Below are 57,396 nucleotides of genomic sequence, written 5' to 3' on the forward strand. Positions count from 1 at the left end.
TCGTTCGACGGCTCGACGCCGTCGTGGCCCTCATCCGGCCGACCCACGTTAGGCTCCCTCTCAGTCATGACCTAGAACCGATCCAAATCGCGGCACCCACGACCAGCGTGATGCCGACCACCCAGATGACCAGACCCTCGGTCGCGGGACCGAACCCACCGAGATCCCAGCCGCCGGGGGCGCGCTCTTCCTTCGCGTTCATCACGTAGGCGATGATGTCGCGCTTCTCTTCCGGGGTCAGCTGCCGATCGGAGAACTTCGGCATGTTCTGCGGGCCGGAGATCATCGCGTCGTAGATCTGCTGCTCGTTGGCGGGCTCCAGCGGCGGCGCGAACTTACCGGAGGACAGCGCACCGCCGCGGCCGGTGAAGTTGTGGCAGGACGCGCAGTTCATGCGGAACAGCTCGGAGCCGCGGGCGATGTCGTCGCCACGCAGGGACTCCTGGGCGATCTCGCCGTTCGCGTCACGGACCACGCTGGGGCCGCCGCCGTTGGCCGCGACATACGCCATCAGCGCGTCGGTCTGGTGCTCGTCGAACTTGGCGGGCTTGCGCTGCGCCTGGGCCTCGTTGCGGGCCATCGGCATGCGGCCGGAGGAAACCTGGAAGTAGACGGCGGCTTCGCCGACGCCGATCAGGCTCGGGCCGCGGTCCTGGACACCCTGCAGGTTCGCCCCGTGGCAGGTGATGCAGGACGTGTCGTAGAGCTGATTGCCCTCGCGGATCAACGCGGACTTGTCGTCGTTCGCGGTCGCGAGCTGCGGGTTCGGCGTCAGGGCCGCCGCGAGGAAGCCTGCTCCGACGAGGCCCACCAACAGCGCGAGGCCGCCCGCGATGCGACGGCGAACGCGGCGCTGCCTGCGCGTCTTGCTGGCCTCGCCGTTCCCTTTGCTTTCGGGCGCTGGCGCTGACGGGGGAGATGAACTCATCTGTGTCCCTTTGGAGTAGACGGAACCGACGTGTGCAAAAGACTGGGGTATCGCCCGGGTCAGCGGACGAAGTAGATCGTGGCGAACAACCCGATCCAGACGATGTCGACGAAGTGCCAGTAGTACGAGACGACGATCGCGGCGGTGGCCTGCGCCGGGGTGAACTTACTGACCTTGGTGCGGATCAGCAGGAACACGAAGGCGATCAGACCGCCGATGACGTGCAGACCGTGGAAACCGGTGGTGATGTAGAACACCGAGCCGTACGAGCTGCTCGAGATCGAGGTGCCCTCGTGGACCAGGTTCATGTACTCGTAGCCCTGGCCGCCGACGAAGAACGCGCCCATGATCAGCGTGATGACATACCAGCGGCGCAGGCCGAACACGTCGCCACGCTCCGCCGCGAAGACACCCATCTGGCAGGTGAACGACGAGGCGACCAGCACGGCGGTGACCGGCACGGCGAGCTTCAGGTTCAGCTCGGTCGGCTCCGGCGGCCAGTTGCCGTGGGCCTGGGCGCGCGCGACGAAATACATCGCGAAGAGGCCGGCGAAGAACATCAACTCGCTGGACAGCCAGATGATGGTACCGACGCTGACCATGTTGGGCCGATTCAGCGAGTGCACACGCTGGGTTATGGCCGATCCGGGGGTCCCTACTGCGGTCGTCACGGGGGTAAGTATGACTCGTCGTAGTACGACACAAGTACCCGGGTGCGAAACTTGTGTCTCCGTGTCGGAAAACCCACGGACAGACAGGCTCTCGACCTGGGCTCGGCGTGTTGGAGATCGTTTCGCCGGACGGCCGGGGTGAGCACCGGATGTCGCCGGGTGACGCCCGCACAGCATGACAGGCAGTACTGAGTAAAAGCTGAGATGGAGGCGATGTGGCAGCGGGGATATGGCGCCGATGGTTCGGGCGCCGCGGCACGGCGACACTGGACCCGAGCCGGGCCGATCTCGTGGTGGTCACCGCGAGTTTCGATGACGCCGAAGCCTGTTCGGCGGCGCTGGCCCGCGCGGACGGCTGGACCGCCGACGCGCCCGCAGTGCTGCGCCATCACCTGCGGATCCCGGCCGAACAGGTCGAGACGGTGTGCGCCATCGCCGCGCAGGACGGCTACGCGCCCGCGCCCCGGGTCGGCGGCCCGGGCACCGACCCGCTGGAAAACCTGATCTTGCAGCGGGTCCAGGTGCTCGACGCGCTGCACTGCTCGCAGGAACGTTCCCGGATGGCCGGTTTGGCCCAGCGGCACGACGGCACCGCCGACGGATGGGACGCGCTGCAGCCGCGGCCGGTTTAAGCGCGGGCTTCCCGGCAAGGGGGCACAGTAAGCTTCTTCGCGACGAACTGGTGCCTGAACCAGTGTGAACGGGAGTAAGAGAACATGCGTAGCTGGCCACAGGTACTCGGAACCCTCGCCGACGGCGGCGACCTGGCGGCGGCCGACACGGCATGGGCGATGGACGAGATCATGTCGGACAACGCCACCTCCGCTCAGATCGCCGCGTTCGGTGTCGCGATGAAGATCAAGGGCCCCACACCCGCCGAACTGGCCGGCCTCGCCACCGGCATGCTCGAGCACGCGCGACTGGTGCACATCGACGGGGACGCGGTCGACATCGTCGGCACCGGCGGGGACCGTTCCGGGTCGGTGAACATCTCCACCATGTCCTCGATCGTGGTCGCCGCGGCCGGGGTGCCCGTGGTCAAACACGGCAACCGCGCGGCCTCCTCCAAGAGCGGCGGCGCCGACGTGCTCGAGGCACTCGGGGTGAAGCTCGCACTCGGGCCGGAGTCCGTCGCGCGGTGCATCCGTGAGGTCGGTATCGGCTTCTGCTTCGCACCGGCGTTCCATCCCGCGCTGCGGTTCGCGGGCGCGGCCCGCAAGGAGATCGGCATTCCCACCGTCTTCAATGTGCTCGGACCGCTGACGAACCCGGCCCAGCCGCGGGCCGGACTGATCGGCTGCGCCTTCCCCGACCTGTTGCCCGTGATCGCGGGCGTGTTCACCGAGCGCGGCGGCAGCGCGCTGGTGGTGCGCGGCAACGACGGGCTGGACGAGATCACCACCTCCGACACCACCGCCGCCTGGGTGGTCTCGGGTGGACGACGTCGCGAGACCACCATCGACCCGACCCGGCTCGGCATCCCGCGGGTCGATCTCGCCGCGTTGCGCGGCGGCGACGCCGAGGTCAACGCCGGGGTCGCCCGCGATGTCCTGGCCGGCAGCACGGGCCCGGTCCGCGACGCGGTCCTGCTGAACTCCGCCGCGGCCATCGTCGCCTACGACTTGTCCCAGGGCACAGTCGATTTCGACACCGACGTGCACGACGCGCTGGCCACCGGCCTGACCCGCGCCGCCGAGGCCATCGACACCGGTAACGGAGCCGCACTGCTCGAGCGGTGGGCCAAGCTCACCGTCACCCTCGGCGACCGCTGACTTGTCGGTCACTTGATCAGGTAATGGTGGTGGACGGCGCTCGGCCGCTGCCGCCACCGTTACCCGGCGATCGCTTGTCCAGGGGTGCGATTTGGTAGCTCCTGGACATAAAGCCTGTTCAGCGGGCTAGGGTGGGAATGGAGCCGGCGTGGTCGCGACGAGCGCACGGCGCATCAGCGGCTCACTCGGCGAACGTCGGGCATCTCACTTCGGAGAGTAAGGAGCACGGCATGAAGCGCAGCTGTTCCGTACTACTGGGCGTGCTGGCGACAGCGGGATTCGTCACCGTGGCGCCGACCGCATCCGCCATCCCGGGCACTCTGTACATCAACGGCACACCGTACGCCGACCCGTCCGGTTGCATGATGGTCGGCGACGGCGCTCAGATGTCCATCGAGAACCACACCGCGGGCACGGTGACCGTGTTCACCCGCGCCGACTGCGACGGCGGTGACGTCACCGGCGTGCTCGGGGCAGGCGAAATCGCCACCTACCCCGGCAAATCCGTGATCGTGGGCTGAGGCGCTACTCCCCCAGCGAGAACCCGGCCTCCACATCGGCGCTCGAATACGACTTGAACGCGATATGCGTGATGGTCCGCGCGACGCCGGGCGTCTTGTCGATCCGTCCGGTGACCACGTCGGCGATCTGCTCGTGGTCGCGCACCCGCACGATCGCGATCAAATCCACATCGCCTGCGCACGAATACACCTCGGCGACCCCTTCGGTATCCGCCACCGCCTGCGCGGTCTCCGGAATACGCCCGTTGTCGGCGTCGATAAGCACGATCGCGGTAATCATGGGATCAGCGTAATGCGCACCACTCCCCGCCCCCGTCACCGCTCTTTGTACTCCTCCTCCACCGACCGGCTCCGAGCCGCGACATCCGCCACCTCCGCCCACCCCAACCAGCGCCCCGCCCCATACATCGGCTCCCGATACCCCTCCGTACTGCGCACAATCCGCACCCCCGCCCGCGCCAACCACCGCGCCACCAACGCCGCCTCCTCCGGCGATGCCCCCCGCAACGGCGGCACATTGATCGACACCCACTCCCCCGCCTCCTCGGAACCGGGCACATCGGCGGTCGCATCGACCTGGGACGTCGAACCCGGAGCGGCCGATGCTCCTTCGGAGGAAGAGGTTCGGACCGGCGTCGGCGGCACCATGGCCGTGGTCCGGCCGCCGGCAGAGACCGCGCGATCCGCAGGCGACTGAGCTGCGGCGGCCCGGTTCCTGGCGTCGGATCTCGGCCGGGCCGTGGGGATCGGGGGTTCGGCGGCGGGCGACGCCGCTTCAGCACCGGGCACTTCGGCGGACGGACCGGAAGCCGGGGTTACACGGTGCGCTGACGACTGGACCGCGGCGGCCCGGTCCCTGGCGTCGGATCTCGGCCGGGCCGTGGGCTGCTGGGATTCGGCGGCCGGTAGAGCGACGTCGACGCCGTGCGATTCGGGGGGCGCTCCCCCTTCAGGGATTACGGTTTCGGCGGCGGCTACGAGGTGTTCCACCACGGGCATGGGTGGGACGCCACGGGGGCGGCGCCCGCGGCGGCGAGGCGGCCGTAGCGGATGACGGAGAACTCCCAGCCGCCCGCACCGTCGGGATGAGCGGTGACGAGTTCGGCGATGCGGGCGACGGCGGCGAGGCGCTGGGTGCGGTGCAGGGCGCGGATCACGGCGACGGTGCGGTCCCGCAGCCGCGCGGCGGCCTCGAAATGCTGGGCGCGGGAGTGGGTTTCGATGCGGTCGAGCATGGCGCGGACGGGCGCGTCGGAGCGTCCGGCGAACAGGGCGCGCACGAGCGCGGGCGCGGGCGCGTATTCCTCTGTATTAATAGGAGTCCCTGTCACGGCGGCGGGACAGCCGCCGACGACCGCGGGCGGGCACTCGTGCGTCCCGCGCCGGGGCAGGCGGGTACTACAGGTTCGCAGGCCGGTGAATTCGGCGATGATCAGCGCCAGGTCGGCGGCGTCCATCCGAGAGTTGAAGGGCCCCAGTGCATCTCGGTTCGGCGTGCGAACGACGGCGAACCGCGGGAACGGTTCGTCGGTGAGCGTGAGCCACCAGGCCCGCTTGGGAAACTTGGAACGCCGGTTGTAAGGCGGCGTGTGCGCGACGAGCAGTCGCAGCTCCCGCACCCCCGCCTCGAGGGCGTGCGCGCAGACCACGTGGTCGACCCGGGTGGCGAGGGCGACCATTTCTTTCATCCGCCCCCGGGTTTCCGATCCGGTGAAGTAGTTGCGTACGCGACGGCGCAGATTCACCGCCGTGCCGATGTAGAGGACTTCGTCGGACGGCCCGCGGAACAGGTAGACGCCGGGCGCGGTGGGCAGGTCCGCGGCCAGGAAACGCTTGGCGCGCTGGCGGGGTGTGACGTCGGGCAGGTAGTCGACCAACTCGGTGAGGCTGTGCACCCCTTGGTTGCCGACCCGGCCGATGAGCGCGTGCAGCACGTCGACGGTCGCGCGCGCGTCGTCGAGGGCGCGGTGCGTCGGTTGCGTACTCGCGCCGAGCAACTGGGCGAGCACGCTCAACCGGACCGAGGGCGCCTCGTCCCGGCCGAGCACGCGCCGGGCCAGCTTCACTGTGCACAGCACCGTCGCGGACGGCCACACCGTCTCGCACTGGGCCGCGGCGGCCCGCAGGAACGCCATGTCGAACCGCGCGTTGTGCGCGACCAGGACCGCGCCCGCGGCGAATTCCAGGAATCCGGGCAGCACGGCGTCGATCTTCGGAGCCGCGTACACCATCGCGGTGGTGATGCCGGTGACCTGGACGATCGCGGGCGGCACCGCCCGTCCCGGATTGACCAGCGTCGCGAACTCGCCGAGCACTTCGCCGCCACGCACCTTGACCGCGCCGATCTCGGTGATCGCGTCGGCGCCGGGACTGGTGCCGGTGGTCTCCAGGTCGACCACCACGAAGGTGGTGTCGTAGAGGGGCGTGTCGAGGTCGTCGAAGACCAACTGCTGAGCTGCGGCCTTGCGCGGAGCGGGGACGGACACGGGCTGGAGCGTAGGCGGTGGGTCCGACAAGGACGGGCTCGCGCAGCGGCCCGCTTCCGCGCACGCGAAAGCCACAGAGAATGTCCGAATTACTCTGTGGGGATTTCGTTTTGTTACCCATGAAACGATCTAGAAAGCCGAAAAGTGGCGTAGATCACATTGTTGCATAAACCGTATCAACGGGTCTGGCGTGTCCAACCGCCCGGGCGCGCCGTCAGCGGCGTGCTGTGACCGATCACAGCGAGACTGCCGACCGACCAGTCTCGAAGCTGGAGATGTCCGCGATATGAACGCGACGACCTGGGGGAATGTCCAATTCGTACACACTCCGCCAACCCATGGACGCGCCGAAGCGGACCACGGTAGCGACCCAGACGCTCGACGGAGGGAGCGCGCCGTTATCTTTTCGTGATTGCTGGGACATATCTCACATTGATTAAGCGGAAATTCACACACGCGCACACAATTCGCCGAAGTCCGACTTTACAAACCACCGTGATGTGTTCGTAACCTTTTCGAGACCTCACGGAGTCCGCCGCACCGAACCCGGTGCGAACGACACGAAGTCCGCGGCACCAGTCAGGGTGCGGCGTCGTGGGGCAGATTGGGAGTACCGCATCATGACGACCGAATCCGTCAAGCGACAGGCGCAGCGTGCCTTCGCCGCCGGGGCCGTCGGCGCTGCCACCATCGGCGCTTTCCTGCTTCCGGCCGCCCCCGCATCGGCTCAGCCGGTGACCATCCCCGGCGTCGGAACCTTCGAGGTGCCGAACGAGATCCAGATCCCCCAGGGCATCCCCGGCATCGAGCTGCCCGCGCAGCCGCTGCCTTTCGTCGCCCCGAAGAAGACCATCGGCGAAGAGGCCCTCGACGCCGCCATGACCAAGATCGGCGCCCCGTATGTGTACGGCGCCGCGGGCCCGAACGCCTTCGACTGCTCCGGCCTCGTGAAGTGGGCCTACGCGCAGGCCGGTCTGGAGCTGCCGCGCACCAGCGGCGCCCAGCTGTCCGCCGGCAGCCCGGTCTCGATGGACGACCTGCAGCCGGGCGACCTGGTGTCGTTCTACGGCGGCGGCCACTCCGGCCTGTACGCCGGTGACGGCAACGTCGTGCACGCGTCCACCTCCGGCACGCCCGTGCAGGTGGCGCCGATCTCCTCGATGCCCATCGCCGGAGCTCGACGCTTCTGAGAAACCGCTGGTAGGGCCGTACGTTGCGGCCCTACCCCCGGACGGCGGCCGTGATCGTTTCGTTCTCTACTGGACACAGACCCAGGCCGTTCCGTAACCTAATCGAGACCTTCTGGATTTACCCGAGGCACGCGGTCGGCAAACCTCCGTTTCCCGGAAGGCGTTGCGTCGGTTCAACCAGATCGAGAGAACAGGGGCACGGCAGCCTGTGGCAGCACACCGGAGACAGGGCACGCTGAGACTCGACACGAAACGTCTGGTGGGTGGCGCGTTGGCGGCCGGAGTACTGGCCACCACCACCATCTACGGCGCGGGCCCGGTCGGCGCCGATCCGGTCGCCCTACCCGCGACCGCCGCCGACGCCGTGCAGCGCATGATCGACCTGTCCCGCCAGTCGGAGCAGCTCAACGAACAGGCGCTCAACGCCCAATCCGACTTGGACACCAAACTCGGGTTGCAGCGCGAGGCCGATGCCAAGCTGGCCGCCAGCACCGATCAGGTGAACCGGGCCCGCGACGAAGTCCGCAAGTATCAGCCGATCATCGACCGCACCGCGATCGCCGCCTATCAGGGCGCGCGCACCAACCGGTTGTTCGCCGTCCTGGTCAGCGATTCTCCGCAGCAGCTGCTCGACCAGATGTCCACGCTGGACGTGCTCGCCGCGCAGACCTCCGATCAGCTCGCGCTCTACAAGAAGGCCACCGACGCCGCCGAGGGCGCGGAAGCCGACGCCCGCCGCGCCTCCGACGAGGCCCGCGCCGCCGCCGACAAGGCCGAAACGGTGCGCGGCGAGCTGGAACGCAAACGCAGCGATCTCAGCGGCGCCATCGTTCAGGTGGTGCAGGCGTGGACCGGGTTGTCCGCCAAGGACAAATCCGCGCTCGCCGGCCCCGCGTTCCCGCCCGGCTTCGACCGCGACACCCTGCTGCAGGGCCTGGTGCCCGGCAGCGGCACCAGCGCGCTGGCCGCGAGCCTCACCCGCATCGGCGACCCGTACGTGTGGGGCGCGACCGGACCGCACCAGTTCGACTGCTCCGGCCTCGTCCAGTGGGCGTTCAAACAGGTCGGCAAGGATGTGCCGCGCACCAGTTCGCAGCAGGCGTCCTACGGCACGCCCGTCGCGCAGAACGATTTGCAGCCCGGCGATGTCGTGTTCTTCTACAACGACATCTCCCATGTCGGCATCTACGCGGGCAACGGGCTCATGGTGCACGCCTCCACCTTCGGTGTCCCGGTCGCGGTAGCCCCCATCAGCACTACGCCGTACCACTCCGCTCGGCGATACTGAACGACCATGAGTGGGAACGCCTACCGTCTCCCACCGCCGACCCCCGAGCGCGACCCCATCCCGAGGCGGTGCGATGAGCAGACCCAGCACGCAAATCGTGCGCGCCCCGCACATCACCCGAGTCGAGCAGCGTCGCGCAGCTGCCGCCGCGCGTGCGGTGCCGTCGAGCGCCGGCGAGGTCGAGCGGTGATCGAACCCGATGCGCGAACCATGTGCCACCGCACCTGTCGCGGGGTGAAACCCGGTGTCGGCGAGGGAGAACCATGAGCGGCGCGCGACGGTTGCGCGCGTGGTGGTCGGCGCGGCGGCGCTTCGAATTCGTTCTCACCGTCGCGATGGTGGTGGCGCTGACTGGGTTCTGTGGCGCGCTGGTGTTGTTGCCGAACACCGCGCTGCCCAGACCGCAGACTGCGCAACAGCACGAGGCGGTCGGTCAGGCCACCGCCACCGACCCGCGTCTGGCCGAAATCCGGCGCAGCATCGAACCGTTCGGCACGATCGTCGCGCATCCGGTGCCGACCGGCGACGGGCAGCAGTCCCTGGTCGTCGGCCATCCGGCGCAGCGCATCGAAATGGATGTCCTGGAACAAGCACTCGGCGCGGCGACCACCGCGGTCACCGATGTGTGGGGGCCGGGCTGGCCGCAGTCGACCGTGGTCGTCGTCGCCTCCTCTGCCTCCGAGTTCGCCGGGCTGGTGCACGCGGGCGCCACCATGTCCGCGGAGGTCGCCGCGGCTTCGGTGGCCGACCCGTACATACCCGGCACCCCGCCTACCGGTCAGCGCATCGTCTTCAGTCCGGACGCGGGCCGTCGCCTCGATCCCGAGGGCCTGCGCACCCTGCTCCGCCACGAACTCACCCACATCGCCACCCGCGCCGAAACCCGGGACGGCGCACCGTTGTGGATGTTGGAGGGTTTCGCCGACTACGTCGCCCACCGCAACCAGGGCCATCCGTTCACCGACGTCGCGGCGAGCCTCACCGCCCGCGTCCGCCTGAAGGCCCTACCGTCCGACCTCCCGGCCGACGCCGACTTCACCGGCCCCAAAGCCGCCGCGGCGTACGAGCAGGCGTGGTCCGTCTGCGCCTTCGTCGCCGACAGATACGACCAGCCCCGCCTCGTCGAGCTCTACCGCCGCCTGGCCGCCACCCACCAGACCCCGGCCACCGAAGACGACATCCTCCGCACCGTCCTGGGCACCTCCCGCCCCGACTTCGTCGCCGCCTGGCAAGCCTGGCTCACCACCCAAGTCAACTGATCACGCGATCAGGAGGAATTGGTGGCGTTCGCCTCTCGCGCGATGCCGCCACCGTTTCCTCCTGATCAGCTGACCAATCGGGCCGCCGCGCGCAAGGGCGGCCCAGCCAACCCAGTAGGTTGTTCGCATGGCCCGAACTCTGCTGGTGACCAACGATTTCCCGCCGCGGCCGGGCGGTATCCAGTCCTATCTGCATGCCCTGGCCGGTGAGCTGCCACCCGATGATCTGGTGGTCTACGCGCCGCGCTGGCGCGGGGACAGTCATCTGAAATTCGATGCCAAGCAGAAGTTCCAGGTGGTCCGCCATCCCACCACACTGATGTTGCCGACCCCGCTGGTGCTGCGCCGGGCCGCGCGGCTGCTGCGCAGCGAACAGTGCGACACGGTGTGGTTCGGCGCCGCCGCCCCGCTGGCTTTGATGTCGCCGGTGCTGCGCCGGGCGGGCGCGGAACGGATTCTGGCGAGCACGCACGGGCACGAGGTCGGCTGGTCGATGCTGCCGGGCGCCCGGCAGGCGCTGCGGCAGATCGGCGAGCACACCGACGTGGTCACCTACGTCAGCAAATACACGCGGCGCCGGTTCGCGTCGGCGTTCGGCCCGAATGCCGCGCTGGAGTATCTGCCACCGGGCGTGGACACCGACACCTTCCGGCCCGACCCGGCCGCCCGCGCCGAATTGCGCGCCCGCTACGGCCTCGACGATCGCCCGACCATCCTGTGCCTGTCCCGCCTGGTCCCCCGCAAGGGCCAGGACATGCTGATCATGGCCATGCGCGAGATCCGCGACCGGGTGCCCGGCGCGATGCTCGTGATCGCGGGCGGCGGGCCGTATGAGGAGAAGCTGCGGCACTTCGCCATCGCGCTCGGCGTCGCCGAGGATGTGGTGTTCACCGGGCGGGTGCCCTCCGGTGAACTCGCCGCCCACCACACGCTCGCGGACGTTTTCGCGATGCCGTGCCGCACCCGGGGTGCGGGCTTGGACGTGGAGGGTCTCGGCATCGTCTATCTGGAGGCCTCGGCGTCAGGGGTGCCGGTGGTCGCGGGCCGCTCCGGCGGCGCGCCGGAAACGGTGGTCGAGGGCGAAACCGGGCGGGTGGTGGACGGACGTTCGGTGCAGCAGATCACCGATGCCCTGGTCGACATCCTGTCCGACCCCGATTCCGCCGCCCGCATGGGCGCCGCGGGCCGGGCCTTCGTCGAGGAACGCTGGCGCTGGGACAGCCACGGCGCCCGGCTGCGCCAACTGCTGCGATGAGCGAGCGTATGCCGAACCGGGTCACAACCAGGTGCGGTCATGAGCGCGAACGATGTGCCGGCGCGCCCCACATGCCGGAACCGAGCGTCACGGAACTGTCAGCATGAGCGCTACTGCGGCGTCGTTGCCCGAATCGGATACGCTCACCGGTGTGAGCGAAGGAACTGTCTTCAGCGCGCCCGCGGGCCGCATCGGCGAGGTGCGGGCATGAGCGCTATCCAGGTCGCCGACCAGACGTTCATCGCCGCACCGGGCGTCGCCGTCGCGGATCTGCTGGCCGCGTCGAACAATTGGCGCCGCTGGTGGCCGGATCTGACCTTGGTCGTCCGGGAAGACCGGGGCGACAAGGGAATACGCTGGACCGTGACCGGCGCGCTGACCGGAACCATGGAGGTCTGGTTGCAGCCCGCGCTGGACGGGGTGATCCTGCACTACTTCCTGCACGCCGAACCGCAGCCCGCACTGGCGCCGAACAAGCTGGCCGCCGCCAATCGCGCGCGCCGGGTGGCGGGCAAGCACATGTCCTTCGAACTGAAGTCGCGACTGGAGGCCGGTCGCCCGGCGGGCGTCGCACCCGCCCACGCCTCTTGACGCTCACCCAGCACCGACGCTGAAAGGAACCGCTGTCCGCCATGGCCGACAGGACCCAGAGGTCGATCATCATCGAGGCCCCGTCGCAGCAGGTGATGTCCGTCATCGCCGACCTGGAGTCCTACCCGGAGTGGGTCTCGGCGGCACAGTCGGTCGAGGTACAGGAGAAGGGCCCGGACGGCCGGGCCCGCACCGCGCGGTTCGTGCTCGACGCCGGGGTGGTCAAGGACAGCTACGTGCTCGCCTACACCTGGGCCCCGGACAACAAGTCGGTGAGTTGGCAGCTGGTGAGCGGTGAGCTGCAGAAGGCGCAGAACGGCACCTACGAACTCATCGATCAGCCCGACGGCAACACCGAGGTCGTCTACACCCTCACGGTCGATCTGAACATCCCGATGATCGGCATGTTCAAGCGCAAGGCCGAGAAGGTGATCACCGATACCGCGTTGAAAGAACTGAAGAAACGGGTCGAAGGCTGACGACACACACGACCCGGGTCGAGCTGTTCATCGGCAAAGGCGGGGTAGGCAAGACGACGCTGGCGTGTGCCACCGCCATGTCCTACGCCAGGGCGGGCCGTCGGGTGCTGATCGCGTCGCTCGATCAGGCGCATTCGCTGGGCGACGCGCTCGGATTCCGCTTTCCGCACGATCCCGGCACGGTCGCGGGGATCGCCACGGTGCTCCCGGGGCTCGACGTGATCGAAGTGGATTCGCTTGCGCTGCTGGAGGATCGGTTCCGTGAGGTGGTGCGGATGCTGTCCCCCGGCACCGGCCACGATCACGGCGTCGATCTGGCCGCACTCGACCCGGCCGAGCTGACCGGCCTGCCGGGCGTGCAGGAACTGTTGATGCTGGTGGAGATCACCCAGTTCGTGCAGGAGGACGACTGGGATGTGGTGGTCGTCGACTGCCCGCCCTCGGCGGACATGCTGCGCATCGTCACCGCGCCGGACACGCTGCTCGGTTATCTGGAACGGGTGTGGCCGGCGCACGCCCGCGCGATGAGTTCGATCGGCACGGACCTGCGCCGCGCGGTGCTCGCGACGACCGTCGAACGGATCGTCGAGGCGGTCACCGAGGTCCGCAACCTGCTCGCCGACCATCGCCGCACCGGAGCCCGCCTGATCACCGTCGCCGAACGGGTGACCCTCGCCGAATCCGAACGCGTCCGCTCCGCCGCCGCCCTGCTCGGCTTGCGCCTCGACACCGTCGTGGTGAACAAGGTGCTCCCCGCCCTCGACGGCAGCGCGGCAGATCATCCGGCGGCGCGCTGGTACGCGGATCGACGTGACGAGCAACTCACCGCGATCACCGAGTTACGACGCGCGATGCCGGGTATCCCGGTGCTGATCGCGCAGCACACCGGACCCGAGCCGATCGGCCTGACCTCCCTCACGGCGCTGTCGCACGCGGTGGGCTCGGACGGGGACGCTGCCCTTATGCTGAGCGACAGTCCGGCGGAGGTTGACGGAAGTTCCGGCGAACCGGTGGTTCGATGTGAATCGGGCAGCGGCCTGCACGCGATATACACATTGCGGATGCCACTGCCCGTGGTCGACGCGACAACGCTGCGACTTGGCCGAGTGGAGGACGATTTGATCGTGGGAGCGGACGGTGTCCGGCGGCGAGTGCGTCTGGCGCCGGTATTGCGGCGGTGCACGGTCGACGGTGCCGAACTCGACGGCGGGCAACTCGTGGTGCGCTTCCGCCCCGACCCGCAGTTGTGGCCGGAAAGCAGCGGCGATGAACGGTGATCGAAGCACCGGCTTCTTCGGCCGGGTCACCGGCCGAGGCGCGGACCGCACACCCGAAGCCGACGCCCGCGCAGCGGGCGACGCGAACGAATCGGCCGACGCCCGTGGACAACGCGGCCCGAACGAACCCCGAGCGGACGCCGATTCCGGGCGCACCGACCAGCCCGGCACGGGCGACCCACGCAGTGCGGGCAGCGCGGGCGACCCACGCAGTGCACGCACGACTGGCAGCGCGGGCAGCGACGCCCGAACCCACGACCACGGCGCCGCCCACTCCGACGCGAAGCCGAAAAGCGATCCCTATCAAGGTGATCCGGGCGACGGACTGGCCGAGTTCGCCGCGGAACTCAAACTGCTCGCCGAAGCCGTGCTAGAGCGGGTGGAGCCGGTGCTGCGCCGTGCGGCCGACGGGCAGGTGGAGTGGTCGAGCTGCGACTGGTGCCCGGTCTGCGCCGCGGCCGCGCTGGTGCGCGGGGAACATCACGAGGTGTTGCAGAGTGTGGCCGATCACGGCACCGCCATCGTCACGGTGCTGCGCGAGGCGCTCGCCGGCGTGCCGGTCGACCCGGTGATGCCGGAGCACGATCACGCTGCGCCGCACCGTGATTCCACCGCATCGCCGCATGATGCCGCCGCCGGACGTACGGAAGACCGCGCGGGACAACGCCCGTCGCGATCCCGCTACGTCGCCATCCCAGTGACGATCAAGGCATGACGCACCGGCTGTCAGGTGCGCGACCGCTGACTGTCGGAATCGACGTCGGCGGCACCAACATTCGCGCATCGGTGATCGACAACAGCGGCGAGGTGCTCGACACCGTGCAGGCGCCGACCCCGCATTCGGCCCGGGCACTCGAGGACGCCCTCGCCCGTTCCGTGCGGGAGCTGTGCAACCGCCATCCGATCGGCGCGGTCGGTCTCGCGGTCGCCGGGTTCATCACCGCCGACCGCACCACCGTCCGGTTCGCCCCGCACCTGCCCTGGCAGGACACTCCGGTCGCGCAGCGGCTCACCGAACGGCTGGAGCTGCCGGTCATTCTCGAACACGACGCGAATGCGGCCATGTGGGCCGAATATCGGTTCGGCGCTGCCGCGGGCGGGCACAACGTGGTGCTGGTCGCGATCGGCACCGGGATCGGCGCCGCGCTGCTGATCGACGGCCGGCTCTATCGCGGAACGCACGGTGTCGCACCGGAACTCGGGCATCTGCAGGTCGTGCCGGAGGGCCGGGCTTGCCCGTGCGGCAAACGCGGCTGCTGGGAACGGTATTGCAGCGGAACAGCTCTCGCCGATACCGCGATCGAAATGCTGGCCACCGATCCGGTGCGCTCGGTGCTCGCGAAGGACGTCTATCGCGATCCCGGTTCGCTGACCGGGCGCCGGGTCGCGGGCGCGGCCCAGGACGGTGACCCGCTCGCGGTGCGGGTGATGGCCGATTTCGCACGCTGGCTCGGCCTCGGGCTCGCCTTCGTCAGCGATATCTTCGACCCCGATCTGGTCGTCATCGCCGGCGGCGTGAGCAGTTCGGCCCCGCTGTTCCTGGACGAGGCGCGCGAGGAGTACGCGCGCGCCGTCACCGGCGCGGGCCACCGGCCGCTCGCGCGTATCCGCACCACCCAGCTCGGCGAGGCGGCGGGCATGATCGGCGCCGCCGACCTGGCCCGCGCGGCGCTCATCGAGAGCGAGCACAAGAACTCCAGGGTCGCGCGCAGCCGCTGACCGACCCGGACATTCCACGTTTCGTGGCGCGCGCCAGTGGTATTCGGAGGAGAGAAGATCTGCTCGGTCACCGATGACCACGATTCCGGAGGCCGGCAGTCCCGCTATCGGGCTTCGATTGCAGCGCACCCGCTCGCGCATGGCAGAGTGTGGTGAGATTCGCCGCTGCGCTTGGATGTGATCTGCAACCAGCGGTAAAGTCGGCAACTGACGCAGGTGCCCGCTTCGATCCCGGTCCCGGGGGAAGGACGTCATGTTCTACTGGCTGCTGAAGTACTTGCTGCTGGGACCGTTCATGCATCTCTACAATCGGCCCACGGTCGAAGGTGTGGAGAACATTCCGGCCGACGGTCCGGCAATCATGGCGGGTAACCACCTTTCTTTCGCGGACTGGTTGTTCGCGCCGCTGCTCTCGCCGCGTCGCATCAACTATCTGGCGAAGGCCGAATACTTCAACACGCCCGGCGTCAAAGGCGCGTTCCAGAAGTGGTTCTTCACCACCACCGGCCAGTTCCCGATCGACCGCACCGGCGCCGACGCCGCCGAGGACGCGCTCAACGCCGCCCGCAAGTTGCTCGATCAGGGCCGCTTGGTCGGCCTCTACCCCGAGGGCACCCGCTCCCCCGACGGTCGCCTGTACAAGGGCAAGACCGGCCTGGCTCGCCTCGCGCTCGAGACCGGCGTCCCCGTCATCCCGGTCGCCGTCATCGGTACCGACGACGTGAGTCCGCCCGGACCGTTCCGCTGGCGCCGCCGCAAGGTGACCGTCAAGTTCGGCGCCCCCATCGACTTCTCCCGCTACGACGGCATGGGCGGCAACCGCTTCGTCGAGCGCGCCGTCACCGACGAGGTCATGTACGAGCTCATGCAGCTCAGCGGCCAGGAATACGTCGACGTCTACGCCGCCAGCCTGAAGAAGAACGTCCCCAACGGCAGCGCCCGCGAAACCACCCGAATCCCGGACACCGCAGCCAGCTAGCGGGACTTCGTCCCGGCAGCAGTCTCGTTCCGGCGCAGGCGCGGCCTTTGTCTCGACAGCGTGTCCGGCGAACGGTGTGCCCTTCCACGGCAACCCGTTAGCGCAGGCCCTGCTCCTCGGCACGACAACGTCCCCTGGTTCTTCGAGTTCGACCGTCGCCAGTCGTTTCATCGGCTGGCGACGTCTGCGTTGCGGCCCACCTCGCGCCCGAGGTCTCCGCCGCCCACCTCGCACCTCCCCGGTCTCCGCCGCCCACCCCGCACCCCGAGGTCTCCGTAGCTCACCTCGCGCGCAGCCCACCCCGCATCCCAGCAATTGCCGCAGCCCAACCTCGCGGGCGCCGAAACACGCACCGCTTCTGCCGAACTCCGCTGCTCACGTGCCCGTCCCTGTTCTCAGAATCCGCACCCGTTCTCGGGTTCCGCGCCCTTGCGGGCCCCAGAAGGAATGTGGATCCCGAGAAAGGGTGCGGCTGTGGCGATCCCACCTTTACAGTCGGGGGTCGGGTCGGTGGCTGGGAGGGATTTCGCTTGATGGTCGAGAGGGGGTGGCGGGTGCGCCACTCGCCGACAGTTTGCTCGCGCCGACTCGTTACCCCGGAGTTCATATTGCGTTGGGATAGCTGGGACAGGGTGATCCCATGACTGGTTCGACCTTCGGTTTCTCCCGGCGCACCTTGTTGCGCACCTCCGCGCTCGGTCTGGTGGCGGCCCCGGCATTGGCCGCGTGCGCCTCCAACGACGGGCCCGGCCTGGTGCGGCAGCGGCCGGTGCTGACCCACGGGGCGGCGGTGGGTGACCCACGCACCGACGGCGCGCTGATCTGGGCTCGGTCCGACCAACCCGCGAAGCTGATCGTCGAGACCGCGTCCACCGAATCGTTCACCAACGCAAAGAGGTTCGCCGGGCCCCTGCTCACCCCGGACAGCGACGGCACCGGCCGGGTGCGCGTCAACGGTCTGCCCGCCGGCCAGCAGGTGCACTACCGGGTGACGCTGGAGAACGAGAGCGGCGCCGTCTCCGAACCCGTCACCGGTGTGTTCCGCACGGTGCCGACGGGCGAGTCGGATATCCGGTTGCAGTGGTCCGGTGACGTGGTCGGCCAGGGGTACGGCATCAACCCGGATCTCGGCGGTATGAAGATCTTCTCCGCGATGGCCGCCCGTGACCCGCACCTGTTCATCCACTCCGGCGATTCCATCTACGCGGACAATCCGGTCAAAGAGTCGGTCACGCTGCCCGACGGGCGAATCTGGCGCAACACGGTGTCCGAGGCGAAGAGCGCCCCCGCCCAGACGTTGCAGCAGTTCCGTGGCAACTACGCCTACAACCTGACCGACCAGAACTACCTGCGCTTCAACTCCGCGGTCGCGCAGGTGGTGCAGTGGGACGATCACGAGACCGTCAACAACTGGTATCCGGGCGGCCTCGTCCCGGCGGCCAAGAACTACAACGAGCGCAGCATGGACACCCTGGCGACCCGGGCCTGGCAGGCGTTCCACGAGTGGATGCCGGTGGAGCCCAAGGAAGCGGTGGACGGCCGCCTCTATCGCAAGATCTCCTACGGCCCGCTGCTGGACGTCTTCGTGCTCGACATGCGCACCTACAAGGACACCAACGACGCGAACAACGGCCCCGAGGGACGCATTTTCGGTGCGGCTCAGACGAAGTGGTTGATCGAGGGGCTGCGCGACTCGACGGCGGTCTGGAAGATCGTGGCGAACGATCTCCCGCTCGGCCTCGTCGTCAAGGACGGTGAACAACCGAATACCACCGCGTTCGAAGGCCCCGCCAACGGCGATCCGGGCGCTCCGTCGGGCCGCGAAACCGAGATCGCCCAGGTGCTCTCGGCGATCAAGGCGAACAAGGTGACCGACGTGGTGTGGCTGACCGCCGACGTGCACTACACCGCCGCACACCACTACGCCCCCGAGCGCGCGGCGTTCACCGACTTCGACGAGTTCTGGGAGTTCGTCTCCGGACCGCTCAACGCCGGCGCGTTCGGCCCCAACCCGCTGGACGGAACCTTCGGGCCGGAGGCCGTTTTCGTGCACGCGCCGCCGGTACAGAACAGTTCCCCGCTCGACGAATACCAACATTTCGGCGAGGTTCTGATCGACGGCAGGTCAAGGGAGCTGACGGTCAATTTGTGCGACGCGACGGGATCGGTACTGTTCAGCAAGCAACTCGCACCAACCGCCGGATAGCACCCGAGATCGGACGAGCGGCGGCGGCCGCGCTGTAGTAGCTTTCGTGCCATGAGCACGCCGCAGTTTGTCTCCGCCGAGGAGTATCTACCCCGCGATACCGCGGATGTCGTTCGCACGGTTCGGGATTCACGCGGCCGCGCGGAACGGCTGACCGTGCGCGGCGGGGAGCAGTTGGACGACGGACTGGCACTGCCCGCCCAGCCGACCGTGGTGTCGCTGCGCCGGATGAACCAGGTGCTCGACATCAACCTCGGCCGGCGGACGGTGCGCGTGCAGGCGGGCGCCAAGCTGTCCGATATCGATCGGCGCCTCGGCGCGCACGGGCTCGGCCTGCCGATCGTCGGCGACCACCGCGACATCACCGCCGGCGGTTTCGCGTCCGTCGGCGGGGTGAGCGCGGCCTCGCACAAGTACGGCATGTTCATCGATCAGGTCGTCGATCTGGAGTACGTCGACAACGACGGGCGGATCGGTACCTGCGGGCGCACCCACCACACCGAACGGTTCCATCGCATCCTCGGTGCGGGCGGGCGCGCGGGCATCATCACCGCGCTCACCCTCGACGTGATCGACATCGACAAGGACCGCACCTGGCTCACCACCAACGCGGACCGTTTCCTCGACTTCGATTCCTTCGTGGAACACGCCTACGCGGAGATCACCCGGCCCGGCAACGCGGCGTTGCAGGTGGGCCGGTGGGTCGACACCGCGCCGCTGAAGGTGACCCGCCCGGGCGGCGTCGGCCAGTTGCAGTTGGGCACGGTCCGATTCGGGCAGTGGTCCACCCTGCATCCCACCACGCCGACCCGTTCGGTGCGGGCGCGCCGCGAGGTCGGTTCGCGGGCCCGAAAGTCCTTGGGCGTCATCGCCTCCGCCGCGAGCGGTCCCGCGGGCATGCCGCTGCGCAACGCGGCCGCGGGCGCGGTGCTCTTCGCGCCCAAGGTGCAGACCCTGCGCGACGCCGAATATCTCGCCGATACGGCGCTCAGTTCGTCCGAGCGTGGTCCCGCCTACCGGGTGGGCGTTTTCGCGCCGCTGTCGAGCTACACGTCGGTGTTCTACCGCCTGCACGATCTGTTCGCCGGACACCGCGAGCGCACCGGTTGCTTCACCGTCATCTCCGCGATGACCTACGGCGTCCGCTCCCGCTACCTGCGCTCCGAAGCCGCCGCCCGCGGCCTCTCCCCCGAAGACCACGGCCTCATCACCTTCACCAGCCGCCTACGCCCCGCCGCCCTCCCCTCCGAACTCCTCCGCGACATCGTCTCCGGCATAGACGAAATCTGCCGCTCCGAAAACGCCCTGCGCTACGAGTCCCCGGAGTAAGCCCGACACGGTGCGCGCGATCTACGCCCGCCTCACAGAGGTTGTCGACACCTCACACAGCGACTCGCCGTGTGACGCGCCGACACTCGGTGTGGGAGGTCTGTGAAGCGACGCTCCGGGTAGGCGACGAACTGTGCGCAGCGGCGAGGAACCGCCGACCGCCCGTTGCCGGGCGCCCCGGCTGAACGGGGGAGCAAGGCGCAAGCCAAGATCAGGGGGAATTGGTGGCGGCGCGTTCTCGCGTTATGCCGCCGCCAATTCCCCCTGATCTTGTACCCAGGACCCGATTCGGGATCGGTCGATCAAGTCCATCAAACGGCTGGCAACCTTATACTGTGACCGGTCGCATATGTCGCCGTGAGGTTGCGGGGGCGGGCGGCTTCGGCACTGTCGGCGGGGTGCCGTGCGTGTGTTCAGTCGTTCGCATGTGAAGGTTGCTGTGCCGATGCCCGAATTCCGTACTGCCCCGGTTCGATTCATCGATCGCAAGCGTGCCCATCCGCCGGAATCGCTCGCGGGACGCCGGGTTCTGGTCACCGACGCGTGTTCCGATATCGGCCGCGCCACCGCACAGCTATTGGCCGCCCAAGGGGCGCAACTACTTCTGGTGGCTCGGCGCGGGGACCAGTTGATCGCCGCCTGTGCGGAGATCCGCGGCGACGGTGGGGAAGCGCACTGGTGCCGCTGCGATATCTCGGCACTCGGCGACGTCGACCAGCTCGTCACCTGGGTGCTCAGCGAGTTCGGCACCGTCGACGTGCTGATCAACAACGCGGGCCGGCCCGTGCGCCGCCCGGTCACCCAGTCGCTGCACCGCTTCCGCGACTATCAGCAGATGATGGCCGCGAACTATTTCGGCCCGCTCCGCCTCACCTTGGGTCTGCTTCCGGCGATGCTGCGCTCCGGCTCCGGACATGTGCTCAATGTCGGACCGTGGAGCCCCGATATCGGTGCCGCACCGAATTTCGCGTCCTACGCCAGCGCCCAAGCCGCCTGGACCACGTTCGGCGACTGCGCCGACGCCGAACTCGCCCCACAGGGCATCCAGGTCACCACCGTCCACTACACGCCCGGCCAACTCGACGACCCCGAGCAGACGGCCCAGCGCATCGAAACCGCCATCCGCACCCGAGCCCCCCGTGTAGAACCCCGCTTCACCCGCACCCTCTACGCCCTCGCCGGCGTAGCCCCCCGCTCCACCGCCCGCCTCATGCACGCCTTCGGCATCTGACCCCGCCGCATCACGAGACCTCAGCCGCCCAACGCGCACCACGAGTCGAACTCCCCACCGCCCCGCGAATGGTGGCGGAAGCTTCTCGGCCGATGCCACCACCATTACCTGGTGATCAACTGTCCAGCTGCGGACCCGAGTCCCGCGTCGACGCATACATGCAGTGCAGCAGATTGTTGCCTGTGGTTTCACACAGCCCGAAGGTCAACTGCACCCCGCACGGGGTCTCGATAGTGGTCTGGGTGTCGAAGGTGAGCGGCGGATACGGGTGCCAGGGGCAGTCGTGCTCGTCGAGCAACGCCAGAGTCCGGTCCATCGGCAATACGCCCACGGCACGCTGCACGGACCCGCCCGGGGTGTTCATCTTCGCGGGCAGCCGGAATTCGGGCTCACGCCAACCGATTCGGTCCAATCCCACCATGCGCAGCTCGCCGTCTTCGACGTGCACCTCGACGCTCTCCTCCCGCTGCAGAAAGTCCGCGAAATCGTCGGAGGTGCGCAACGGCACGCCGACCGCGCGCAGCGCCGCCACCAGTTCGTCGCCGCGCAGCCCCAATCGCAGCGCGCCGACCTGTCCGGTTTTCGCGAACGTGACGATCACGTCGATGATGTCCACGCGCTCAACCTAAGGCGCGCCCCGGAAACGGCGAAAGCCTCCTCCGGGCGAACCGAGGGGGCTTTCGTCGAACGGGCTCAGTGCTTTTCGGGGCCCAGGTAGTACTCGAACACCAGACCCGCGGCGGCGGCGAGGACGCAGACCACGCCGAGGCCGATCAGCCAGAACTGGAAGAAGGCCAGGCCGAGCGCGGTGATGGAACCCGCACCCGCCAGCAGGATGGGCCAGAAGCTACCGGGCGAGAAGAAGCCCAGATCGCCTGCGCCGTCCACGATCTCGGCATCCTCGTAGTCTTCCGGCCGCAGGTCGAGGCGACGCGCGACGAAACGGAAGTAGGTGCCGATGATCAGCGACAGGCCCGCGGTCAACACGATCGCGGTGGTGCCCGCCCACTCCACACCGGTACGGGACTGGCCGGTGAAGTAGCCGTAGATCACCGCGGTGATCGCGAAGAACAGCGTCAGCAACTCGAATATGCGCGCTTCGATCTTCATATCAGATCAGTCCCTTACTTTGCCTCGGCCGCGGTCTTGGTCGTGCGCTCGGTGTTGAACGGCCGGGTCGACGTGGCGACCGGCGACTCACCGATGGACTCCAACGCTTCGGCGTTGGTCTTGCCCGCCCGGCGCGCATCCAGGTACTTGGTGAACTTCTCCGGCGAGACCGCGCGGACCTCGAAGTTCATCATCGAGTGGAAGGTGCCGCACATCTCGGCGCAGCGGCCGACGAACGCGCCTTCCTTCTCGATCTTGGTGATCTGGAAGACGTTGTCCGAGTGGTTTTCCTTCGGGTTCGGCATCACGTCGCGCTTGAACAGGAACTCGGGCACCCAGAAGGCGTGCACCACGTCGGCGGCGGCCAGCTGGAACTCGATGATCTTGTTGGTCGGCAGCACGAGCACCGGGATCTCGGAGCTGGAACCGTAGGTCTCGACCTTGTCGTAGTGCAGGTAGGACAGGATGTCGTTCTCCGGCTTGCCGTGCACCGGGCCCGGCTGCGGGTGACCGTCCTTGGTTCGCTCCTTGTACTCCTCGAGCTGCTCCTGGTTCGCGGCCTCACGCGTGGTGTCGATGCCCTCGAAGCGGTAGCCGTCCTTGAAGTTCACGTCGCGGTAGCCGAACTTCCAGTTCCACTGGAACGCGGTCACGTCGACGGTGACATCCGGGTCGGCGACCTTCTCGTGCACGTAGTTCTGCACGACCACGGTGAAGTAGAACAGCACCGCGATGATGACGAACGGCACGGCCGTGTAGGTCAGCTCCAGCGGCACGTTGTAACCGGTCTGCCGCGGGAACTCCGGGGAGTCGGGCTTCTTGCGGTGGAAGACGACGGTCCAGAACGTCAGTCCCCACACGATCACACCCATCACCAGGGCGGCGATGATCGACCAGGTCCACAGTTCCCGCATCCGGGTGGCCTGCGGCGTGACACCCGAGGGCCAGCCGAACCGCAGCCAAACATTGTCGATCGAGCAGCCCGAGACGAGCAGCGCGGTGATCCCGAGGGACACCGCCAGCCCGGCCCGCCGAAGGATCCGGCCCCGCGAGGGTCGTGCCCCGATCTCTTCGCTCGCCTTGTGCGCCACGCTCACGCCTTCCTGGTCGCCACACATTCCGACATTTGCACCGCCGGGGCTGCGACCGCCCCGGCGATACGTTCTAAGCACATGTCAGGCCTCCCCGGTCTAGCGCGTGCGCCGCCTGAGAATGGCCTGAGTACTACGCAGCGTAGACCAAACGAGCGCCCCGTTTGTCGTCGGGTCGCATTCGACACTCCGCCGATCGCGCGCGGGCCAGGGTACCGGTCGCGCTCATCTGCCCGTCCGCCCCCGCGCACCTCGGCAAAAGCCCTGGACAGGGTGCGCGCGACGCGCGGAGGGACGGCGTGCGGCATACTCGGACACAACATTTCGGCCGCTGTGCTCACCGCGAGGGCAGGCCCCGGCACGTCCCGGCACGACCGCTCGCGGCTGACACTGCGCGCCGCCTCCGCAAGACATTCGGGCGCCCCGTCCGGGCCGCGCCCCTGCACGAGAAACGAGGTTGCCGACGCCGTGTGTGGACTGCTCGGGTTTCTGACATCTGACGAAGCAGCACCTGGCGTGGTCGAGCAGGTGTACGACGCCCTGCACTGCGTCCGGCACCGCGGCCCCGACGAGCGCGGCACCTGGCACGACGACCACATGATCTTCGGGTTCAACCGCCTGTCGATCATCGATATCGAGCACTCGCACCAACCGCTGCGCTGGGGTCCGGCGGAGAACCGGGAGCGCTACGCGCTGACCTTCAACGGCGAGATCTACAACTACATCGAGCTGCGCAAGGAGCTGGCCGAGGCGCACGGCGCGGAGTACGGCGAGGACGCGATCTTCCGCACCGAGGGCGACGGTGAGGCCGTCGTCGCGGCGTTCCACTACTGGGGCCCCGAGGCGGTGCGCAAGCTGCGCGGCATGTTCGCGTTCGCGATCTGGGACACCGAGACCAACGCGCTGTTCCTGGCCCGCGACCCGTTCGGCATCAAGCCGCTGTTCCTGGCCACCGGTCCCGGCGGAACCGCGTTCGGCAGCGAGAAGAAAAGCCTGCTCGAGCTGCTGGCTCCGCTGCAGCTGACCGACGCGCTGGACCCGCGCGCGCTGGAGCACTACACAGTGCTGCAATACGTGCCCGAGGCCGAGACCCTGCACAAGGACATCCGGCGGCTCGAATCCGGCAGTTATGCGACGGTGCGCCCCGGGGCCGCACCGGAGATCACCCGGTACTTCCACCCGCAGTTCACCGTGCGCCCCTTCGCCGAGGGCGCGGCGAGCGCGCGCTACCGCGAGATCGCCGAGGCGCTCGAGGACTCGGTCGCCAAGCACATGCGCGCCGACGTCACCGTCGGTTCCTTCCTGTCCGGCGGCATCGACTCCACCGCCGTCGCGGCACTGGCCATGCGGCACAACCCGAAGCTGATCACCTTCACCACCGGGTTCGAGCGCGAGGGCTACTCCGAGGTCGATGTGGCCGCGGAGAGCGCCGAGGCGATCGGCGCCCGGCACATCGTGAAGGTGGTCTCCCCCAGCGAATTCGCCGCCGCCATCCCCGAAATCGTCTGGTACCTCGACGATCCGGTGGCAGATCCGGCGCTGGTGCCGCTGTACTTCGTGGCCAAGGAGGCGCGCAAGCACGTCAAGGTCGTGCTCTCCGGCGAGGGCGCCGACGAGCTGTTCGGCGGATACACGATCTACCGGGAACCGTTGTCGCTCAAGCCGTTCGAGTACCTGCCCGGCGCGCTGCGCAGGCTGGCGGGCAAGCTGTCCGACCGCATCCCGGACGGCACCAGGGGCAAGAGCCTGCTGCACCGTGGTTCGCTCACCCTGGAGCAGCGCTACTACGGCAACGCGCGCAGTTTCAGCGACGCCCAATTGCGGTCCGTGCTACGCGAATTCCGGCCCGAATGGACGCATCAGGACGTCACCGCCCCGATCTACGCGCAGTCGCGCGGCTGGGATCCGGTGGCGCGCATGCAACATCTGGACCTGTTCACCTGGTTGCGCGGCGACATCCTGGTCAAGGCCGACAAGATAACCATGGCCAACTCGCTCGAATTGCGGGTGCCGTTCCTGGATTCCGAGGTGCTGCGGGTCGCCGAAGGGCTGCCGTTCGAGCAGAAGATCACCAAGGAAACCACGAAATACGCACTGCGCCAGGCGCTCGAGGGCATCGTCCCGCCGCATGTGCTGCACCGCGCCAAGCTCGGCTTCCCCGTGCCGCTGCGGCATTGGTTGCGCGGCACCGAACTCTACGACTGGGCCCAGCAGCAGATCCTCGAATCGCAAACCGACCACCTGCTGAACAAGGCCGCGATCAGCGACATGCTCGTCGCGCACCGCGCCGGCGGCGTCGACCACAGCCGCCGCCTCTGGACCCTGCTCGTCTTCATGGTCTGGCACGGCATCTTCGTCGAAGACCGCATCAAGCCCGATATCCAGGAGCCGGTCTACCCGGTCTCCCTGTAACCGACCCGCGGAGTGCCCCTCGGCCAAGGGACACTCCGCCGCGCAGCGCAGCCCGTCAGCGGCGCGGGCTACTCGATCGAATCAGCCTCCCGCGCACCAATTGGCTTGCCGCGCGCGTGTCCGTCAGCAGACACGTGAGCAGGAAGCGGACACGCGCGGGAAGCCAAAACGTGCGCGGAAGTTCGTCGCGCGGCAACACGGACAACCCGATCAAAGCAGCTCCCGCGCACCAATTCGCCCGCCGCGCGCGTGTCCGTCAGCAGACACAGGCGCAGGAAAGCGAAACGTGCGCGGGAGTACAACTCTGACGCGTCGCGGCCAACGTTCCGAGTCAGCCGCAGTCGCGCACGCTGGATCATAGGTCGCGTTCGTCAGCGCATACGCCAGGCATCACCTACTCGGCCCCGCGCATCGACGGCCCTTCGACGAGCCCATCGGTGCTTGCCGACGTCAGCCCGCCGCGCGCGTCTCCGTCAGCAGACACGTGCGCGAGAAGCTGAAACGCGTGCGGGGAGCCAAACGTGCGCGGAAGTTCGTCGCCCGGCAACACGGACAGCCCGATCAAAGCGGCCCCCGCGCACTAATTGGCTTGCCGCGCGCGTGTCCGTCAGCAAACACGCGCGCGGGAAGCTGAAGCGTGCGCGGGAGAACGAAACGTACGCGGGAAGGCGAACCGCGCAGGGAAGCCGATACGTGCGCGGCAAGACGAAACGTGCGCGGGGGTGTACGGCTCGGGACGGCCTACATCGACCCGCGTCAGCTGGACTCGCGCGCACAAGTTCGTCTGCGGCGCAACAGGTTGCGCACGGTGGATCAGAGCAGGGGCTTGATCTCCGCGGCGGCGTCGGCCCCGTATGCCTCGGCGAGGCGGTCGAGGGCGGTTTCCTTGTTCAGGGTCCACTCCTGGGTGCCCATGGTCTCCAGGACGAGCACGGCGATCAGGGAACCGAGCTGAGCGGAACGTTCCAGGCTGAGGCCCGCGGTGTGGCCGGTGAGGAAGCCGGCGCGGAACGCGTCACCGACGCCGGTCGGCTCGACCTTGGTGGTTTCCGGGACGACGCCGACGGTGAGCTCGGTACCGTCCCGATCGACGATCTGCACGCCGTGCTCGCTGAGCGTGGTCACCCGGACGCCGACCTTCTGCGCGATTTCGGCCTCGGTGAGCCCGGTCTTCTGCAACAGCAGCGCCCACTCGTACTTGTTGGTGAAAAGGTATGCGGCGCCGTCGATCAGCTGCACGGCCTGGTCGCCGTCGAGACGGGCCAGCTGCTGGGACGGGTCCGCGGCGAACGGGATCCCCAGCGCGCGGCATTCGGCGGTGTGCTTCAGCATCGCCTCGGGATCGTTGGCGCCGACCAGCACCAGGTCCAGCGCGTGCTTCTGGGCGAGATCGCCGATCGAGATATCGCGGGCCTCGCTCATCGCGCCCGGGTAGAACGACGCGATCTGGGCCATGTCGTCGTCGGTGGTGCAGACGAACCGCGCGGTGTGCGCCTTCTCGGAGATCAGCACGCCGGAGCAGTCGACACCGTGCGATTCCAGCCACTGCCGGTATTCGGCGAAGTCGGCGCCGACGGCACCGACGAGCAACGGCTTACGGTTGAGCAGGCCCATCGCGTACGCGATGTTGCCCGCGACACCGCCGCGGCGGATCTGCAGATCGTCGACGAGGAAACTCAGCGACACGTGGTCGAGCTGATCGGCCAGCAGTGCGTCGGCGAACCGTCCCGGGAAACGCATGAGGTGGTCGGTGGCAATGGACGCGGAAACGGCGATGGACACGAGGCTGAGCCCTTCAACGGTAGGCGACAGGCGGTGAAGACCGGGAAAACGAATCCCCGCATTACCGTACCAATCCCCAGCCCCTGCTCCGAGACCTCAGTGCGCCACTCGCAGGCCCGAGATCGTCGGAGGGGAGCCGAAGTTGGGCGCGCGGGCACGTGGCGTCGCGCGTCGAATCCTTACGAAATTCGTTGCTCCCCCGCAGGCCAGGCCATTGGAAGTCGTACGAGGGCAGTCGCTGGGATCGGCGCGACCGAGCGCGGGGCCACGCGCGAGGTCACGCGAGGAAACCACCCGATCGGGGGGTGCGTCCGTCCTCAGAAACGCGTGACCCCACGTGAGGTTCTCACGTGGGGCGGGCTGCTTATGCGATGACGACGCGTGGTCTCAGTTGAAGGAATCGCCGCAGGCGCAGGAGCCCGTGGCATTCGGGTTGTCGATCGTGAAGCCCTGCTTCTCGATGGTGTCGACGAAGTCGATGGACGCACCCTGCACGTACGGGGCGCTCATCCGGTCGACAGCCAGCTTGACGCCGTCGAAGTCGACGGTCAGGTCACCGTCGAGCGAGCGGTCGTCGAAGAAGAGCTGGTACCGCAGGCCGGCACAACCGCCCGGCTGCACGGCGATCCGCAGCGCAAGGTCGTCGCGACCCTCCTGGTCCAGCAGCGCCTTCGCCTTGCTGGCGGCAGCGTCGGTCAGCACCACACCGTGGGTTTCGGTGGCGGTCTCGTTCTGCACAGTCATGAACTCTCCTCGAGGAACCTGTCGTCGACCCGTGAACAGCGCACGGGTCGTGTCGGTCAACACCACTCGGCGGGCTGCTATTCCCCATCTTGCCACCACCGGGCCCGAAGGAACACGTCACCTCTGTGACCCCACACACCTGCGCGAATCGGACCGCATTTCCCGCCGCGTATTCCATCGAATAGCCTGGTCGGTGTGAAATTGTTCCGTCGCGGCGAGTCCAGCAGCACCGACGCGGCCGCCGATGAGACGGCGACCGCGGACGGCAACTCGACCGCGGGCTCCACCCGAACAGCGGTTACCACCACTGCGGGCAAGGGCCGTCCCACTCCGAAACGCCGTGACGCACAAGGCAAGCGCCGTGGTCCGGTAGCTCCCGCACCCCTGACCGCGAAGGAGGCCCGCGCCCGGCGCAAGGCCACCCGCGGCACCAAGGAGGAGCGCAAAGCGGCCGCCGCCGAACGCAAGGCCGCGGTCGCCGACCGGCGCAACCGCATGCTCGCCGGCGAGGACAAGTACCTGCTGCCGCGTGATCAGGGACCGGTGCGCGGGTTCGTCCGTGACCTCGTCGACGCCCGGCGCAACCTGGTCGGCCTGTTCATGCCGATGGCGCTGGTACTGATCCTGTCGATGTTCGTGGCGCCCGCGCTGCAGACCATCGTCACGCTGGCGATGCTGGTCATGATGTTCTTCATGATCGCCGAGGGCTTCGTGCTCGGCCGGATCGTGAACAACCGGGTCCGGGAGCGCTTCCCCGACACCACCGACACCGGGTTCAAGCTCGGCTGGTACGCGTTCGTCCGCGCGTCCCAGATCCGCAAGATGCGGGCGCCGAAGCCGCAGGTCACCCCGGGTACTGCGGTTTAGTCGGCGGGGCGTCTCGCCGTTCGGCCGCTGCCGAAGGGGGATCGCGCCGCCGAATCCGGTGCGGTCGGGGCAGCAGAGCGGCGCACCACCAACCCCGTGCCCGTCGCGCGCACACGTTGTGCCAGCCGTGCGGCTACGCCGGGACGTGGTCGCACCAGCCGGCCGACCTGCGCCGCCTCGACGCGACTGCGGTGCGGCCATGACCGCGCGGCCTTCCCGACGGCGCGATCGCGGTGCCGCTCAGCGGGTCCGGACATGAGTGCGGCCCGGCTCGTGGACACGAACCGGGCCGCGTAGTGCGGACACATGGGGATCAGTGGTTGGCGGTGCGGCCGAGCATGGCCGTCAGTTCGGCATGCATGCGCTGAGCGTCGCGATCGGTGACGTTGGTCGATCCGACCGGGCTCGAGAAGGCCCGAGCGAAGGCGGCGAAAGCGACGATGACTGCCAGGGTGAGGAAGAAAGTAATCATGGCAGTAATTTTGCGCCCATTGAGTTACCGCCGAAAGTGGCGGTACTGACACACTTCGCAAAGATTCAGCCAGTATCCTTGGCGCATGCTGTCCAAGGTCGCCGTGGTGCTGTCCGATCGCATGGCCATGTTCGAGTTCGGGGTCCTCTGCGAGGTTTTCGGGCTCGACCGCAGCTCCTATGGGCTGCCCGCCTTCGACTTCCGGGTGTGCGGCGCCGAGCCGGGCAAAGCGCTGCGATCCACCTCGCCCGGCATCACCCTCACCCCTGAATACGGTCTCGAAGAACTCGCGGACGCCGACCTCGTCGCTATTCCCGCAGCGTCCGCGAAGAAGGGCTTCGACCCTCGCGTCGTCGACGCCGTCCGGGATGCCGCCGCCGCGGGCGCGACCGTCCTGACCGTCTGCTCCGGCGCGTTCCTGGCCGGTGCCGCAGGCCTGCTCGACGGCCGCAAATGCACCACGCACTGGGGCTACGTCGACGAACTCGCCGCCCTGTACCCCGACGCGACCGTCGACCCCGACGTGCTCTTCGTCGACGAAGGCAACCTGATCACCAGCGCCGGCACCGCCGCGGGCATCGACGCCTGCCTGCACCTGGTACGCCGCGAACTCGGCAGCGCCGTCGCCAACGCGATCGCCCGGCGCATGGTCGTGCCGCCACAACGCGACGGCGGGCAGCGCCAATTCATCGAACGCCCCGTCGCCACCTGCACCTCCGACAGCCTCATCCCCACCTTGGAATGGATGAGCGACAATCTCGGCCTCGCCCACACCATCGAAGACCTGGCCGCCCGCTCCACCATGTCCACCCGCACCTTCGCCCGCCGCTTCGCCGCCGAAACCGGCACCACACCGGTGAAATGGCTGACCAACCAGCGCATCCTGCTCACCAAACAACTCCTCGAGGAAACCGACCTCGGCCTCGAACAGATCGCAGCCCGCGCCGGCTTCGGCTCCGGTGCGCTCCTGCGCCACCACTTCCAGCGCTTGGTCGGCATCGCCCCCACCGAATACCGCCGCCGCTTCGGCGCCCTGCCCGAACCTGTCGAAACCTCCGCCTGAACCGCGATGGAGCGGGTTCGGCGCGATCACCTCCGCGCCGACGACCGGAACCTGCCGGGAGCTCGAACCATCGCGTCCACGAAAGCCGGGCCGCATGGTTTCCGACCCGGAGCCCGGCGAGTCGGCGGTGGCCCGTCACACCTTCGACAAAAGCACCCCTTCTCGCGCGAACACGTTGTTTCGCAAGGCAAGTCGCGTTGCTTCTGCGCAGAAAGTGCGCGCCTTCTCACGCGTGACCACGGGCCGCCCGCACCGGTTCCGTTCCGATGGTTGGTAGCGTGCCTCGCGTGTCGCACAGTGTTTCGGCTCCGCTTCGGACCCTTGTCCTGGGTGGGGCGAGGTCGGGTAAGTCCGCCTACGCCGAGGGGCTCGCGGCGGCGGGTGGTGCGGTGCGGTATCTGGCGACCTCGGTGCCCGATCCGGCCGATCTCGACTTCGCCGAGCGCATCGCCAAGCATCGCGACCGTCGGCCCGCCTCCTGGACGGTGGTCGAAAGTGCCGATCCGGCAACGGTTCTGCGCGGTCCGGCCTTCGGCGGCGCGACCCTCGTCGACGACATCGGCACCTGGCTCACCGCCCGCATCGACGCCCGCGACGCCTGGGAATCCCCCCGGGGCACCGTCACTCCCGACACCGACGCACTGGTCGCCGCCGTAGCCGCATACCCGCACCGGCTGATCGTCGTCACCCCCGAGGTCGGCATGGGCGTAGTCCCCGCCACCCGCTCCGGCCGCCTGTTCCGCGACGAAATCGGCACCCTCAACCAGCGCCTGGCCCACACCTGCGACGAAGCCTTCCTCGTCGTGGCCGGCCTCCCCCTCCGCCTCAAATAGCGCCGACGTCGCCCAGCTCAGGGAAGTCCTCCCCCGCATCCGCGCCGCCGCTGAACCCGCCAGCGTCGCCCTCTGACTTGGTCGATTGATCAGGAGGAAATGGTGGCGGCATCAGTCGAGAGCCTCCCGCCACCATTACCCCCTGATCGTCCGTCCAGCACTGGGGATGTGGGTGGGTGCGGTGGGGCAGGCGGGGAGCGGGCAAGATTGGGTGGGAGAGTGCGGTGGTCTGGGCCGCTCCGACCGGAAGGGTGGATAGTGACAGACGGATTCGGGGCGGTGACACCGCCCGACGCACAGGTTCGGGCGGCGGCCGAGCGGCGACAGGCACAGTTGACCAAACCCGGTGGGGCGCTGGGCCGGCTGGAAGAGCTGGGCAACTGGGTCGCGGCCTGTCAGGGCGTGTGCCCGCCGAAGCAGTTCGAGCGCGCCAGGGTCGTGGTGTTCGCCGGGGATCACGGCGTTGCGCGGCACGGGGTTTCGGCGTATCCGAGCGAGGTCACGGCGCAGATGGTCGCGAACTTCCTCGCGGGCGGCGCCGCGGTGAACGCGCTCGCCGCGGTCGCGAACGCCACCGTCCGGGTCGCGGACATTTCCGTCGACGCCGACACCGACCCGGTGGTCACCAAGCACAAGGTGCGCCGGTCCAGCGGCGCGATCGACCGCGAGGACGCCCTGACCGAAGACGAGGTGCGCGCCGCCCTCGCGGCAGGTAGGGCGATCGCCGACGAGGAGATCGACGCGGGCGCCGACCTGCTCATCGCAGGCGATATGGGCATCGGCAACACCACCCCCGCCACCGTGCTGATCGCCACCCTCACCGACACCGAGCCGGTCGCCGCGGTCGGCCGGGGCACCGGGGTCGACGACGCGGGCTGGTCCCGCAAGGTCGCGGCGATCCGGGATGCCATGCGCCGAGCCCGTCCCGTGGTCAAGGACCCGGTCGAACTGCTCCGCGTCGCCGCCGGCGCCGACTTCGCCGCGATGGCGGCGTTCCTCGCCCAAGCCGCCGCACGCCGGACACCCGTGCTGCTCGACGGCGTAGTCGTGACGGCCGCGGCTCTGGTCGCAGAGGATCTGGCGGCAGGCTCGTCGGCCTGGTGGCTGGCGGGTCACCGCTCCACCGAACCCGCCCACCAACTCGCCCTGCAACGTCTCCGGCTCGAGCCGCTGTTCGATTTCGGCATGCGCCTCGGCGAAGGTTCCGGCGCCCTCACCGCGCTCCCCCTGCTCCGTGCCGCGGTCGCCGCCCTCGCGGACATGTCCACGTTCGCCGAGGCAGGCGTCAGCACCGCCGACACCGATACCGCCGACAACACCGCCCTTTCCGTCCCCGCCGACACCGACGCCGCCCCCTCCGTTCCCGCCGGCACCCCGAACCTCCGCAAGTGACCCACCGGCCCGTGGTCGCGACCACACGCACGCCCGCGAACGCGCGTGCGGCGTCGACGGCCCGGTGAGTGCGCGGATGAACGGGGTGCGGTTGGCGGTTTCCTGGTTGACCGTGTTGCCGGTGCGCGGGCCGGAAGCGGTGGATCGGGTGGTGGCGGGGCGGGCGATCGCGTTGGCTCCGTTGGTCGGTGTGCTGCTGGGAGCTGGGGCCGCGGGGCTGCTGTGGGTTCTGGATCGGATGGGCACCGACTCGATGCTGGCCGGGTTGGTGGTGGTCGGGGCGCTGGCGTTGATCACCCGTGGCATGCATCTGGACGGGCTCGCGGACACGATGGACGGACTCGGCAGTTACGGGCCACCAGAGCGTGCGCGGCAGATCATGAAAAGCGGTGGGGCCGGACCCTTCGGCGTCGCCGCCCTCGTGTTTTCTATTGGCGTGCAGGCGTTTTCATTCGCCGCCCTGGCGGATTCCGGACGCTGGTTCGCCGTCGCGCTCGCGGTCGCGGTGAGCCGTGTCGCCGTAGTTCTCGCCTGCCGCAAGGGCATCGAGGCTGCACCGGACACCAGTTTCGGCGCACTGGTCGCAGGCACCCAGCATCCGCTCACCGTCGCGGCTTGGTCCGTCGCCGCTGTGGCGGCAGCGCCACTCGCCACTCCCGACCACCGCTGGCTCGGCCCCCTCGCCGTCCTGATCGCCCTCACCGCAACCCTTCTCCTGGTCCGCCACACAGTCCGCCGCTTCGCCGGTCTCTCCGGCGACACCCTCGGCGCCACAGTCGAACTCACCGTCGCCCTCACCGCCGCCGCCGTCTCCCTCCACCCCTGATCCCGATCACACGCCAACACACACACATCCCACGGCCAGGACAACCGCGCGTGCCGGTTCGGAATAGCGGACGCGTACTCGCTGCATTGCGCACCGCAGGTGCACGCCGTGGCCCAGGCTCCGTGTCACACGCCGAACTGCAACGGCATACGCGCTCGCCCACCACTGTCCATAACGGGACACCCCACCCACCCTCTTGATCTTGATCCGGACTTGGGTACGCGAATGTCCAGGTGACGGGAGAAGGTCGCCCAGAATTTACGGCTGCGGCGCGCGAAGCGTCTGGGTCGGGCAATAAGGTGTGCTGTATGTCTTCTGAGCGCCTGTATTTTCGCCAGCTGTTGTCGGGGAGGGACTACGCCGTCGGCGATCCGATTGCGACACAGATGCGCAATTTCGCGTATTTGATCGGCGATCGGGAGAGCGGGGAGGCGGTGGTCGTCGATCCGGCCTACGCGGCGGCCGATCTGGTCGATATCGCCGAGGGCGACGGACTACGCGTGACCGGGGTGCTCGCCACCCACCACCACCCGGACCACGTGGGCGGCACCATGCTCGGGTTCACCTTGCGCGGCGTGCGCGAGTTGCTCGAAAAGACAAGCGTCCCAGTGCATGTCAACGCGAACGAGTTGTCCTGGGTGGCCAACGTCACCGGTATCGCGCCCAGCGAACTGACCGGCCACGAGCACGGCGACAAGGTCAGCGTCGGCGCCTTCGACATCGAACTGCTGCACACCCCGGGCCACACTCCCGGCAGCCAATGCTTCCTTTTCGACGGCCGGCTCATCGCGGGCGACACGTTGTTCGTGGACGGTTGCGGCCGCACCGACTTCCCCGGCGGGGATTCCGACGAAATGTTCCGCAGCCTGCGCTATTTGGCCGGGTTATCCGGTGATCCGGTCGTCTATCCGGGGCACTGGTATTCGCAGGACCCGTTCGCGCCGCTGTCCACTGTCCGGGACAACAACTACGTCCTGCGCCCGCAGACCCTCGAGCAGTGGCACATGCTGATGCCCGGCTGACCGACCGTGGGTGGAGGCCTCCGCGAGGAAGCCTCCACCACGACTACATGCCGCGCATCCACCCGTGGATGTCGGCGAAGGTGCCGCGCTGGATACCGGTGAGGGTGTCGCGCAACGCCATGGTGACCTCGCCGGGCTCGCCGCCGCCGATGGTGAACTCGCCGTCGCCGGAACGGACCCAGCCGACGGGGGTGATCACCGCGGCGGTGCCGCACGCGAAAGTCTCGGTGATGGCCCCGGATTCGGCGCCCTTACGCCACTCCTCGACCGACACCTTGCGCTCCTCCACCGGGAAACCGGAGTCGGCGGCGAGGGTGAGCAGCGAGTCGCGGGTGATGCCCGGCAGCAACGATCCGGACAGCTCCGGAGTGACCAGGCGCGCCTCGGAGCCGGAGCCGAAGACGAAGAACAGGTTGTTGGTACCCATTTCCTCGACGTAGCGGCGCTCGCACGCGTCCAGCCAGACGACCTGATCGCAGCCCTTCTCCGTCGCCTCCGCCTGCGCGAGCAGCGACGCCGCGTAATTGCCCGCGACCTTCGCCTCGCCGGTGCCGCCGGGCGCGGCACGCACGTACTCGGTGGACAGCCACACCCGCACCGGCTTCACGCCGCGCGGGAAGTAGGCGCCGGCCGGGGAGGCCATCAGCAGGTACTTGTAGCCGGACGCGGGCTTCACGCCCAGGCCGGCCTCGGTGGAGAACATGAAGGGACGCAGGTACAGCGAATCTTCGCCGCCCGCCGCGGGCACCCAGTCGCGGTCGACTTCGAGCAGCTGACGCACGGATTCGATGAACAGTTCTTCGGGCAGCTCCGCCATCGCCATCCGGCGGGCGGACCTGCGGAATCGGGCGGCGTTCGCGTCGATGCGGAAGCAGGAGACGCTGCCGTCGTTCTGCCGGTACGCCTTCAACCCTTCGAAAATGGCCTGGCCGTAATGGAAGACCATGGTGGCCGGGTCGAGCGAGAGCGGACCGTACGGCTCGACGCGCGCATTGATCCATTCGCCGTCGACGTAGTCGATCGAGACCATGTGGTCGGTGAAGAACCGCCCGAACCCGGGCGCCGCCAGTACCTCTTGTCGCCGCTGCGCCGGGGCGGGCGCGGGATGCGGAACACGGGCAAACTGTGCAGCAACGGTCATGCCGGTGATCCTATCCGGGTCGGTTCCCGGGTTCGCGGCCGATCACCCCTGTGACCGTAAAAGTTCCCGCCACCACCACCTCCCACGCACCACTTTGCATCGTGCGCCCCAAATCGCCCCAGGAAACCACACCGCTCAGTTCGCACCCTGCGCACCGCTCACACCGCCGCGCCATGCCGCGCGACACGCCGATACCGCCCATCTATCGGTAGACGTGTCCACCGCACCACAAGACGCGAAAGGTGTGCGGCTGCGGAGAATCCGCGGCCGCACACCTTGCCCCTGCCCTACTTCGTATTCGTCTCCACGAACGGCGGGCGCACGACCTCGCAGCGCAACGCGCGGCCGCGGACGTCTACCTCGACCTCGGTGCCGGGTTCGAGGCCCGCTTCGGTGTCGAGGAGGGCGAGGGCGATGCCGATCTTGAGAGTCGGCGAGAAGGTGCCGGAGGTCGTCTCGCCGACCGGCTCGCCGTCGCGCAGCACCGTCTGACCCTGCCGCAGCACACCGCGGTCGAGAGCCTTGAGACCGAGCAGGGTGCGTCGCGGGCCTGCCGACTTCTCCTGTTCCAGTGCGGCTTTGCCCCAGAATTCCGGCTTCTTCCAGCCGACCGCCCAGCCCGTGCGGGCCTGTACCGGCGAGATCTCGAGGGACAGTTCGTGCCCGTGCAGCGGGTAACCCATTTCGGTGCGCAGGGTGTCGCGGGCGCCGAGGCCCGCGGCTTGACCGTCGGCGGCGCGCACCTGCTCGACCAGCGCGCGGAACAGCGGTTCGGCATCGGCCCAGCGGGGCAGCAGTTCGTAGCCGTGCTCACCGGTGTAGCCGGTGCGGCACACGCGGACCGGACGGCCGTCCCATTCCGCGTCGGCGTAGGCCATGTACTCCATGTCGGTGGGCAGGCCGAGCGCGGTCAGCACGTCGGCGGACCGCGGGCCCTGCACCGCGAACACGCCGTATTCGCGGTGCTCGTCGGTCACCGTGATGCCTTCGGGCGCCACCTTCTGCAGTTCCGCGACCACCGCCGCGGTGTTGGCGGCGTTGGGCACGAGGAAGATCTCCTCGTCGCTGACGTAGTAGGCGATCAGGTCGTCGATCACGCCGCCTTCGGGCGTGCAGCACAGCGTGTACTGCGCCTTGCCCGGCCGGATGCGGCCGAGGTCGTTGGTGAGCGCCGAGTTCACGAAGTCCGCCGCGCCCGCACCGCGCACCGTCGCCTTGCCGAGGTGACTCACGTCGAACAGGCCGACCGTGGTGCGGACCGACTGATGTTCGGCGACCGTCCCCGCATAGGAGACGGGCATTTCCCACCCGCCGAACGGAGCGAAAGTCGCCCCGAGTTCGACGTGTACCTCATGGATAGGGCCTTGCAGCAGGTTCGAGTCGGTCACCCGCCGAGCTTATCCGCCAGACCCCCACGCCCGAACCCACTCCCTCACCCCACCGTCTGACCACCCAGACGCCACTACCCGCACCCCGCCACTTGTCACCGCCTCGGACTCGTCCCCGAGCACCGGCAGAACCGGCCACGCCCCGGTGCCGCACTCCGCGACTATCCCCGGAACCACATCGGCCGCAACGTGGGCCCGCCGTCCGGCAGATCGTGGTCGATGTTGGTGCGGGCGAACCCGTTACGCGCGTAGAGCCGGGCGGACCGTTCCGTGCTCGCTTCGAGGTAGGCCGGCACCCCGGCGACCGACGCCGCTTTCGTCTGCTCGGCGAGGATCGCCCCGCCCGCGCCTTTGCCGCGATGTTCCGGCACGGTGACGATCACCTGCAGGTATCGGTGCGGGAATTCGCGGGGGTGGGTGCGCGCCAGCAGGTCGGAGACATGCGAGACGCGTTGCAGCGGACGCACGTCCGGTGCGCTCGCGGCCAATGCCTGAGCTTCGGCCGCTTCCCGCTCGAGCCGGTCTGCCGATTCCATGTGCTGCCAGATCGAGACCGCCCAGATCTGCGCACCAGAGCCGGCGAGCCAGATCTCGTCGTCGGCCAGCGCGCGGTCGATCAGCCCAGGCACATACTGCCCACCGAACTGTTCGAACGAATGACCTTCGAGCACCCACGCGGTCACTTCCTCGTCGGGGCTGGCGAGGCTGAACGCCTCGATGACCGCGTCGCGATCCTGCCGACCTGCCTGTCGAACCGTGATCTCCATCGACTCGTTCCTTCCGCTTGTGAACACCGTGTGCTCTCGCCAAGGTAGGCAGGTCAAGCCCAGTTAGCTAGAATTTCGTCACAACTGTTCGTGTGTCGAAATGGAGCCAGTGTGGCCTGCGAAATCTGCGGCGAGACGCTCACGCAACCCGCGCGCGGCCGCAAACGCCGCTACTGTTCGCGCGCCTGCCAAGCCCGCGCGTACCGAGCCCGGCGCGACGAAGTGACTCCGACCCAGCGCACGCCTCGACCCGCCAAATTGACCGCCGTCGGCATCCTGCGCGCCGCCGTCGAACTGGCCGATCGCGACGGCATCGACGGCCTTTCCATGCGCCGCATCGCCAGCGCGCTCGGCGCGGCGACCGCGGGCCTGTACCGCCACTTCCCCGACCGGGAAGCGCTGCTCGAAGGCATGGCCGAACTGGTGCTCGCCGAGATCCAGCCGCCCGCGACCGAACTCACCGACTGGCGAGCGCGCCTCGCGTACGAGGCCCGTGCGGAATGGCAGCTGTACCAGCGCCACCCCTGGATGCTGCCCATCCTCGCACGCACCCGTCCGCCGGTCGGTCCCGCGCTCGCCGACATCCTCGAACGGTCGTTCGCCGCACTCGATCACCGCGGTCTCACCCGGGACGGGATGCTCGCGATCTATCTGTCGTTCTCCGGCTTGGTCCAGGGTCTGGCGCTGCTCACCAACTCCGAGCGCGCCGAGCGGTTGCGGGGTCAGGCGCTGGAGCCGCCGCCCGACCTCGCCGAGCTGCTCGACCCGGCCGCCCGTCCCGTGCTGCACCGGCTCTTCTCGGCCGGTCCGCCCGGCCCCGACCTGGACTTGGACCACGTCCTGGAGGCCGGGCTCGCACTGCTCCTCGACGGAATCGCAATCAGACTGCCCAGTAGCCTGAGCCCATGACCGCTGTTGCAGATCGCTCACTGGGACCGGAACTCGCCCGCACACAGACCATCAGCACGGACACCGATGTGCTCGTGCTCGGCTTGACGTCGTCGGAGAACGGCCCCGCCATCGTGCCCGAGGACCTGTTCGGCGACGTGCTCACCGCGGAAGTCCGGGCCGAACTGCTCGACCAGCTCGGCGCGGTCGGCGCGAAGGGCAAGACCGAGGAACTGACCAGGGTGCCCGCACCGGCCGGGCTCGACGGGGTGACCAGCGTGCTCGCGGTCGGCCTCGGCGCCGCCGAGAAGATCGACGCCGAGCAGATCCGCCGCTCGGCCGGTGTCGCCGCCCGCGCGCTGTCGGGCACCGAGCTCGTGGTGACCACGCTGTCCGGCCTGGATATCGGCGCCGCCGCAGAGGGTTTCTACTTGGGCGCGTACACCTTCACGCCGTTCAAGTCGGACAAGTCCGCACCCAAGCCGGACGAGCGCCCGGTGGCCCGGGTCGAATTGCTGGTGCCCGAGCCGGAATTCGGCGAGCAGGAGTTGTTCCGCGCGCAGCTGATCGCCGAAGCCGTCGCCACCGCACGGGATTTCGTCAACACCCCGCCGAGCCACCTCTACCCGGCCGAATTCGCTTCGCGCGCCCAGGAACTGGCCGAGGCCGCCGGGTTGCAGGTCGAGGTGCTCGACGAAAAGGCCCTGGAGGCAGGCGGTTACGGCGGCGTGCTGGGAGTCGGCAAGGGCTCGTCCCGGCCGCCGCGGCTGGTTCGCATCACCTATGCGGGCGGTCCGAAGAAGGTGGCGCTGGTCGGCAAAGGCATCACATTCGACACCGGCGGCATCTCGATCAAGCCCGCGCAGAACATGGACAACATGACCTCGGACATGGCGGGCGCCGCCGCGGTCATCGCCACCACACTGCTGGCGGCGCGGCTGAGCCTGCCGGTCACCGTCACCGCGACGGTGCCGATGGCGGAGAACATGCCGTCGGCGACCGCGCAACGTCCCGGTGACGTGCTCACCCAGTACGGCGGCATCACCGTCGAGGTGCTCAACACCGACGCCGAGGGACGGCTGATCCTGGCCGACGCGATCGTGCGCGCGAGCGAAGACGACCCGGACTACCTCATCGACGTCGCCACCCTGACCGGCGCCCAGATGGTCGCGCTCGGCACCCGCACGCCCGGCGTGATGGGCACCGACGAGTTCCGCGACCGTGTCGCGGCCGTCTCCCGCGCGGTCGGCGAGAACGGCTGGGCGATGCCGCTGCCCGCGGAGTTGCGCGCGGACATCAACTCCAAGATCGCCGACCTGGCCAATGTCACGCCGCACCGCTGGGGCGGCATGCTCTCGGCCGGCCTGTTCCTGAAGGAGTTCGTCCCGGAGGGCGTGCAGTGGGCCCACCTCGACGTCGCAGGACCGGCCTACAACACCGGCGGCCCGTTCGGCTACATCGGCAAGGGCGGCACCGGCGTCCCCGTCCGCACCCTCATCACCGTGCTAGAGGAAATCGGCGCGGAGTAAACCCGCGGCGCCGACCCGGGTAGGCGGCGGGCGCCGCCACCCGGGCAGGGGGCAGTGGGGAGCCGGAGCCCGCCTCCCAAACGCCCGCCCCGCGCACGGGGCCACCACCCGCGCAAGGGTTGCAGTTGGGAGCCGGAGCCCGCCCCCCAAACGCCCGCCCCGCGCACGGGGCCACCACCCGCGCAAGGGTTGCAGTTGGGAGCCGGAGCCCGCTCCCCAGACGGCTGCCCCGCGCACGGATCATGCTCGCGCGCACGAATTCGTCGACGATTTCGTGCGCGCCAAGAAAAACCATGCGCCGCAGTCTCTTCGGGCAAGCGGCTACCCGGTCGGCCGAGAGCCCACCCAGCAACACCCTCGGCCCGCAGCACCCACGGCCCACAGCCCCGACGGCCCGCCACGCCCACAACCCACAGCGCCCGCCCCAACCAGGCCGCTCTCGGCCTGCGCGCAACCCCTACCAGCCCATCACCGGCCTGCGCCGCACAACCCCTCGGCCCACGCAGGTGCCGCAGGCGTCGGACGCGGTCCTCCCCGCGCACGGATCACGCTCGCGCGCACGAATTCGTCGACGATTTCGTGCGCGCCAGGAAAAACCATGCGCCGCAGCTCATGTCGGCCCGCGCCGCAGTCCGCGTCGGCACGCCACAGTCCTGCCAGCCCGCGCCACAGTCTTCTCGGCCCGCGCCACAGTCCTGCCAGCCCGCGCCACAGTCTTCTCGGCCCGTGCCGCAGCCCCTGCCCGGCAAGCGGACAACCCGTCGCCAGACGGTAGCCAGCGGCTATGGCAGGCCGTAGCCGACGGCTATAGATCGCGGAGATCCGCCTCGAATGCGCGCTGACGCTCTATCCGTTTGCGGGCGTCGTAGTCGCGCATCCGCTGTGGATATCCGGTCTTGCCGACGTCGTAAACGGGAATCCGCAAATCCTTGGCAAGCCGTTGCGCCCCGCGCTCCCCGACGATCCTCCGGGTCCATTCGCCGTCGGCCGCGACCAGCACGACAGTGACATCCGTCACGGTCGTTTTCGGTTCCACATAGCCTTCGACGCCGACGTGGGTGCGCACCCAGTCGGCCAGATAGCGGGTGTCGGTCGTACCCCCCGAACCCGCTCGTATCGCGCCACCACCCCTGGTCGCGCCGCCTCGGAAACGATCCAGCAAACCCAACGACGCGCACCTCCTTTCACACACCGGAGCATCTCGCCCACCGGTGTTTCCATCTTGCCAGCTCGAGCGAGTTCGCTGCCCTGTGCTACACGCCGCACCGCCAAGTGCAAGGATGGTTCACGGTACAAGAACCACAAGGATCTCCGGTGCCACGCACAATGATCAGTGGCGTTCGGACTCGCGCCGCAACCCGCGACGGGGGTCCGCAGCGAGATCAACTGTTGTAGAAACCCGTCGAGCAGTCAGAGGAGTCAGAGGACATGGCCTTCTCCGTCCAGATGCCAGCTCTTGGTGAGAGCGTCACCGAGGGAACGGTCACCCGGTGGCTGAAGCAGGAAGGAGACACGGTCGAGGTCGACGAGCCGCTGCTCGAGGTCTCCACCGACAAGGTCGACACCGAAATCCCGTCCCCCACGGCGGGCGTGCTGTCGAAGATCGTCGCCCAAGAAGATGATGTGGTCGAGGTCGGCGGTGAGCTCGGCGTGATCAGCGAGGCCGGTGAGGCGCCCGCACCGAGCTCGGCCCCCGAACCCGAGGCCGCTGCCGCGCCCGCGCAGGAAGCGCCCGCCGAGGAAGCCGTCGCCGCCGAGCCGGAGCCCGCGCAGCAAGCCCCGGCTCAGGAAGAGGCTCCCGCGCCCGCCGCGAGCGCGTCCGCCGGTGACGGCACCCCGGTCAAGATGCCCGAGCTGGGCGAGTCGGTCACCGAAGGCACCGTCACCCGGTGGCTGAAGGCCGTCGGCGACGAGGTCGCCGTGGACGAAGCGCTGCTCGAGGTCTCCACCGACAAGGTCGACACCGAAATCCCGTCCCCGGTCGCGGGCACGCTGCTCGAGATCACCGCGCAGGAAGACGATGTCGTCGCTGTGGGTGGACAGCTCGGTGTGATCGGCAGCGGCGCCCCCGCGGCCGCCGCGCCCAAGGCCCCGGCGCCCGAGCCGAAGCCGGAACCCAAGCCCGAGCCGAAGCCCGAGCCCAAGCCGGAACCGAAGCCCGCGGCCGCCGCCCCGGCACCCGCCCCCAAGGCGCCCGCACCTGCCCCGGCCAAGGCACCGGCCGCCACTGCGACCGAGTCGGATTCCTCCGGTAACGGCGCCACTCCGTACGTCACCCCGCTGGTGCGCAAGCTGGCCGACGAGAACGGCGTCGACCTGTCCGCGCTCACCGGCTCCGGTGTCGGCGGCCGCATCCGCAAGCAGGACGTGCTCGCAGCCGCGGAAGCCAAGAAGGCTCCGGCTCCGGCCGCGTCCGCTCCGGCCGCGAAGGCCCCGGCCGCCAAGGCCGCGCCTGCCCCGAGCGCACAGCTGGCGGCCCTGCGCGGCACCGTGCAGAAGGCGAACCGGATCCGGCAGATCACCGCGACCAAGACCCTGGAATCGCTGCGCACCACCGCGCAGCTGACCCAGGTGCACGAGGCCGATGTCACCAAGATCGCGCAGCTGCGGGCGCAGGCCAAGGCGGCGTTCAAGGAGCGCGAGGGCGTCAACCTGACGTTCCTGCCGTTCTTCGCCAAGGCTGTCGTCGAGGCGCTCGGCGTGCACCCGAACGTCAACGCCAGCTACAACGACAGCACCAAAGAGCTCACCTACCACGCGGCCGTGCACCTCGGCATCGCCGTGGACACCGAGCAGGGCCTGCTCTCCCCGGTGATCCACAACGCGAGCGACCTGTCGCTGGCGGGTCTGGCCCGCGCCATCGCCGATATCGCCAACCGCGCCCGCAACGGTGGCCTGAAGCCGGACGAGCTCGCCGGCGGTACCTTCACCATCACCAACATCGGCAGCCAGGGCGCGCTGTTCGACACCCCGATCCTGCTCCCGCCGCAGGCGGGCATGCTCGGCACCGGCGCGATCGTCAAGCGCCCGGTCGTGGTGAAGGACGACACGGGCAGCGAGTCCATCGGCGTCCGTTCGATGTGCTACCTGCCGCTCACCTACGACCACCGCCTGATCGACGGTGCCGACGCGGGTCGCTTCCTGACCACGATCCGGCACCGGCTCGAGGAGGCGGCGTTCGAGGCCGACCTCGGTCTGTAAGACGGGTCGCCACAGGAAGGTCATCGTGCGCGCATGAAGGTCGTGATCGCCGGTTCGTCCGGGCTGATCGGGACAGCGCTCGTCGCGGCCCTGCGCCGCGACGGGCACGACGTCGCCCGCCTGGTACGCAGGCGGGCGGCGGGACCGGACGAGTTCACCTGGGATCCGGTCCGCGCCGAATGGGACGAACGCGCCCTGCGCGGCGCGGACGCGGTGGTGAACCTGTGCGGCGCGAGCATCGGCCGCCGCCGCTGGAACGGCAGCTTCAAACAGGAGCTGCGCGACAGCCGGATCACCCCCACCGACGTACTCGCCGCTGCGGTCGTCGCCGCGGACGTGCCGACGCTGCTCAACGCCAGTGGCGTGCACTACTACGGTGGCGCGACCGGTGACCGGGTGGTCGACGAAACCTCTTGCGCCGGTTCCGGTTTCCTGGCCACCCTGTGCCGCGATTGGGAAGCCGCCACCGCCCCGGCCGTCGACGCCGGGGTCCGGACCATCCTGTTGCGCAGCGCCGTCGTGCTGTCCGGGCAGGGCGGCATGCTCGGCATGTTGCAGCCGCTGTATTCGCTCGGCCTCGGCGGACGGCTCGGCAACGGACGCCAGTACACGCCGTGGATCTCGATGGCCGACGAGATCGGCGCGATCCTGTTCGCGCTCGGCAACGACACGCTGCGCGGCCCGGTCAACGTGGTCGGTCCGGCGCCGGTGACCAATGCCGAGTTCAGCCGCGCGCTCGGCCGTTCGCTGCACCGGCCGACGCCGCTGGTGGTGCCCGCGTTCGTGTTGCGCGCGCTGATCGGCGAGTTCGCGCAGGAGGCGATCCTGCACGGCCCCAGAGCAATTCCCACGGCCCTCGAGGAGGCGGGCTACGAGTTCCAGCACCCCACCGTCGGCGCCGCGCTGGCGGCCATGGTGGGTCGACCCGGAGACGATCGATGACCGACCAGCTCGACACCCGCCCCGCCGCCCTCATCCGAGACGCGCGAACTGCGGATCTGCCCGCCATCCTGGCGATCCACAACGCGAATATCGCCACCTCCACGGCGATCTGGGATCTGGAGCAGGTCGGCATCGAGGAGCGCGAGGCCTGGTTCGCCGACCGCACCGCGGCGGGTCTGCCGGTGCTGGTCGCCGAGATCGACGGCGAAGTCGCGGGATACGCGAGCTACGGTCCGTGGCGCCCGAAGGCGGGTTACCGCTTCACCGTGGAGAATTCGGTCTACGTCGACGACCGGTTCCAGCGCCGCGGCATCGCCACCGCGCTGCTCACCGAATTGATCGAGCGGGCCCGCCGGACCGGCTCGGTGCACGCGATCATCGCCGGCATCGAATCCGGCAACACCGGCTCCATCCAATTGCACGAGCGCTTCGGTTTCCGCACGGTCGGCGAGTTCCCGGAGGTCGGCCACAAGTTCGGTCGCTGGATGGACCTGACCCTCATGCAGCTGACGCTGCCCGTGCACGCGCGCTGACCAAGATCAGGGGGAACTGACGGCGTCGCCCACTCGGCCGATGCCGCCACCAGTTCCCCCTCGTGTGGCGAGGCGCGCGTTCCGGCGTACCGTCGGGGTGTGAACGACACGCACACCACGTGGTCCGCTCGATTCGATACGACCCCGATCGTGGTCGAGGATCTCGGACTCATCGACTACCACGACGCCTGGGAGTTGCAACGCAAACTCGCGGCAGAGCGGGCCGAGGGCCTCGGAGCCGATCACCTGCTGCTGCTCGAGCACCCCTCCGTCTACACCGCCGGCCGCCGGACCGAGGCCGAGGATCTGCCGATCGACGGCAGCCCGGTGGTCGAGGTGGATCGCGGCGGCAAGATCACCTGGCACGGTCCGGGGCAGCTGGTCGGCTATCCGATCGTGCGGCTCGCCGAACCGGTCGATGTCGTCCACTACGTGCGCCGTCTCGAGGAGGCGCTCATCACCGTCTGCACCGGCATGGGACTCACCTGCGGCCGGGTCGAAGGACGGTCCGGGGTGTGGCTGCCCGCCACCGACGTGCTCGCCGAACGCAAGATCGCCGCGATCGGGGTGCGGGTGCAGCGGGGCGTCGCCCTGCACGGCATCTCGCTGAACTGCAACTCCGCCATGGACGGCTTCCAGGCGATCGTCGCCTGCGGCATCCGCGACGCCGGCGTCACCACGCTCAGCCGCGAACTCGCCCGCGAAGTCACGGTCGCCGAGGTCAAACCGCTCGTCGCCGACGCCATCACCAGGGCGTTGAACGGCGAACTCCCGGTCACCGCGCACGACATCCGCTGAGCGCCGGTTATCGCACGCGTCACACCCACCGGAGGGGTCGCGAGCGGTCGACCCGGTAGGCGTAGTGTCGATCAAGTGACCTCAGCTTCAGCACCGGCAGGACGCAAACTGCTACGCATCGAGGCGCGCAACGCGGAGACCCCGATCGAGCGCAAGCCTCAGTGGATTCGGACCAAGGCGAAGATGGGCCCGGAGTATTCCGAGCTCAAGGGTCTGGTCAAACGCGAAGGCCTGCACACGGTCTGTGAGGAAGCGGGCTGTCCCAACATCTTCGAATGCTGGGAAGACCGCGAGGCCACCTTCCTGATCGGCGGCGAGCAGTGCACCCGGCGCTGTGACTTCTGCCAGATCGACACCGGCAAACCCGCCGCACTCGATCGCGACGAGCCGCGCCGGGTCGCCGAGAGCGTGCAGGCGATGGGCCTGCGCTACTCGACCATCACCGGTGTCGCGCGCGACGACCTCGCCGACGGTGGCGCCTGGCTCTACGCCGAAACCGTGCGGGCCATCAAGGCGTTGAACCCGAACACCGGTGTCGAACTGCTCATTCCCGACTTCAACGCCGTGCCCGAGCAGTTGGACGAGGTGTTCGCCTCGCGCCCCGAGGTGCTCGCGCACAACCTGGAAACGGTGCCGCGCATCTTCAAGCGCATCCGTCCCGCCTTCCGCTACGAGCGGTCGCTCTCGGTGCTCACCGCCGCGCGCGAGGCCGGTCTGGTCACCAAGTCCAACCTGATCCTCGGTATGGGCGAGACCCCGGACGAGGTCACCCAGGCCATGCGCGACCTGCACGAGGCAGGCTGCGACATCCTCACCATCACCCAGTACCTGCGCCCCTCGCCGCGGCACCACCCCGTCGACCGCTGGGTCAAGCCGCAAGAATTCGTCGACCATTCCAAGATGGCCGAGGAGATCGGTTTCGCGGGCGTGATGGCCGGACCGCTCGTCCGCTCCTCCTACCGCGCGGGCCGGCTCTACGCGCAGGCAATGGCACACCACGGCCGCGAGATCGCCCCCACCATGGCGCATCTCGCCCAGGAAGGTTCCGCGTCGCAGGAAGCGTCGTCCGTCCTGGCGCGCTTCGGCAGCTGATTTCATAGCGACGGGCCCGCACCTGTCCGACAGGTGCGGGCCCGTCGCTATGCGCGGCGTCGCCCTCTGCCCCACGCATGGGCGCACCGCGACCTCCATCACTGTGCAACTGCCGGGACTTCGCGAGCGTTGCGGTGGTGCGAGCACAACCGGCAGACGCACCTACGCACCTACCAGGGTCGCGAGACATCACCTCAGTTTCTGAAGCCGCACCTTCCTGCACTCTGCAAACCTCTCAGCACGCCAGACCGGGCACGAAGCCGCAGAACCGGCGCGAATCAGCGCACGCGCAGGGCAGTCAGGCGCCACTGGCCGCGGGTTCGAACGATGCGGGCGGCCAGGGCGAAATGCCTCGAGCCTCGGTCGTATCCCGCGCAGACCTCAGCGGTATTCGCGTCGACCATGTGCACGGTCACCCGGCGCGGCACCGCGACACCCAGACCGCTGCCCGGAACCACATCGGTGTTCACCATCGTGCGCAGTGCGGCGACGATGCGTGCGTCGGCCACCGGCGTCATATGCGTGACCAGGCGCCGATGGTCCAGGACTTCCAAGACCAATCGAACCGCCCAGTGCGCAAACTCCTTGGCGGACAACACCGCCTCAGGGTCCGGCTCCGCCCCACACCCCGCCCGCGACCGAGAGCGGGACCGCATCGCCCCCGCTCCACCCTGCGCCCGCCCCACCGAGAGGTGCCCATGCACCCGCCCACTCGCACCGCGCTTCTGCACAAACTCCTTGGCGGGCAACAGTGACACGGGATCCGCTTCCGCTCCACACCCCACCCGCCACTGGGACCGCATCGCCCCGACCCCACTCTGCGCCCGCCCAGTTGAACTGCGCCCCAACATCTGCCTACCCGCGCCGCTCACCCGCTCGTCCGCGCCGGACTCATCCGACTGCCCGCCCGGCCGACGCTCCTCCCGTCCATCCGCACCGCACTCCTGCGCAAACTCCTTAACGGACAACAAGGATTCCGGATCCGCTTCCGCCCCACACCCCACCCGCCCATCCACACCGCACTCCCGCGCAAACTCTCCGGCGGACAACAAGGATTCGGGATCTGCTTCCGCCCCACACCCCACCCGCGACTGGGACCGCAGCACACCTGGCACACCCTGTGCCCGGCCAGTTCGCCGACACCCGAACGTCTGCTTATCCGCGCCGGACTCATCCACCGGCCCATCCGACCGACGCTTCACCGGCCTATCCGCGCCACAGTCCTGCGCATACGACCGGCGCCCCTCCGACCGGTCCCGCCCATTCGCCCCGCACTCCGAAGCGCGCCCCGACGGACGACCTGGCGTACACACATCCGGTCGGTCTTCCTGCACCTGTCCGTTCGATCGGCGTTCCTGCGGCGCCGCGGTCGTCTGCAACGCCCGATCCGATTCGACCACCCCTACCCCCTCGCTGCTTCCCCACTCTTCGGAGCTCCGATTTTGCCCCGCTCGCACCGGATCTCACGAGTACTCCACTACCCGACCCGCCACCCCACAGAGGTTTCGCACGCCTCACAGGGCGTACAACCGCTGTGAAGGGTGCAAAAGCTCTGTGAGTGGCCAGCTGAATCCGACCGCGAAGGCGGCAAACCGGTCGTGGGCGCGTTCGTGGCAACAGCGACGTCCACTTACGCATGCCGCCGGTTTGCTGCCGCTCGTGCCCCGGTAGTTCTACGGCGCCCTCGCCCCGCGTACGTTTCGAGCCGCACGGCCGGCAACCTCGCAGCCGTGGTCGATGTGCTCGATGGGTTCCCTATCAACCAGATCACATCCGCCAACAGTTCAGAGTTTTGTGAATACATCAGAATCTGTACTATCCATAACGTGGAGACTTTGCAGCACAGCGACGCGCTGGCCCGGTTCGGGCACGCGTTGTCCGATCCGACGCGGACTCGAATTCTGTTGAGTTTGCGAGCCGGTGCGAGCTATCCGTCCGAGCTCGCCGCGCAGATCGGCGTATCACGACAGACACTGTCCAATCACCTTGCCTGCCTTAGAGGTTGCGGCCTGGTGGTCGCGATTCCGGAGGGCCGCCGCAGCCGCTACGAACTCGCTGACGCGCGCATCGGCCACGCCCTCGGCGACCTCCTCGGCCTCGTCCTGGCCGTCGACCCGGCCTGCTGCCCCGCCGCGGGCGACGAAGGATGCTGCTGATGTCCGCACCGCTGGGTATGCCCACCGCGCGACCAGCACCCGCCAGACGCGCCCTACTCTCCCGACGCATCCGATGGTTCGTCGCCGCGACGATCACCTACAACGTGATCGAAGCGATCGTCGCGCTGGGTGAGGGGGCTCGGGTTTCGTCGACGGCTTTGATCGGGTTCGGGTTGGATTCGGTGATCGAGGTGTCTTCGGCGGCGGCGGTCGCGTGGCAGTTCGCGGGACGGGATCCGCAAGCGCGGGAGAAGGTGGCGCTGCGCATCATCGCGTTCTCCTTCTTCGCGCTGGCCGCCTACGTCACCGTCGATGCGATCCGCGCACTGCTCGGTGTCGGCGAAGCACAACACTCCCCGATCGGCATCGGGTTGGCCGCGGCCAGTCTGCTGGTCATGCCGGTGCTGTCCTGGCTGCAGCGGCGCGCCGGCCGCGAACTCGGATCCGCCTCCGCCGTAGCCGATTCCAAACAAACCCTGCTCTGCACCTACCTGTCGGCCGTCCTCCTCATCGGCCTCCTTTGCAACGCCCTCGTCGGCTGGTCCTGGGCCGACCCCCTCGCCGCCCTCGCCATCGCCGCCATCGCCATCCGCGAAGGCCGCAACGCCTGGCGCGGCCAAACCTGCTGCCCCACCCCGTCCCGCCCCACCGAAACCACCTGCTGCACCGACCACTGACCGCCGGCCCTCCCCGAGGTTTGCCGCCGGACAACCGCACCCGGCCCGCAGCCTGTTGCGAACCGGTGACGATCCGTGGCGCGCGGCAAAGCACTTGCCGCACCGCGGGTGGGATGCGCAAGATGACCGAGTGCTGATCTCCGATGGTGTTGTCGCACTTCGCCCGATCACGATGGCCGATGCCGAGGCGCATCTGGCCGGCGAGGACGACGAGCTGGCACGGTGGCTGAACGGCGGCCGCGGGACTTTGGAAACCGTAGCGCGCCATATCGGCCGGTGCGTCAAGCAGTGGGAGGAGCACGGCGCGAACCGAACCTTCGCCGTGCTGGATGTCGCGAGCGGAGCACTCGCCGGTACGGTGGACGTGCACACCAGGGAGCCGTATCTCGCTCTGCGCCAAGCAAATCTGGCCTACGGGATCTATCCGCAGTGGCGCAAGCGCGGCATTGCCACCCGCGCGGTCGAGCTGGTGTGCCGGTACCTACAGACCGCCGACCTCGCCACTTACGCTGTGATCCGGGTCGACCCGGAGAACCACGCGTCCGCGGCGGTCGCCCTACGCGCCGGGTTCGTCTACAGCCACCACACCGCCGCGAGTGCGGACGAGGGGCCGATCGACTGTTATCTGCGGCCGGTCACACCCCAGCGCTGAAGCTCAGCTCGCACGACAAAGGCTTCCACCTCGAGGTGGAACTCCGGACGAGACTTGGTCCGCCCAGCCGACCGAACTCTTCCAGCTGAGCTGGAACCCCAGGCATCCTCGACCGACGCGTCCACGGCCGAACCCGTGGACCGCACGTCTTCACCCGCGGGATCGATGTGCAACGACCGGAGGAGTTTTCATGCGAGTTCGACTGGCGCGGAGCGTAATCGCTTTCGGTGCAGCCACTTTGACTGTCGCCGGGACCGCAGGCATTGCGGCGGCCGACACCATCGGCTTCAACACCGCCGACCGCAGCGTCATCTGCCTGATGGGCGACACCGAGGTGAAGTGCGCGGTCGCGCCGACGGCGGCGAACATCACCCTGCCCGGCCCGAAACCCTGTGGGGATTCCTCGATTCCGGTGTTCACCATCGGCCTGTCCGGTCGGGCGTCCGCCCAGTATTCCTGTGCCAGTTTCGGATATCCCGGCAATGAGCGGGTCGTCCGGCCGGGTGAGCGCGTGACGCACGGGAATTTCCTGTGTGTCGCCTACGCCGATCGGGACGGCACCGCGGGATTCCAGTGCGCCAATCACGATCACAACTTCTGGGTTTCCCGCAACGACTACCACATGAGCGGCTACTGACACCGGAAACCTATTCGGGCAACGCCTGTTTCGATTCCACCGCCGATCGGGTGCGTGCGAGTATCCGCTTCCACAGGTACAGCACGCCGACCGCGGACGCGATCATGCAGGCGCCGACCACCCAGAGTCCCGCACGCTGGGTGCCGGTCCAATCCTTCAGCCAGCCGGTGATGTAGGGCGCGGCGAAACCACTGATGTTGCCGATGGAGTTGATCAGCGCGATGCCCGCGGCGGCGGCCGCACCGGAGAGGAAGGTGCTCGGCAACGCCCAGAAAGTCGGCAGGGCGGCGAGGACGCCGACGGCGCACACGGTCACCGCGGCCATGGCCGCGAACGGGTTGCCGAGGTACAGCGCGACCGGAATGGCGAGCCCGCCGACCAGCGCGGGCAGCGCGACGTGCCAGGCCCGCTCGCCGGTCCGGTCGCCGTGCCTGCTCCAGAGCACCATCACCACCGCGCCGATGACGTACGGCACCGCGTTGATCAGGCCGCGCTGCACCACCGAGTAGTGCGTGCCGTATTGCTCTTGGAAGCCGTTGATGATGGTCGGCAGGAAGAAGCCGAGCGCGTACAAGCCGTAGACGATGCCGCCGTAGACGAGCGCGAGCCCGAGCACTCGGGAATCGGTGAGCGCCTTGCGCAACGTCCACTGTTCCTGTTTCTCCACGGCGGCCTGTTCCGCGGCGAGTTCGCTACTGAGCCATTGCCGTTCGTCGCGGGTCAACCAGCGGGCCTGGGCGGGGCTGTCGGTGAGATAGAACCAGGTCACCACCGCGAGGAAGATCGCGGGCAGTCCTTCCACGAGGAACATGAACCGCCAGCCACTCAGCCCGAACACCCCGTGCCCGTACTGGATGATGAGGCTGGACAGCGTGGAGCCGAGCGCAGTGGACACGGGCACGGCCACCATGAACAGGGCGACGATCTTCGCTCGCTGATTCTGCGGGAACCAGTAGGTGAGGTAGAGCAGGATGCCGGGGAAGAAGCCTGCTTCCGCGACGCCGAGCACGAAACGCAGGATGTACAGGACGGTTTCGTTCGGCACGAACGCCATCGCGGTCGCGACCAGCCCCCAGCTGGCCAGGATCCGGGCGATCCAGCGGCGCGCGCCGAAGCGGTGCAGCGCCACGTTGCTCGGTACCTCGAGCACCAGGTAGCCGATGAAGAATATTCCGGAGGCGAGGCCGAATGCCGTCTCGGTGAGTCCGAGATCGGCTTTCATTCCGCTGGGTCCGGCGAAGCCGATATTGACCCGATCCAGATAGTTGACGAAGTAGAGCAGCCCGAGGAACGGCACCAGTCGGATTACGACCTTGCGCAGTGTCGCGCGGGAAACGTCGGGTGTGACATCCATCCGCGCACTGTCCCATATCGGGCACCAGGTTTCAGCCGATACGAGCGGCCGATCGGTATCCGGCCGCAATGGTCCGCCGAACGGCGGGTAACAGCGGAATCGCATGATTCGCACCCGTGCCAGCGCCGGTTACGCTGGCGCCATGATCAACGAGAGGTTCGCCGATATCCCAGGCGTCGCACCGGGTTTCGGCTACGCCCACGCGGTGACCACCTCGGCCGGACTCGCCTTCGTGTCCGGTCAGATCGCGGTGGACGCCGCGGGCAACGTGGTCGGCCCGGGCGATCTGGCCGCGCAGACCAGGCAGGCGCTGACCAATCTGGAGAACGTGCTGCGCGCGCTCGGCGCCGACTGGACCGACCTGGTCAAATTCACCTGGTTCGTGACCGATGTCAGTCGATTGCAGGTGGTCCGCGACGTCCGCGACGAGTTCCTGCGACCTGCACTCGGCGACCGTCCTAATCCCGCGAGCTCCCTCGTCCAGGTGGCCGGGTTGTTCCGGCCCGAGTTCCTCGTCGAAGTGGAGGCCGTTGTCGCGCTGCGCGACGCGCGCTGAGCGGCGGAGCTGCACCTCGCACCGAAACCGCACGGTATGCCCAGGTCGGAACCCGGTATTCGGGGTATCGGATCTGGCGATCCCGACACGGAGCGGGACCGCCGGTGGGAAGCTCGAAGTACCGCAGGTGTCGGGGCGCGAGGAAGCGAGACGCACAGTGGACAAGACGAGCGGATCTGCTGGAGGCAACGGCAGAGTACTTTCGGCCGAGCGGCCGGAACAGATACGGAATGTGGTCCTGGTCGGGCACAGTGGATCGGGCAAGACCACCCTGGTGGAGGCGTTGGCGCTGACCACGGGGACCGTGAACCGGGCGGGCCGGGTCGAGGACGGAACATCGCTGTCCGATTACGACGAGATCGAGCATCGGCAGCACAGGTCTGTGCAATTGTCCGTGGTGCCGCTGGCCTGGGCCGGGATGAAAATCAACCTGCTGGATACCCCCGGCTACGCGGACTTCGTCGGCGAACTGCGGGCGGGTCTGCGGGCCGCGGACGCCGCACTGTTCGTGATCTCGGCGGCCGAGGGCGCCGAAGGTGTCAGCGGTGCCACGCGCGCGCTGTGGGAGGAGTGCGCGGCGGTCGGTATGCCGCGCGCGATCGTGATCACGCACCTGGACACCGCGCGGGCCGACTACGACGAGATGACCGAGACCTGTCGCGCGGTACTCGGCGGCGGCGCGTCGGAAAACATTCTGCCGCTGCATCTTCCGGTGTACGGACCGAAGAGCGCGGATGGTCATCGACCGGTCACCGGACTCATCGAGCTGCTGCCCAACTGCGTGGTCGACTACTCCTCCGGTGAGTGCGTCCAGGCCACGCCCACGCCCGAACAGCAACCGCTGCTGGACGAGGCCCGCAACCGGCTCATCGAGGGCATCATCGCCGAGAGCGAAGACGAGTCCCTGATGGACCGCTATCTCGGCGGCGAGCCCATCGAGCTCACCACCCTCGTCACCGACCTGGAACGCGCGGTGGCCCGGGGCAGCTTCCATCCGGTGCTGTTCGGCGCGCCCGCTCCGGAAGGCGCGAAACAAGGGCTGGGCACGGTCGAGCTGCTGGACCTGATCACCGGCGGCTTCCCGACGCCGGCCGAGCACATCGTCTCCGCCGTCACCGCCGCGGACGGCAACACCCGCCGCCGGCTCGACTGCGACCCGGACGGCGTGCTCGCGGCCGAGGTGATCCGCACCGCCTCCGACCCGTATGTCGGCCGGGTGTCACTGGTTCGCGTCTTCTCCGGCACGCTGCGCGCCGACGACACCGTGCACGTCTGCGGGCACGGACTGGAGGCACGCGGGCACGAGAGCCACGATGTCGACGAGCGGGTCGGCGCGGTGTCCGCGCCGTTCGGCAAGAGCCAGCGCCCGCTCGGCCAGGCCATCGCCGGCGATATCGCCTACGTCACCAAACTCGGTCACGCCGAAACCGGCGACACCCTGTCCGGCGTGGACAAACCGCTGCTCATCGAGCCGTGGCAGATGCCGGATCCGTTGCTGCCCATCGCCATCACCGCACACAGCAAAGCCGACGAGGACAAGCTCTCGCAGAGCCTGGCCCGGCTGGCGGCCGAAGATCCCGCGGTGCGGCTCGAGCACAACATCCAGACCCATCAGCTGGTGCTCTGGTGTCTGGGCGAGGCGCATCGCGATGTCGCGCTGGAACGACTGCGCACCAGATTCGGCGTGCAGGTAGACGTCGTCGAGCATCAGGTGGCGCTGCGAGAGACGTTCGCGGGCAAGGCTTGCGGGCGCGGCAGGCATGTGAAGCAGTCCGGCGGGCACGGGCAGTACGCGGTATGCGAGATAGAGGTCGAGCCATTGCCCGGCGGGTCGGGCATCGAGTTCGTGGACCGGGTGGTCGGCGGAGTCGTACCGCGCCAATTCATCCCGTCGGTCGAGAAGGGTGTGCGCGCCCAGGCCACCCGCGGTGTCGCCGCCGGATATCCACTGGTCGACGTCCGGGTCACGCTGTTCGACGGCAAAGCGCACTCGGTCGACTCCTCCGATGCCGCCTTTCAGACCGCGGGTGCGCTGGCCCTGCGCGAAGCCGCGGCCACGGCGGGCGTCGCCCTGCTGGAACCGATCGCCGACGTATGGGTCGTGGTCTCCGACGACTACGTGGGGCCGGTGTTGAGCGATCTGTCCGGCCGGCGCGGTCGCGTCCTGGGCACCGAACCACATGGCCTCGGCCGCACCCGAATTCACGCCGAGGTGCCCGAACTCGAACTCAGCCGCTATGCCATCGATCTGCGTTCTCTTTCGCACGGCACCGGCGATTTCAATCGCACCTACACCCGGCACGAATCGATGCCGAACCAGCTGGCCGCAAGTCTGCGCGAGCAAGGCAAAAAGAAATCCTGAGAACAGGATTCGGGCCCATTCACCGCGTAGTGCATGGGCCCGAACCACTTCCGGTCGGTCAGCTGACAAGATTCTTGCGCAGCTTCAGGATGGTGCCGGCGTCCAGTCCGAGGCCCTGGGTGAGGAACTTGCCGAAATCCCCGTAGTCCTGCTCGATCTTGGCGACGGCGACGTCCAGGTACGCGTCGCGCACCTCTTGCAGCGGGATCAGCAGATCCGGATTCTGCATCAGACCGGCCTGTTTCACCTGCTGCCGCAGCGCCGCGTCCGCCGCGGCGCGATACTGGTTGGACAGCAGATAGTCTTGCCGCGCAGTCCGTTCCGGCACGCCGACCGCACGCAAGGTGACATACGTCAGCCAGCCCGTGCGATCCTTGCCCGCGGTGCAGTGGTACAGCGTCACCTTGTCGGTGTTGGCGAGATCCTTGATGGTCTGCCCGAACCCGGCCCGCGACTGCTGGGTGAAGAAGCTGGCGTAGACGCCCTTCATGATCTCCTCGGCCTTGCCGTTGCCGAGCATCTCCTCCTGCTTCACCGGATCACGCAGCTGGATCACCGAGAGCAGCTTCTGGAACAGTCCGGTGTCGTCTATCGGCCTGGCCACCGCCTGCGCGCCGGGGATCGGCTTGTCCGCGCCGGCGAACTGCACCTCGGCCGGGGTGCGGAAGTCGATCACCTTCTGCACGTTCAGGCCCGCCAGCTTCTGTACATCGGCGGCGGTGAGCTTCTCCAGCGAGTCGGCGCGAACAGCTTTGCCCGACTTCACCTTCGCTCCGTCATAGGTGCGATATCCGCCGATATCGCGGGCATTGACCGCGCCCTGCAGATCGATCTTCCCGCCTGCGGCGATCGCGGACTCCGCCTGTGCGTCCGGTTGTGCGGCCGCGAACGGCGAGGCGGTCGTCGCCGTCAGCGCGAAGGTCGCCAGCACTGCGGCGAGTAGCGAAACTATTGAGTACTTCATGGCGCGGGACAGTAGGGCGCGCGACGCGGCCGCTGCCGGGTTTCCCGCTGATCCCGCCGCAGTTGCCCCGCTCACCGGAATCACCCCGCCGACCAGCGGGATCACCGCGCCGGACAACGGGATTCAGGCTGGACAACCGACCGGATTCCGCATCCGGGGCGACGTGGGCCGGGCGAGCGCACAGAACACCTCGTGCCCTCAGCGTGCGCACATCAGCAGGCGCTCGCCGCGACGCAAGGTCAGCACGCGACCGCACCGTACAGAGTTCCCCGCGCCCGCCTTCCCCCGAGATCATCCCGGTTGGCCGCCGCTCTCGCAAACGCGTGCCGGTCCCGCCTTCTCCAGTGTCGGGCGGCTAGCGTCGAGCGCATGGCCGAATGCGAGGAGCTGCCCGCCGTATTCCGCGGCACCGTATTGCATTTCCTGCGCGACCCCGGGCCCGACAGCGCACCCGACGCGTGGGAACTGTTCGAGGACGGCGCGCTCGCGGTCGCCGCCGACGGTACCGTCGCCTGGGCGGGCGAGTGGTCCGCGCTGCCGGAGGGACTCCGCGGCACGGTGGTCGATCACCGAGGCAGGTTGATCCTGCCCGGTTTCGTGGACGCCCACATCCACTACAGCCAGTACGACATGATCGCGAGTTTCGGTGCGCGCCTGCCGGATTGGCTACAGGACTACGTGTTCCCGGCCGAGCGCGAGTTCGCCGATCCCGCGCACGCGCGCCGCATCGCGGAGATCTTCCTCGACACCCTGCTGGCCTGCGGCACCACCACCGCGAGCGTGCACCCGACCGTGCACCCGGCCTCGGTCGACGCGTTCTGCGCCGCGGCCCGCGCCCGTGACCTGCGGATGACGTGCGGCAAGGTGCTGATGGACCGGCAACCGGATGCGCCGGAGTTCCTCCGGGACCGGACGCTGTCCGAGGCTGAGAACCAGACGCGGCGGCTCCGTACCCGCTGGCACG

Annotated in this window: 54 protein-coding genes and 1 pseudogene (2 of these 55 running past the window's edge); 37 read left to right on the forward strand and 18 right to left on the reverse strand. The window is 68.6% G+C overall.

The features are described 5' to 3' along the window. The 3 genes in view from qcrA to ctaE are tightly spaced (at most 59 nt apart) and all read right to left on the reverse strand, a layout consistent with a single transcriptional unit that may run on beyond the window. Positions 1-47 carry the 5' portion of a cytochrome bc1 complex Rieske iron-sulfur subunit gene (qcrA, locus tag NBRGI_RS06930; RefSeq protein WP_014983117.1) on the reverse strand. 1,162 nt of this gene lie to the left of the window's left edge, so only the first 47 of its 1,209 coding nucleotides appear in the window; its start codon is at positions 45-47; its stop codon lies off the left edge, out of view. 17 nt (positions 48-64) lie between these two features. Beyond that, on the reverse strand, positions 65-928 hold the full coding sequence (gene qcrC, locus NBRGI_RS06935) for a cytochrome bc1 complex diheme cytochrome c subunit (protein WP_162836657.1): 864 nt from the start codon (positions 926-928) through the stop codon (positions 65-67). A gap of 59 nt (positions 929-987) precedes the next feature. Next, entirely contained in the window at positions 988-1,599 is a 612-nt protein-coding gene (ctaE, locus tag NBRGI_RS06940; protein ID WP_029893672.1) for an aa3-type cytochrome oxidase subunit III, read from the reverse strand. A gap of 215 nt (positions 1,600-1,814) precedes the next feature. Here ctaE and NBRGI_RS06945 point away from each other — a divergent pair, with 215 nt between their 5' ends. From NBRGI_RS06945 to NBRGI_RS06955, 3 genes are all read left to right on the forward strand, one after another. Then, positions 1,815-2,231 (forward strand): hypothetical protein, encoded by a 417-nt coding sequence (locus NBRGI_RS06945; protein WP_029893674.1) that lies wholly within the window; start codon positions 1,815-1,817, stop codon positions 2,229-2,231. A gap of 84 nt (positions 2,232-2,315) precedes the next feature. Further along, the gene (gene trpD / locus NBRGI_RS06950; RefSeq protein ID WP_029893676.1) at positions 2,316-3,371 is read left to right on the forward strand and encodes an anthranilate phosphoribosyltransferase; all 1,056 of its coding nucleotides are present in this window, start codon (positions 2,316-2,318) and stop codon (positions 3,369-3,371) included. A gap of 230 nt (positions 3,372-3,601) precedes the next feature. Next, positions 3,602-3,892 carry a hypothetical protein gene (locus NBRGI_RS06955; RefSeq protein WP_029893678.1) on the forward strand — a complete coding sequence of 97 codons (291 nt, stop codon included), beginning with the start codon at positions 3,602-3,604 and terminating at the stop codon, positions 3,890-3,892. 4 nt (positions 3,893-3,896) lie between these two features. Here the strand turns inward: NBRGI_RS06955 and NBRGI_RS06960 are convergent, their stop codons facing one another. After that, complete coding sequence (locus tag NBRGI_RS06960; protein ID WP_014983111.1) at positions 3,897-4,172, reverse strand: Lrp/AsnC family transcriptional regulator; 276 nt, start codon at positions 4,170-4,172, stop codon at positions 3,897-3,899. A 35-nt stretch (positions 4,173-4,207) separates the two neighbouring features. Beyond that, a pseudogene (locus NBRGI_RS43500) lies at positions 4,208-6,378 on the reverse strand (DEDD exonuclease domain-containing protein). A gap of 620 nt (positions 6,379-6,998) precedes the next feature. Here NBRGI_RS43500 and NBRGI_RS06970 point away from each other — a divergent pair. From NBRGI_RS06970 to NBRGI_RS07030, 13 genes are all read left to right on the forward strand, one after another. Further along, on the forward strand, positions 6,999-7,568 hold the full coding sequence (locus NBRGI_RS06970) for a C40 family peptidase (RefSeq protein WP_029893681.1): 570 nt from the start codon (positions 6,999-7,001) through the stop codon (positions 7,566-7,568). Positions 7,569-7,827: 259 nt separating this feature from the next. Continuing rightward, complete coding sequence (locus NBRGI_RS06975) at positions 7,828-8,856, forward strand: NlpC/P60 family protein (RefSeq protein ID WP_036557755.1); 1,029 nt, start codon at positions 7,828-7,830, stop codon at positions 8,854-8,856. A 263-nt stretch (positions 8,857-9,119) separates the two neighbouring features. Continuing rightward, a complete protein-coding gene (locus tag NBRGI_RS06980) occupies positions 9,120-10,115 on the forward strand; it encodes a hypothetical protein (protein ID WP_029893685.1) in 996 nt (331 codons plus the stop codon). Between the two features lie 127 nt (positions 10,116-10,242). Next, complete coding sequence (locus NBRGI_RS06985) at positions 10,243-11,370, forward strand: glycosyltransferase family 4 protein (protein WP_029893688.1); 1,128 nt, start codon at positions 10,243-10,245, stop codon at positions 11,368-11,370. 207 nt (positions 11,371-11,577) lie between these two features. Beyond that, positions 11,578-11,961, forward strand: a complete 384-nt coding sequence (locus NBRGI_RS06990; protein ID WP_029893690.1) for a hypothetical protein — start codon at positions 11,578-11,580, stop codon at positions 11,959-11,961. Between the two features lie 41 nt (positions 11,962-12,002). Then, positions 12,003-12,440: an SRPBCC family protein gene (locus NBRGI_RS06995; RefSeq protein WP_014983104.1), complete on the forward strand. Its 438-nt coding sequence runs from the start codon at positions 12,003-12,005 to the stop codon at positions 12,438-12,440. 59 nt (positions 12,441-12,499) lie between these two features. After that, positions 12,500-13,717 (forward strand): ArsA family ATPase, encoded by a 1,218-nt coding sequence (locus NBRGI_RS07000; protein ID WP_235210875.1) that lies wholly within the window; start codon positions 12,500-12,502, stop codon positions 13,715-13,717. Further along, a complete protein-coding gene (locus NBRGI_RS48960) occupies positions 13,707-14,432 on the forward strand; it encodes a hypothetical protein (protein WP_235210871.1) in 726 nt (241 codons plus the stop codon). Before NBRGI_RS07000 ends, NBRGI_RS48960 begins: the two co-directional genes overlap by 11 nt. After that, entirely contained in the window at positions 14,429-15,436 is a 1,008-nt protein-coding gene (locus NBRGI_RS07010) for an ROK family glucokinase (protein ID WP_029893697.1), read from the forward strand. The genes NBRGI_RS48960 and NBRGI_RS07010 overlap by 4 nt, the downstream gene beginning before the upstream one ends. A gap of 253 nt (positions 15,437-15,689) precedes the next feature. Beyond that, complete coding sequence (locus NBRGI_RS07015; RefSeq protein WP_029893699.1) at positions 15,690-16,415, forward strand: lysophospholipid acyltransferase family protein; 726 nt, start codon at positions 15,690-15,692, stop codon at positions 16,413-16,415. Between the two features lie 640 nt (positions 16,416-17,055). Next, positions 17,056-18,621, forward strand: coding sequence for an alkaline phosphatase D family protein (locus NBRGI_RS07020; RefSeq protein WP_029893701.1), 1,566 nt, complete (start codon positions 17,056-17,058; stop codon positions 18,619-18,621). Positions 18,622-18,672: 51 nt separating this feature from the next. After that, the gene (locus NBRGI_RS07025; RefSeq protein WP_029893703.1) at positions 18,673-19,950 is read left to right on the forward strand and encodes an FAD-binding oxidoreductase; all 1,278 of its coding nucleotides are present in this window, start codon (positions 18,673-18,675) and stop codon (positions 19,948-19,950) included. A gap of 445 nt (positions 19,951-20,395) precedes the next feature. Continuing rightward, entirely contained in the window at positions 20,396-21,181 is a 786-nt protein-coding gene (locus tag NBRGI_RS07030) for an SDR family NAD(P)-dependent oxidoreductase (RefSeq protein ID WP_029893705.1), read from the forward strand. 115 nt (positions 21,182-21,296) lie between these two features. Here NBRGI_RS07030 and NBRGI_RS07035 read toward each other — a convergent pair whose 3' ends face one another. The 3 genes from NBRGI_RS07035 to ctaC form a co-directional block, all read right to left on the reverse strand. After that, positions 21,297-21,797, reverse strand: coding sequence for a hypothetical protein (locus tag NBRGI_RS07035; protein ID WP_029893707.1), 501 nt, complete (start codon positions 21,795-21,797; stop codon positions 21,297-21,299). 77 nt (positions 21,798-21,874) lie between these two features. Further along, positions 21,875-22,291 (reverse strand): cytochrome c oxidase subunit 4, encoded by a 417-nt coding sequence (locus NBRGI_RS07040; protein ID WP_014983095.1) that lies wholly within the window; start codon positions 22,289-22,291, stop codon positions 21,875-21,877. Between the two features lie 14 nt (positions 22,292-22,305). Further along, positions 22,306-23,382 (reverse strand): aa3-type cytochrome oxidase subunit II, encoded by a 1,077-nt coding sequence (gene ctaC, locus NBRGI_RS07045; RefSeq protein WP_014983094.1) that lies wholly within the window; start codon positions 23,380-23,382, stop codon positions 22,306-22,308. A 468-nt stretch (positions 23,383-23,850) separates the two neighbouring features. Between ctaC and asnB the strand changes: the two genes are divergently transcribed. Next, positions 23,851-25,794 carry an asparagine synthase (glutamine-hydrolyzing) gene (gene asnB, locus NBRGI_RS07050; RefSeq protein ID WP_029893711.1) on the forward strand — a complete coding sequence of 648 codons (1,944 nt, stop codon included), beginning with the start codon at positions 23,851-23,853 and terminating at the stop codon, positions 25,792-25,794. 813 nt (positions 25,795-26,607) lie between these two features. Here asnB and NBRGI_RS07060 read toward each other — a convergent pair. Together NBRGI_RS07060 and NBRGI_RS07065 are read right to left on the reverse strand one after the other, a co-directional pair. Beyond that, positions 26,608-27,576, reverse strand: a complete 969-nt coding sequence (locus NBRGI_RS07060) for a carbohydrate kinase family protein (protein WP_029893726.1) — start codon at positions 27,574-27,576, stop codon at positions 26,608-26,610. Between the two features lie 387 nt (positions 27,577-27,963). Continuing rightward, the gene (locus tag NBRGI_RS07065) at positions 27,964-28,320 is read right to left on the reverse strand and encodes a HesB/IscA family protein (RefSeq protein ID WP_014983091.1); all 357 of its coding nucleotides are present in this window, start codon (positions 28,318-28,320) and stop codon (positions 27,964-27,966) included. A gap of 195 nt (positions 28,321-28,515) precedes the next feature. Here NBRGI_RS07065 and NBRGI_RS07070 point away from each other — a divergent pair, with 195 nt between their 5' ends. Further along, positions 28,516-29,187: a DUF3043 domain-containing protein gene (locus NBRGI_RS07070; RefSeq protein ID WP_029893728.1), complete on the forward strand. Its 672-nt coding sequence runs from the start codon at positions 28,516-28,518 to the stop codon at positions 29,185-29,187. 313 nt (positions 29,188-29,500) lie between these two features. Here NBRGI_RS07070 and NBRGI_RS48025 read toward each other — a convergent pair whose 3' ends face one another. Next, the gene (locus NBRGI_RS48025; RefSeq protein ID WP_158439795.1) at positions 29,501-29,659 is read right to left on the reverse strand and encodes a hypothetical protein; all 159 of its coding nucleotides are present in this window, start codon (positions 29,657-29,659) and stop codon (positions 29,501-29,503) included. 85 nt (positions 29,660-29,744) lie between these two features. Here NBRGI_RS48025 and NBRGI_RS07080 point away from each other — a divergent pair, with 85 nt between their 5' ends. The 5 genes from NBRGI_RS07080 to NBRGI_RS07100 all read left to right on the forward strand — a co-directional run bounded on the left by NBRGI_RS07080 (position 29,745) and on the right by NBRGI_RS07100 (position 34,795). Then, positions 29,745-30,722, forward strand: coding sequence for a helix-turn-helix domain-containing protein (locus tag NBRGI_RS07080; protein WP_029893730.1), 978 nt, complete (start codon positions 29,745-29,747; stop codon positions 30,720-30,722). Between the two features lie 266 nt (positions 30,723-30,988). Beyond that, entirely contained in the window at positions 30,989-31,555 is a 567-nt protein-coding gene (locus NBRGI_RS07085) for a bifunctional adenosylcobinamide kinase/adenosylcobinamide-phosphate guanylyltransferase (RefSeq protein ID WP_051727546.1), read from the forward strand. A 258-nt stretch (positions 31,556-31,813) separates the two neighbouring features. Then, on the forward strand, positions 31,814-32,947 hold the full coding sequence (gene cobT, locus NBRGI_RS07090; RefSeq protein WP_051727547.1) for a nicotinate-nucleotide--dimethylbenzimidazole phosphoribosyltransferase: 1,134 nt from the start codon (positions 31,814-31,816) through the stop codon (positions 32,945-32,947). Between the two features lie 76 nt (positions 32,948-33,023). Next, complete coding sequence (locus NBRGI_RS07095) at positions 33,024-33,773, forward strand: adenosylcobinamide-GDP ribazoletransferase (protein WP_029893736.1); 750 nt, start codon at positions 33,024-33,026, stop codon at positions 33,771-33,773. 308 nt (positions 33,774-34,081) lie between these two features. Then, a complete protein-coding gene (locus NBRGI_RS07100) occupies positions 34,082-34,795 on the forward strand; it encodes an MBL fold metallo-hydrolase (RefSeq protein WP_029893737.1) in 714 nt (237 codons plus the stop codon). A gap of 43 nt (positions 34,796-34,838) precedes the next feature. Here NBRGI_RS07100 and NBRGI_RS07105 read toward each other — a convergent pair whose 3' ends face one another. From NBRGI_RS07105 to NBRGI_RS07115, 3 genes are all read right to left on the reverse strand, one after another. Continuing rightward, complete coding sequence (locus NBRGI_RS07105) at positions 34,839-35,936, reverse strand: branched-chain amino acid aminotransferase (protein ID WP_029893740.1); 1,098 nt, start codon at positions 35,934-35,936, stop codon at positions 34,839-34,841. A 287-nt stretch (positions 35,937-36,223) separates the two neighbouring features. Beyond that, entirely contained in the window at positions 36,224-37,324 is a 1,101-nt protein-coding gene (gcvT, locus tag NBRGI_RS07110; RefSeq protein ID WP_029893742.1) for a glycine cleavage system aminomethyltransferase GcvT, read from the reverse strand. 161 nt (positions 37,325-37,485) lie between these two features. Further along, complete coding sequence (locus NBRGI_RS07115) at positions 37,486-38,091, reverse strand: GNAT family N-acetyltransferase (RefSeq protein ID WP_029893744.1); 606 nt, start codon at positions 38,089-38,091, stop codon at positions 37,486-37,488. A 111-nt stretch (positions 38,092-38,202) separates the two neighbouring features. Here NBRGI_RS07115 and NBRGI_RS07120 point away from each other — a divergent pair, with 111 nt between their 5' ends. Next, positions 38,203-39,000, forward strand: a complete 798-nt coding sequence (locus NBRGI_RS07120; RefSeq protein ID WP_029893745.1) for a TetR/AcrR family transcriptional regulator — start codon at positions 38,203-38,205, stop codon at positions 38,998-39,000. Then, positions 38,997-40,508 (forward strand): leucyl aminopeptidase, encoded by a 1,512-nt coding sequence (locus tag NBRGI_RS07125; RefSeq protein ID WP_029893747.1) that lies wholly within the window; start codon positions 38,997-38,999, stop codon positions 40,506-40,508. The genes NBRGI_RS07120 and NBRGI_RS07125 overlap by 4 nt, the downstream gene beginning before the upstream one ends. A gap of 805 nt (positions 40,509-41,313) precedes the next feature. Here NBRGI_RS07125 and NBRGI_RS07130 read toward each other — a convergent pair. Further along, complete coding sequence (locus NBRGI_RS07130; RefSeq protein ID WP_029893749.1) at positions 41,314-41,676, reverse strand: hypothetical protein; 363 nt, start codon at positions 41,674-41,676, stop codon at positions 41,314-41,316. Between the two features lie 260 nt (positions 41,677-41,936). Here NBRGI_RS07130 and sucB point away from each other — a divergent pair, with 260 nt between their 5' ends. The 5 genes from sucB to lipA all read left to right on the forward strand — a co-directional run bounded on the left by sucB (position 41,937) and on the right by lipA (position 47,074). Then, positions 41,937-43,709: a 2-oxoglutarate dehydrogenase, E2 component, dihydrolipoamide succinyltransferase gene (gene sucB, locus NBRGI_RS07135; RefSeq protein ID WP_029893752.1), complete on the forward strand. Its 1,773-nt coding sequence runs from the start codon at positions 41,937-41,939 to the stop codon at positions 43,707-43,709. 33 nt (positions 43,710-43,742) lie between these two features. After that, positions 43,743-44,651, forward strand: coding sequence for a TIGR01777 family oxidoreductase (locus tag NBRGI_RS07140; RefSeq protein WP_029893754.1), 909 nt, complete (start codon positions 43,743-43,745; stop codon positions 44,649-44,651). Continuing rightward, a complete protein-coding gene (locus tag NBRGI_RS07145; RefSeq protein WP_029893756.1) occupies positions 44,648-45,184 on the forward strand; it encodes a GNAT family N-acetyltransferase in 537 nt (178 codons plus the stop codon). The genes NBRGI_RS07140 and NBRGI_RS07145 overlap by 4 nt, the downstream gene beginning before the upstream one ends. Before the next feature lie 99 nt (positions 45,185-45,283). Continuing rightward, positions 45,284-45,982, forward strand: a complete 699-nt coding sequence (gene lipB / locus NBRGI_RS07150) for a lipoyl(octanoyl) transferase LipB (RefSeq protein ID WP_029893759.1) — start codon at positions 45,284-45,286, stop codon at positions 45,980-45,982. 75 nt (positions 45,983-46,057) lie between these two features. Continuing rightward, positions 46,058-47,074: a lipoyl synthase gene (gene lipA, locus NBRGI_RS07155; protein WP_029893761.1), complete on the forward strand. Its 1,017-nt coding sequence runs from the start codon at positions 46,058-46,060 to the stop codon at positions 47,072-47,074. Between the two features lie 278 nt (positions 47,075-47,352). On the opposite strand, the gene NBRGI_RS07160 is transcribed toward lipA, so the two are convergent. Beyond that, positions 47,353-47,673, reverse strand: coding sequence for an Rv3235 family protein (locus NBRGI_RS07160; RefSeq protein ID WP_148310717.1), 321 nt, complete (start codon positions 47,671-47,673; stop codon positions 47,353-47,355). Positions 47,674-48,900: 1,227 nt separating this feature from the next. Here NBRGI_RS07160 and NBRGI_RS07165 point away from each other — a divergent pair. The 4 genes from NBRGI_RS07165 to NBRGI_RS07180 all read left to right on the forward strand — a co-directional run bounded on the left by NBRGI_RS07165 (position 48,901) and on the right by NBRGI_RS07180 (position 51,196). Further along, positions 48,901-49,230, forward strand: a complete 330-nt coding sequence (locus NBRGI_RS07165; protein ID WP_029893765.1) for an ArsR/SmtB family transcription factor — start codon at positions 48,901-48,903, stop codon at positions 49,228-49,230. After that, positions 49,230-49,907 (forward strand): cation transporter, encoded by a 678-nt coding sequence (locus tag NBRGI_RS07170; protein WP_036557797.1) that lies wholly within the window; start codon positions 49,230-49,232, stop codon positions 49,905-49,907. The genes NBRGI_RS07165 and NBRGI_RS07170 overlap by 1 nt, the downstream gene beginning before the upstream one ends. A 130-nt stretch (positions 49,908-50,037) precedes the next feature. Next, the gene (locus NBRGI_RS07175; protein WP_029893769.1) at positions 50,038-50,559 is read left to right on the forward strand and encodes a GNAT family N-acetyltransferase; all 522 of its coding nucleotides are present in this window, start codon (positions 50,038-50,040) and stop codon (positions 50,557-50,559) included. Between the two features lie 190 nt (positions 50,560-50,749). Further along, entirely contained in the window at positions 50,750-51,196 is a 447-nt protein-coding gene (locus NBRGI_RS07180; protein WP_148310718.1) for a hypothetical protein, read from the forward strand. Between the two features lie 10 nt (positions 51,197-51,206). Here the strand turns inward: NBRGI_RS07180 and NBRGI_RS07185 are convergent, their stop codons facing one another. Further along, complete coding sequence (locus NBRGI_RS07185; RefSeq protein WP_029893771.1) at positions 51,207-52,550, reverse strand: MFS transporter; 1,344 nt, start codon at positions 52,548-52,550, stop codon at positions 51,207-51,209. Positions 52,551-52,692: 142 nt separating this feature from the next. Here NBRGI_RS07185 and NBRGI_RS07190 point away from each other — a divergent pair, with 142 nt between their 5' ends. Together NBRGI_RS07190 and NBRGI_RS07195 are read left to right on the forward strand one after the other, a co-directional pair. Beyond that, on the forward strand, positions 52,693-53,106 hold the full coding sequence (locus tag NBRGI_RS07190) for a RidA family protein (protein ID WP_029893773.1): 414 nt from the start codon (positions 52,693-52,695) through the stop codon (positions 53,104-53,106). A 157-nt stretch (positions 53,107-53,263) separates the two neighbouring features. Then, the gene (locus NBRGI_RS07195) at positions 53,264-55,468 is read left to right on the forward strand and encodes an elongation factor G-like protein EF-G2 (RefSeq protein WP_029893774.1); all 2,205 of its coding nucleotides are present in this window, start codon (positions 53,264-53,266) and stop codon (positions 55,466-55,468) included. Between the two features lie 58 nt (positions 55,469-55,526). On the opposite strand, the gene NBRGI_RS07200 is transcribed toward NBRGI_RS07195, so the two are convergent. Next, the gene (locus NBRGI_RS07200; protein WP_029893776.1) at positions 55,527-56,432 is read right to left on the reverse strand and encodes a tyrosine-protein phosphatase; all 906 of its coding nucleotides are present in this window, start codon (positions 56,430-56,432) and stop codon (positions 55,527-55,529) included. A gap of 369 nt (positions 56,433-56,801) precedes the next feature. On the opposite strand from NBRGI_RS07200, the gene guaD reads away from it, so the two are divergent. After that, positions 56,802-57,396: the 5' end (the start) of a guanine deaminase gene (gene guaD / locus NBRGI_RS07205; protein ID WP_029893777.1), read on the forward strand. The gene runs 752 nt beyond the window's last position; the window shows 595 of its 1,347 coding nt (coding positions 1-595); its start codon is at positions 56,802-56,804; its stop codon lies off the right edge, out of view.

Source organism: Nocardia brasiliensis IFM 10847 (genome assembly GCF_000710915.1).
Taxonomy (GTDB): Bacteria; Actinomycetota; Actinomycetes; order Mycobacteriales; family Mycobacteriaceae; genus Nocardia; species Nocardia brasiliensis_A.

Excerpts from the sequence above, each read along its gene's own strand:
- qcrC (WP_162836657.1), bottom strand. The coding sequence starts at position 928 with ATGAGTTCATCTCCCCCGTCAGCGCCAGCGCCCGAAAGCAAAGGGAAC.
- trpD (WP_029893676.1), top strand. The coding sequence starts at position 2,316 with ATGCGTAGCTGGCCACAGGTACTCGGAACCCTCGCCGACGGCGGCGAC.
- NBRGI_RS06955 (WP_029893678.1), top strand. The coding sequence starts at position 3,602 with ATGAAGCGCAGCTGTTCCGTACTACTGGGCGTGCTGGCGACAGCGGGA.
- NBRGI_RS06960 (WP_014983111.1), bottom strand. The coding sequence starts at position 4,172 with ATGATTACCGCGATCGTGCTTATCGACGCCGACAACGGGCGTATTCCG.
- NBRGI_RS06970 (WP_029893681.1), top strand. The coding sequence starts at position 6,999 with ATGACGACCGAATCCGTCAAGCGACAGGCGCAGCGTGCCTTCGCCGCC.
- NBRGI_RS06980 (WP_029893685.1), top strand. The coding sequence starts at position 9,120 with ATGAGCGGCGCGCGACGGTTGCGCGCGTGGTGGTCGGCGCGGCGGCGC.
- NBRGI_RS06985 (WP_029893688.1), top strand. The coding sequence starts at position 10,243 with ATGGCCCGAACTCTGCTGGTGACCAACGATTTCCCGCCGCGGCCGGGC.
- NBRGI_RS06990 (WP_029893690.1), top strand. The coding sequence starts at position 11,578 with ATGAGCGCTATCCAGGTCGCCGACCAGACGTTCATCGCCGCACCGGGC.
- NBRGI_RS06995 (WP_014983104.1), top strand. The coding sequence starts at position 12,003 with ATGGCCGACAGGACCCAGAGGTCGATCATCATCGAGGCCCCGTCGCAG.
- NBRGI_RS48960 (WP_235210871.1), top strand. The coding sequence starts at position 13,707 with ATGAACGGTGATCGAAGCACCGGCTTCTTCGGCCGGGTCACCGGCCGA.
- NBRGI_RS07010 (WP_029893697.1), top strand. The coding sequence starts at position 14,429 with ATGACGCACCGGCTGTCAGGTGCGCGACCGCTGACTGTCGGAATCGAC.
- NBRGI_RS07015 (WP_029893699.1), top strand. The coding sequence starts at position 15,690 with ATGTTCTACTGGCTGCTGAAGTACTTGCTGCTGGGACCGTTCATGCAT.
- NBRGI_RS07020 (WP_029893701.1), top strand. The coding sequence starts at position 17,056 with ATGACTGGTTCGACCTTCGGTTTCTCCCGGCGCACCTTGTTGCGCACC.
- NBRGI_RS07025 (WP_029893703.1), top strand. The coding sequence starts at position 18,673 with ATGAGCACGCCGCAGTTTGTCTCCGCCGAGGAGTATCTACCCCGCGAT.
- NBRGI_RS07030 (WP_029893705.1), top strand. The coding sequence starts at position 20,396 with ATGCCCGAATTCCGTACTGCCCCGGTTCGATTCATCGATCGCAAGCGT.
- NBRGI_RS07040 (WP_014983095.1), bottom strand. The coding sequence starts at position 22,291 with ATGAAGATCGAAGCGCGCATATTCGAGTTGCTGACGCTGTTCTTCGCG.
- NBRGI_RS07065 (WP_014983091.1), bottom strand. The coding sequence starts at position 28,320 with ATGACTGTGCAGAACGAGACCGCCACCGAAACCCACGGTGTGGTGCTG.
- NBRGI_RS48025 (WP_158439795.1), bottom strand. The coding sequence starts at position 29,659 with ATGATTACTTTCTTCCTCACCCTGGCAGTCATCGTCGCTTTCGCCGCC.
- NBRGI_RS07080 (WP_029893730.1), top strand. The coding sequence starts at position 29,745 with ATGCTGTCCAAGGTCGCCGTGGTGCTGTCCGATCGCATGGCCATGTTC.
- NBRGI_RS07085 (WP_051727546.1), top strand. The coding sequence starts at position 30,989 with ATGGTTGGTAGCGTGCCTCGCGTGTCGCACAGTGTTTCGGCTCCGCTT.
- NBRGI_RS07095 (WP_029893736.1), top strand. The coding sequence starts at position 33,024 with ATGAACGGGGTGCGGTTGGCGGTTTCCTGGTTGACCGTGTTGCCGGTG.
- NBRGI_RS07100 (WP_029893737.1), top strand. The coding sequence starts at position 34,082 with ATGTCTTCTGAGCGCCTGTATTTTCGCCAGCTGTTGTCGGGGAGGGAC.
- NBRGI_RS07105 (WP_029893740.1), bottom strand. The coding sequence starts at position 35,936 with ATGACCGTTGCTGCACAGTTTGCCCGTGTTCCGCATCCCGCGCCCGCC.
- NBRGI_RS07115 (WP_029893744.1), bottom strand. The coding sequence starts at position 38,091 with ATGGAGATCACGGTTCGACAGGCAGGTCGGCAGGATCGCGACGCGGTC.
- NBRGI_RS07125 (WP_029893747.1), top strand. The coding sequence starts at position 38,997 with ATGACCGCTGTTGCAGATCGCTCACTGGGACCGGAACTCGCCCGCACA.
- sucB (WP_029893752.1), top strand. The coding sequence starts at position 41,937 with ATGGCCTTCTCCGTCCAGATGCCAGCTCTTGGTGAGAGCGTCACCGAG.
- NBRGI_RS07140 (WP_029893754.1), top strand. The coding sequence starts at position 43,743 with ATGAAGGTCGTGATCGCCGGTTCGTCCGGGCTGATCGGGACAGCGCTC.
- NBRGI_RS07145 (WP_029893756.1), top strand. The coding sequence starts at position 44,648 with ATGACCGACCAGCTCGACACCCGCCCCGCCGCCCTCATCCGAGACGCG.
- NBRGI_RS07170 (WP_036557797.1), top strand. The coding sequence starts at position 49,230 with ATGTCCGCACCGCTGGGTATGCCCACCGCGCGACCAGCACCCGCCAGA.
- NBRGI_RS07180 (WP_148310718.1), top strand. The coding sequence starts at position 50,750 with ATGCGAGTTCGACTGGCGCGGAGCGTAATCGCTTTCGGTGCAGCCACT.
- NBRGI_RS07185 (WP_029893771.1), bottom strand. The coding sequence starts at position 52,550 with ATGGATGTCACACCCGACGTTTCCCGCGCGACACTGCGCAAGGTCGTA.
- NBRGI_RS07190 (WP_029893773.1), top strand. The coding sequence starts at position 52,693 with ATGATCAACGAGAGGTTCGCCGATATCCCAGGCGTCGCACCGGGTTTC.
- NBRGI_RS07200 (WP_029893776.1), bottom strand. The coding sequence starts at position 56,432 with ATGAAGTACTCAATAGTTTCGCTACTCGCCGCAGTGCTGGCGACCTTC.